This is a genomic window from uncultured Coprobacter sp., assembly GCF_947855755.1.
Lineage (GTDB): Bacteria > Bacteroidota > Bacteroidia > Bacteroidales > Coprobacteraceae > Coprobacter.
The window spans coordinates 1-57,671 of sequence record NZ_CANUAR010000015.1 but is presented as its reverse complement, the minus strand read 5'-3'; the positions used below and the strand labels follow the sequence as shown (position 1 = coordinate 57,671).

The 57,671-nt window shown below is 39.5% G+C and carries 62 protein-coding genes (1 of these 62 running past the window's edge); 45 read left to right on the top strand and 17 right to left on the bottom strand.

All coding sequences use genetic code 11. The annotated features are described in order from the left end of the window. The 4 genes from Q0093_RS09230 to Q0093_RS09215 form a co-directional block, all read left to right on the top strand. Positions 1–94, top strand: partial view of a TonB-dependent receptor gene (locus Q0093_RS09230; protein WP_297929850.1) — the final stretch only. The gene continues 2,984 nt to the left of window position 1, outside the view; the window shows 94 of its 3,078 coding nt (coding positions 2,985–3,078); the start codon falls outside the window, past its left edge; the stop codon is at positions 92–94. 12 nt (positions 95–106) lie between these two features. Then, positions 107–1,528, top strand: coding sequence for a RagB/SusD family nutrient uptake outer membrane protein (locus tag Q0093_RS09225; protein WP_297929849.1), 1,422 nt, complete (start codon positions 107–109; stop codon positions 1,526–1,528). Between the two features lie 46 nt (positions 1,529–1,574). Further along, positions 1,575–2,666 (top strand): LamG domain-containing protein, encoded by a 1,092-nt coding sequence (locus Q0093_RS09220; protein WP_294178261.1) that lies wholly within the window; start codon positions 1,575–1,577, stop codon positions 2,664–2,666. A 109-nt stretch (positions 2,667–2,775) separates the two neighbouring features. After that, the gene (locus tag Q0093_RS09215; protein WP_297929847.1) at positions 2,776–5,901 is read left to right on the top strand and encodes a LamG-like jellyroll fold domain-containing protein; all 3,126 of its coding nucleotides are present in this window, start codon (positions 2,776–2,778) and stop codon (positions 5,899–5,901) included. 62 nt (positions 5,902–5,963) lie between these two features. On the opposite strand, the gene Q0093_RS09210 is transcribed toward Q0093_RS09215, so the two are convergent. From Q0093_RS09210 to Q0093_RS09170, 9 genes are all read right to left on the bottom strand, one after another. After that, positions 5,964–7,391 (bottom strand): sialate O-acetylesterase, encoded by a 1,428-nt coding sequence (locus Q0093_RS09210; RefSeq protein WP_294178265.1) that lies wholly within the window; start codon positions 7,389–7,391, stop codon positions 5,964–5,966. A gap of 473 nt (positions 7,392–7,864) precedes the next feature. Continuing rightward, on the bottom strand, positions 7,865–11,536 hold the full coding sequence (locus Q0093_RS09205) for an FN3 domain-containing metallophosphoesterase family protein (protein ID WP_297929844.1): 3,672 nt from the start codon (positions 11,534–11,536) through the stop codon (positions 7,865–7,867). Between the two features lie 147 nt (positions 11,537–11,683). After that, positions 11,684–12,064, bottom strand: a complete 381-nt coding sequence (locus Q0093_RS09200) for a PaaI family thioesterase (RefSeq protein ID WP_294178269.1) — start codon at positions 12,062–12,064, stop codon at positions 11,684–11,686. 85 nt (positions 12,065–12,149) lie between these two features. Then, entirely contained in the window at positions 12,150–13,628 is a 1,479-nt protein-coding gene (cysS, locus tag Q0093_RS09195) for a cysteine--tRNA ligase (protein ID WP_297929842.1), read from the bottom strand. Positions 13,629–13,708: 80 nt separating this feature from the next. Continuing rightward, entirely contained in the window at positions 13,709–14,182 is a 474-nt protein-coding gene (locus Q0093_RS09190) for a pyridoxamine 5'-phosphate oxidase family protein (protein WP_297929840.1), read from the bottom strand. A gap of 259 nt (positions 14,183–14,441) precedes the next feature. Then, positions 14,442–14,747: a DUF3467 domain-containing protein gene (locus Q0093_RS09185; RefSeq protein WP_031258205.1), complete on the bottom strand. Its 306-nt coding sequence runs from the start codon at positions 14,745–14,747 to the stop codon at positions 14,442–14,444. Continuing rightward, positions 14,741–15,406, bottom strand: coding sequence for a NigD-like protein (locus Q0093_RS09180; protein ID WP_297929838.1), 666 nt, complete (start codon positions 15,404–15,406; stop codon positions 14,741–14,743). The genes Q0093_RS09185 and Q0093_RS09180 overlap by 7 nt, the downstream gene beginning before the upstream one ends. Further along, positions 15,403–16,083 (bottom strand): ABC transporter ATP-binding protein, encoded by a 681-nt coding sequence (locus Q0093_RS09175; RefSeq protein WP_294178279.1) that lies wholly within the window; start codon positions 16,081–16,083, stop codon positions 15,403–15,405. The genes Q0093_RS09180 and Q0093_RS09175 overlap by 4 nt, the downstream gene beginning before the upstream one ends. Then, a complete protein-coding gene (locus tag Q0093_RS09170; protein ID WP_297929835.1) occupies positions 16,080–16,799 on the bottom strand; it encodes a tRNA threonylcarbamoyladenosine dehydratase in 720 nt (239 codons plus the stop codon). Before Q0093_RS09170 ends, Q0093_RS09175 begins: the two co-directional genes overlap by 4 nt. 267 nt (positions 16,800–17,066) lie before the next feature. Here Q0093_RS09170 and Q0093_RS09165 point away from each other — a divergent pair, with 267 nt between their 5' ends. Next, positions 17,067–17,282: a hypothetical protein gene (locus Q0093_RS09165; RefSeq protein WP_294178282.1), complete on the top strand. Its 216-nt coding sequence runs from the start codon at positions 17,067–17,069 to the stop codon at positions 17,280–17,282. Between the two features lie 64 nt (positions 17,283–17,346). Here Q0093_RS09165 and gltA read toward each other — a convergent pair whose 3' ends face one another. From gltA to Q0093_RS09140, 5 genes are all read right to left on the bottom strand, one after another. Further along, positions 17,347–18,822 (bottom strand): NADPH-dependent glutamate synthase, encoded by a 1,476-nt coding sequence (gene gltA / locus Q0093_RS09160; protein ID WP_297929833.1) that lies wholly within the window; start codon positions 18,820–18,822, stop codon positions 17,347–17,349. A gap of 10 nt (positions 18,823–18,832) precedes the next feature. Then, positions 18,833–19,624 (bottom strand): sulfide/dihydroorotate dehydrogenase-like FAD/NAD-binding protein, encoded by a 792-nt coding sequence (locus Q0093_RS09155; RefSeq protein ID WP_297929831.1) that lies wholly within the window; start codon positions 19,622–19,624, stop codon positions 18,833–18,835. A gap of 280 nt (positions 19,625–19,904) precedes the next feature. Then, positions 19,905–20,780, bottom strand: coding sequence for an outer membrane beta-barrel protein (locus Q0093_RS09150; RefSeq protein WP_297929829.1), 876 nt, complete (start codon positions 20,778–20,780; stop codon positions 19,905–19,907). After that, positions 20,777–24,172, bottom strand: a complete 3,396-nt coding sequence (locus Q0093_RS09145; RefSeq protein ID WP_297929827.1) for a T9SS type A sorting domain-containing protein — start codon at positions 24,170–24,172, stop codon at positions 20,777–20,779. The genes Q0093_RS09150 and Q0093_RS09145 overlap by 4 nt, the downstream gene beginning before the upstream one ends. 3 nt (positions 24,173–24,175) lie before the next feature. Further along, complete coding sequence (locus tag Q0093_RS09140; RefSeq protein ID WP_294178292.1) at positions 24,176–26,335, bottom strand: cation:proton antiporter; 2,160 nt, start codon at positions 26,333–26,335, stop codon at positions 24,176–24,178. Between the two features lie 292 nt (positions 26,336–26,627). Between Q0093_RS09140 and Q0093_RS09135 the strand changes: the two genes are divergently transcribed. The 6 genes from Q0093_RS09135 to Q0093_RS09110 all read left to right on the top strand — a co-directional run bounded on the left by Q0093_RS09135 (position 26,628) and on the right by Q0093_RS09110 (position 34,365). Then, positions 26,628–27,635: an aspartate-semialdehyde dehydrogenase gene (locus Q0093_RS09135; RefSeq protein WP_297929825.1), complete on the top strand. Its 1,008-nt coding sequence runs from the start codon at positions 26,628–26,630 to the stop codon at positions 27,633–27,635. A 473-nt stretch (positions 27,636–28,108) separates the two neighbouring features. Continuing rightward, positions 28,109–29,875, top strand: coding sequence for a gamma-glutamyl-gamma-aminobutyrate hydrolase family protein (locus tag Q0093_RS09130; protein WP_297929823.1), 1,767 nt, complete (start codon positions 28,109–28,111; stop codon positions 29,873–29,875). A 324-nt stretch (positions 29,876–30,199) separates the two neighbouring features. Then, positions 30,200–31,183 (top strand): M28 family peptidase, encoded by a 984-nt coding sequence (locus Q0093_RS09125; protein WP_297929872.1) that lies wholly within the window; start codon positions 30,200–30,202, stop codon positions 31,181–31,183. 15 nt (positions 31,184–31,198) lie between these two features. Further along, the gene (locus Q0093_RS09120; RefSeq protein ID WP_297929821.1) at positions 31,199–31,627 is read left to right on the top strand and encodes a SufE family protein; all 429 of its coding nucleotides are present in this window, start codon (positions 31,199–31,201) and stop codon (positions 31,625–31,627) included. Between the two features lie 36 nt (positions 31,628–31,663). After that, positions 31,664–33,226: a peptide MFS transporter gene (locus Q0093_RS09115; RefSeq protein ID WP_297929819.1), complete on the top strand. Its 1,563-nt coding sequence runs from the start codon at positions 31,664–31,666 to the stop codon at positions 33,224–33,226. 89 nt (positions 33,227–33,315) lie between these two features. Next, the gene (locus tag Q0093_RS09110; protein ID WP_294178303.1) at positions 33,316–34,365 is read left to right on the top strand and encodes an acyltransferase; all 1,050 of its coding nucleotides are present in this window, start codon (positions 33,316–33,318) and stop codon (positions 34,363–34,365) included. A gap of 39 nt (positions 34,366–34,404) precedes the next feature. Here Q0093_RS09110 and Q0093_RS09105 read toward each other — a convergent pair whose 3' ends face one another. Both Q0093_RS09105 and Q0093_RS09100 read right to left on the bottom strand, forming a co-directional pair. Continuing rightward, positions 34,405–35,001: a ribonuclease HII gene (locus Q0093_RS09105; protein ID WP_294178306.1), complete on the bottom strand. Its 597-nt coding sequence runs from the start codon at positions 34,999–35,001 to the stop codon at positions 34,405–34,407. A 3-nt stretch (positions 35,002–35,004) separates the two neighbouring features. Beyond that, positions 35,005–36,075 carry an HpaII family restriction endonuclease gene (locus Q0093_RS09100; RefSeq protein WP_297929816.1) on the bottom strand — a complete coding sequence of 357 codons (1,071 nt, stop codon included), beginning with the start codon at positions 36,073–36,075 and terminating at the stop codon, positions 35,005–35,007. A 472-nt stretch (positions 36,076–36,547) separates the two neighbouring features. Between Q0093_RS09100 and rpsL the strand changes: the two genes are divergently transcribed. From rpsL to eno, 34 genes are all read left to right on the top strand, one after another. Next, complete coding sequence (gene rpsL, locus Q0093_RS09095; protein WP_009318495.1) at positions 36,548–36,949, top strand: 30S ribosomal protein S12; 402 nt, start codon at positions 36,548–36,550, stop codon at positions 36,947–36,949. A 155-nt stretch (positions 36,950–37,104) separates the two neighbouring features. Next, a complete protein-coding gene (gene rpsG, locus Q0093_RS09090) occupies positions 37,105–37,581 on the top strand; it encodes a 30S ribosomal protein S7 (RefSeq protein ID WP_009318496.1) in 477 nt (158 codons plus the stop codon). Positions 37,582–37,606: 25 nt separating this feature from the next. Continuing rightward, complete coding sequence (gene fusA / locus Q0093_RS09085) at positions 37,607–39,730, top strand: elongation factor G (RefSeq protein WP_297929814.1); 2,124 nt, start codon at positions 37,607–37,609, stop codon at positions 39,728–39,730. Positions 39,731–39,815: 85 nt separating this feature from the next. Continuing rightward, positions 39,816–40,121 (top strand): 30S ribosomal protein S10, encoded by a 306-nt coding sequence (rpsJ, locus tag Q0093_RS09080; RefSeq protein ID WP_021929244.1) that lies wholly within the window; start codon positions 39,816–39,818, stop codon positions 40,119–40,121. Between the two features lie 18 nt (positions 40,122–40,139). Continuing rightward, positions 40,140–40,757: a 50S ribosomal protein L3 gene (gene rplC, locus Q0093_RS09075; protein WP_294178319.1), complete on the top strand. Its 618-nt coding sequence runs from the start codon at positions 40,140–40,142 to the stop codon at positions 40,755–40,757. Beyond that, entirely contained in the window at positions 40,757–41,377 is a 621-nt protein-coding gene (gene rplD / locus Q0093_RS09070; protein ID WP_009318500.1) for a 50S ribosomal protein L4, read from the top strand. Before rplC ends, rplD begins: the two co-directional genes overlap by 1 nt. Positions 41,378–41,395: 18 nt before the next feature. Beyond that, positions 41,396–41,686, top strand: a complete 291-nt coding sequence (gene rplW / locus Q0093_RS09065) for a 50S ribosomal protein L23 (RefSeq protein WP_294178323.1) — start codon at positions 41,396–41,398, stop codon at positions 41,684–41,686. Between the two features lie 7 nt (positions 41,687–41,693). After that, complete coding sequence (gene rplB / locus Q0093_RS09060) at positions 41,694–42,518, top strand: 50S ribosomal protein L2 (protein ID WP_009318502.1); 825 nt, start codon at positions 41,694–41,696, stop codon at positions 42,516–42,518. 19 nt (positions 42,519–42,537) lie between these two features. Next, positions 42,538–42,807 carry a 30S ribosomal protein S19 gene (rpsS, locus tag Q0093_RS09055; RefSeq protein ID WP_009318503.1) on the top strand — a complete coding sequence of 90 codons (270 nt, stop codon included), beginning with the start codon at positions 42,538–42,540 and terminating at the stop codon, positions 42,805–42,807. Between the two features lie 48 nt (positions 42,808–42,855). Continuing rightward, complete coding sequence (gene rplV, locus Q0093_RS09050; protein ID WP_270213976.1) at positions 42,856–43,266, top strand: 50S ribosomal protein L22; 411 nt, start codon at positions 42,856–42,858, stop codon at positions 43,264–43,266. Between the two features lie 5 nt (positions 43,267–43,271). Next, complete coding sequence (gene rpsC / locus Q0093_RS09045; protein ID WP_009318505.1) at positions 43,272–44,003, top strand: 30S ribosomal protein S3; 732 nt, start codon at positions 43,272–43,274, stop codon at positions 44,001–44,003. 20 nt (positions 44,004–44,023) lie between these two features. Then, positions 44,024–44,455, top strand: coding sequence for a 50S ribosomal protein L16 (gene rplP, locus Q0093_RS09040; RefSeq protein WP_009318506.1), 432 nt, complete (start codon positions 44,024–44,026; stop codon positions 44,453–44,455). A 7-nt stretch (positions 44,456–44,462) separates the two neighbouring features. Further along, positions 44,463–44,660 (top strand): 50S ribosomal protein L29, encoded by a 198-nt coding sequence (rpmC, locus tag Q0093_RS09035; RefSeq protein WP_009318507.1) that lies wholly within the window; start codon positions 44,463–44,465, stop codon positions 44,658–44,660. Positions 44,661–44,673: 13 nt separating this feature from the next. Then, positions 44,674–44,931, top strand: a complete 258-nt coding sequence (gene rpsQ, locus Q0093_RS09030) for a 30S ribosomal protein S17 (protein WP_009318508.1) — start codon at positions 44,674–44,676, stop codon at positions 44,929–44,931. A gap of 2 nt (positions 44,932–44,933) precedes the next feature. Then, positions 44,934–45,299, top strand: a complete 366-nt coding sequence (gene rplN, locus Q0093_RS09025) for a 50S ribosomal protein L14 (protein WP_294178337.1) — start codon at positions 44,934–44,936, stop codon at positions 45,297–45,299. Positions 45,300–45,319: 20 nt separating this feature from the next. Next, positions 45,320–45,640 (top strand): 50S ribosomal protein L24, encoded by a 321-nt coding sequence (gene rplX, locus Q0093_RS09020; RefSeq protein WP_009318510.1) that lies wholly within the window; start codon positions 45,320–45,322, stop codon positions 45,638–45,640. Continuing rightward, a complete protein-coding gene (rplE, locus tag Q0093_RS09015) occupies positions 45,640–46,197 on the top strand; it encodes a 50S ribosomal protein L5 (protein WP_270213974.1) in 558 nt (185 codons plus the stop codon). The genes rplX and rplE overlap by 1 nt, the downstream gene beginning before the upstream one ends. 3 nt (positions 46,198–46,200) lie before the next feature. Beyond that, the gene (gene rpsN / locus Q0093_RS09010; protein ID WP_176905702.1) at positions 46,201–46,470 is read left to right on the top strand and encodes a 30S ribosomal protein S14; all 270 of its coding nucleotides are present in this window, start codon (positions 46,201–46,203) and stop codon (positions 46,468–46,470) included. Between the two features lie 59 nt (positions 46,471–46,529). Then, positions 46,530–46,925 carry a 30S ribosomal protein S8 gene (gene rpsH / locus Q0093_RS09005; protein ID WP_009318513.1) on the top strand — a complete coding sequence of 132 codons (396 nt, stop codon included), beginning with the start codon at positions 46,530–46,532 and terminating at the stop codon, positions 46,923–46,925. A 15-nt stretch (positions 46,926–46,940) separates the two neighbouring features. Then, the gene (rplF, locus tag Q0093_RS09000) at positions 46,941–47,495 is read left to right on the top strand and encodes a 50S ribosomal protein L6 (protein WP_294178338.1); all 555 of its coding nucleotides are present in this window, start codon (positions 46,941–46,943) and stop codon (positions 47,493–47,495) included. 21 nt (positions 47,496–47,516) lie between these two features. Next, a complete protein-coding gene (gene rplR, locus Q0093_RS08995; protein WP_297929808.1) occupies positions 47,517–47,858 on the top strand; it encodes a 50S ribosomal protein L18 in 342 nt (113 codons plus the stop codon). A 5-nt stretch (positions 47,859–47,863) separates the two neighbouring features. Then, entirely contained in the window at positions 47,864–48,382 is a 519-nt protein-coding gene (gene rpsE / locus Q0093_RS08990; protein ID WP_294178340.1) for a 30S ribosomal protein S5, read from the top strand. Positions 48,383–48,397: 15 nt separating this feature from the next. Next, positions 48,398–48,571 carry a 50S ribosomal protein L30 gene (rpmD, locus tag Q0093_RS08985; RefSeq protein ID WP_294178341.1) on the top strand — a complete coding sequence of 58 codons (174 nt, stop codon included), beginning with the start codon at positions 48,398–48,400 and terminating at the stop codon, positions 48,569–48,571. Between the two features lie 27 nt (positions 48,572–48,598). Beyond that, positions 48,599–49,045 (top strand): 50S ribosomal protein L15, encoded by a 447-nt coding sequence (gene rplO, locus Q0093_RS08980; protein ID WP_294178342.1) that lies wholly within the window; start codon positions 48,599–48,601, stop codon positions 49,043–49,045. A gap of 4 nt (positions 49,046–49,049) precedes the next feature. After that, positions 49,050–50,381, top strand: coding sequence for a preprotein translocase subunit SecY (secY, locus tag Q0093_RS08975; protein WP_009318519.1), 1,332 nt, complete (start codon positions 49,050–49,052; stop codon positions 50,379–50,381). 23 nt (positions 50,382–50,404) lie between these two features. Beyond that, positions 50,405–51,187 (top strand): type I methionyl aminopeptidase, encoded by a 783-nt coding sequence (map, locus tag Q0093_RS08970; protein WP_294178343.1) that lies wholly within the window; start codon positions 50,405–50,407, stop codon positions 51,185–51,187. A gap of 8 nt (positions 51,188–51,195) precedes the next feature. Then, on the top strand, positions 51,196–51,414 hold the full coding sequence (infA, locus tag Q0093_RS08965; protein WP_009318521.1) for a translation initiation factor IF-1: 219 nt from the start codon (positions 51,196–51,198) through the stop codon (positions 51,412–51,414). Positions 51,415–51,425: 11 nt separating this feature from the next. Continuing rightward, positions 51,426–51,542: a type B 50S ribosomal protein L36 gene (ykgO, locus tag Q0093_RS08960; protein WP_009318522.1), complete on the top strand. Its 117-nt coding sequence runs from the start codon at positions 51,426–51,428 to the stop codon at positions 51,540–51,542. Positions 51,543–51,575: 33 nt separating this feature from the next. Next, entirely contained in the window at positions 51,576–51,956 is a 381-nt protein-coding gene (rpsM, locus tag Q0093_RS08955; RefSeq protein ID WP_022601535.1) for a 30S ribosomal protein S13, read from the top strand. Between the two features lie 9 nt (positions 51,957–51,965). Then, on the top strand, positions 51,966–52,355 hold the full coding sequence (gene rpsK, locus Q0093_RS08950) for a 30S ribosomal protein S11 (protein ID WP_009318524.1): 390 nt from the start codon (positions 51,966–51,968) through the stop codon (positions 52,353–52,355). Positions 52,356–52,474: 119 nt separating this feature from the next. Then, positions 52,475–53,080: a 30S ribosomal protein S4 gene (gene rpsD / locus Q0093_RS08945; RefSeq protein WP_297929804.1), complete on the top strand. Its 606-nt coding sequence runs from the start codon at positions 52,475–52,477 to the stop codon at positions 53,078–53,080. An 11-nt stretch (positions 53,081–53,091) separates the two neighbouring features. Further along, on the top strand, positions 53,092–54,084 hold the full coding sequence (locus Q0093_RS08940) for a DNA-directed RNA polymerase subunit alpha (protein ID WP_009318526.1): 993 nt from the start codon (positions 53,092–53,094) through the stop codon (positions 54,082–54,084). Between the two features lie 4 nt (positions 54,085–54,088). Further along, on the top strand, positions 54,089–54,595 hold the full coding sequence (gene rplQ / locus Q0093_RS08935) for a 50S ribosomal protein L17 (protein WP_297929801.1): 507 nt from the start codon (positions 54,089–54,091) through the stop codon (positions 54,593–54,595). 576 nt (positions 54,596–55,171) lie between these two features. Beyond that, positions 55,172–56,455 carry a phosphopyruvate hydratase gene (gene eno / locus Q0093_RS08930; protein ID WP_297303939.1) on the top strand — a complete coding sequence of 428 codons (1,284 nt, stop codon included), beginning with the start codon at positions 55,172–55,174 and terminating at the stop codon, positions 56,453–56,455. A gap of 168 nt (positions 56,456–56,623) precedes the next feature. On the opposite strand, the gene Q0093_RS08925 is transcribed toward eno, so the two are convergent. Next, the gene (locus Q0093_RS08925; protein ID WP_297929800.1) at positions 56,624–57,508 is read right to left on the bottom strand and encodes an N-acetylmuramoyl-L-alanine amidase-like domain-containing protein; all 885 of its coding nucleotides are present in this window, start codon (positions 57,506–57,508) and stop codon (positions 56,624–56,626) included. Positions 57,509–57,671 lie beyond the last annotated feature (163 nt).

Genomic DNA, 57,671 nt, shown 5'->3' with positions numbered 1-57,671 from the left:
CTCTACCAGCGAAGGCGACCGGGCTGCCGGTATCGACTGGGGTACTTATCCTGCAGCCCGGACTTATACATTTGGAGTGAATTTAACCTTCTAAAACATGACACAGATGAAAAATATAATTATAGCGGCATTGGCAGTATGTACTTTTTCTGCCTGTGACGATTTTCTGGATGAGAAGTTAAAAGGAGATTTTAACTCTGATAATATTTTCTCGAATGCTACACAAGCCGAACTGGCTGTAAATGGTGTTTATAATGCGGCTACTTATTGCATAGATTTATGGAAGTTCGGAGATGTTGCGTCGGATGACGCAGTAAAGGGTGGCAGCGATGGCGATCAGGCTGATCTTTCTTATATAGATGATTTTTCGGCAAATGCCGATAATGGTGTTCTTTCTGAATTTTGGCAGTCATCGTACGAAGTAATATCCCGTGCCAATAATGTAATTGCCTATGTCCCGAATATCGATATGGATGCGACTTTACGAGACCGATATGTTGCTGAGGCTAAGTTTTTCAGAGCATTTGTATATTTCCATTTGGTAAATATTTATGGAGAAGTGCCGTTGAAGCTGCTTCCTCAAATCGATGATGCGTCTATTCATGTGGGGTTGAGTTCCGTGTCTGCGATTTATAGTCAGATCGAAAAAGACCTTCGAGATGCATCGACGTTGCCGGTCTCTTATTCGACTTCGGATGCAGGGAGAGTGACTCGGGGCGCAGCATACGGATTATTGGCTAAAGCCCAGCTTTATCAACAAAAATATGGCGATGTTTTGACCACTATTCGATTGATCGAGGATTTGGATATTTATGATTTGGAACGTCCTTATTCCAATTTATTCAAATTAGGAGGTGAAGATAGTAAAGAGGTTTTGTTCGCTATTCGTTTTTTAAGCGGTCAGAATCCCGGATTGGGAAATTCTCTTAATCAGTGGTTAGCTCCGCAAAATGAGTCGGGTTATTATTTCGATGCTCCAACTCAGAGTTATGTAGATACATTTGACGAAAAGCAAGTAAATGGAGAGGATGATCTTCGTCTGGATGCTTCGATCGGAAGAGATGGAAAGGATTGGTTTAATGGAGATGTCTTCAGCTCTTCATGGTCTCCGGCAACAGGTTACCTTGTAAAAAAACATAATCAGCCGTTGGACGAAGTCGGTAAAGGTACAAAAGGCGATGGCGGGTTATCGTATATTTATTTGAGATATGCCGATATTCTGCTCATGAAGGCGGAAGCATTGAATGAAACTCATCATCCAGATCTTGCGAAAGTAGAAGTTGACAAGGTGCGTGACAGGGCTGGTCTGGCTGGGGTAAGTACAGTTACGGAATCGGCGATGCGTGAGATAATCCGTAAAGAACGCCGTAAGGAATTGGGATTTGAATTTCACCGTTTTTTCGATTTGATGCGTTGGGGTAAAGATGTCGCGGAAGCAGCTTTGGGCTCTTCATTTAAATGGCAAGAACCTCGTTTTTATTTCCCGATTCCACAGTCTGAAAAAGATGCTAATCTTGGAATAAAGTAACATAATCATAATATCCATTAATAACACAATTAAAAATTAAACGAACATGAGAAAATTTTTAAATTTCAGAATGATCGCTATCTTGATGGTAGCCTGTTTGACAACGCTTTTTTTGCCTTCTTGTGGGAATGACGATGATGATAAGGACTCTACTCCTCTGGACTTGACAGAGATCAATGCATTGCTGAGCGAATGTGAATCTTTGTTGAGTAGTGCGACTACGGATGATTATCCTGAAGCTGCCATTACTACGTTTCAATCGAAAGTGAATGCAATTAAGAGTGCTGTAGCCGGAGATCTGACGCAAACGACGTTGAATAATCTGCTTGTTCAGTTGAAAGAAGCGAAAACTACTTTTGAACAAAGTGCGTATGACGCGATTCCTTTGGATAATTTGTTGGCAGAATGGAGTTTTGATGAAGGAGAAGGTACAAGTCTCGTTTCTACCGGTGTGCAAGCATGGGTTGCTAAGATGAAAACCGGACCGAGTGAGATTTTCGGTACGAATACTCAAGTTCCTTCATTTGTTGACGGGGTTAAGGGAAAAGCTTTGAGTTTTGATAATGGAGCATGCCTTGAAGTTGACGATTTCAGTGAAACGTCATTGCTCAGCAATACGCTCTCTATCTCGGTATGGGTAAATCCGAAAGAAAGCAGAGCCGGGAATTATATTCTCTCTATGAATTACTGGGAAAACTGGAAACTGAATCTTCAGAATGAAGGTAAACCTTTCTTTACCGTTGCTACGACTGTTGCCGGTGTCGATGCTGATAATGAACATGTAGAATCATGCCCGATAAACACGTGGACTCATTTGGTCGTTGCTATGGATTTGAACGCTCATACTTTATCTTTCTATGTTAACGGAGAGTTGACAAAGACTTGGGATGCCAGTGGAAAACCGGGTTTGGCAGGATCTCAGAAATCTGCTTATCTTCCTGCCTCAGGAGAAAAACTTCCGTTCTTGATCGGTTGTGCTACGACTTATGCTGAAGCTACGACATGGGATTGGGTTACATTGCCTATCGAGCCTTCAGGATGGGATTATTTTGCCGGTTCTTTGGATGAGCTGAAGATTTATAATATCGCTCTTACCGAAGGCCAGGTTTCGAAATTGTATAATGACGAGAAAAAATAAGAATCATTTTTGATTTAGCCTAATCCCGGAGGGGACATCGGAAACGGACATAAGGTCTTCTTCTGTGTCTCCTCCTTTTTATATTTATCAGACACACACAATATATATGATGAAAAAGATATTATACTTATTCTTTAGCCTGTTCTTTTATTTGAACACCGGCATATTTTGTTTTGCCGATCAGATTCCCGTTTCGAGAATCGAGAAGATGCCGAATCTCCCGTCTCCTTATCAGATGAGGGATTGGAAATCGGTTGCAAAGGCTTATGATAAATTTGTTTTCGACAAGAATGAAACGGGTAGTTATTTACCTTTGATTGAGATTAAATCGCAAGGAAATAATTATCCCGGATCTAAGCAGATACGTTTGGATACTTATGTCGGATCGAATAGTCACGGCAGTCAGGCAGAGGCGATTAACATATTACCGGCTATTGTGGGCGCATCTTTGGTGGGTATCGACAAATCTTCTGATGACGGAGAGAATTATGTATCTTATGCTAAAGATTTTTTTAACAAGAAAAATGAACAGAATGTCTATCTGAACGGGTATTCTGCGACATCGGGAAAAGATTGGTGGTATGATCTCATGCCTAATGTATATTTTTATCAGCTTTATTCTCTTTATCCGGATGCCGATGCTGATTTTGAAACTCAATTTACTGAAGTCGCAGATCGTTGGTTGGAGGCTGTTTATAAATTGGGTGGTAGCTTGCAACCTTGGACTGTTCCGGATATGAATCACCGGGCATTTAATTTAGCTACCGGAAAGCCTTTGACAAGCGGTGCAAAAGAGCCTGAATCTGCCGGGACAATAGCCTGGCTGCTTTATCAGGCTTATACTCAGACCGGAGAGAAGAAATATTTTGAGGGAGCACAGCTTGCACTTGAATTTTTGTGTGCGTTCGGAGAGAATCCTTCTTATGAGTTGCAGTTGCCTTATGGAACGTTGATTGCTGCGAGAATGAATGCGGAGCAGGATTGTTCTTATAATATAGACCGGTTGATTAATTGGTGTTTCGATTGGGGGCGTACTCGCGGTTGGGGTGCGATTGTCGGTACATGGGGAGGATATGATGTTTCGGGGCTTATCGGTGAGGCAAATGATAACGGAGACGATTATGCCTTTGTTATGAACGGTTTTCAGCAGGCGGCAGCTTTAGCTCCTGTTGCGAAATATGACAAACGTTATGCGCGTGCGATCGGGAAGTGGTTACTGAATATCGCGAATGCAAGTCGCCTATTTTATAATAACGTACTTTCGGAAGATCATCAAGAACCGCAAAGTTATAGCTGGTCTTCTGTTTATGATACCGAAAGTTGTATTCCTTATGAATCGATGAAAGAGGTTTGGAATAATAAATCTCCTTATGTAATGGGGGATGCTACCGGAGGTGGCTGGGCTGCTACGAATATATCTTTGTATAGCGGTTCTAGTGTCGGATATTTGGCGGCATTGATCGAGAAAACCAATGTCGATGGTATCCTCCGGATAGATGTTAATAAGACAGATTTTTTCGGAAATACGGTTTATCCGGTTTATTTGTATTATAATCCTTATTCTGAGGATAAGACGGTAGAGTTGGAATTACCGTCGGGAGAATATGATTTGTATGATGCCATATCCGAGCGGAATGTGGTTTCTCGAATTTCGGGGAAAGCTTCTTTTTCTGTTCCATCGGACGGGGTTTGCTTGCTGACCGTTATACCTTCCGGTACGGAACAAACAGTTTCAGGACATCATTTATTAGCGGGAGACCAAGTTATCGATTTTTATTATGGTTATGATTATTCCCGAAATTTGAGACTAAAAGCAATAGTCGCAGATCAGAAAGTAACTGTTCCGGGTAATACGGTTAAGTTGAATGTGTATGCGGATAATATTCCGTTGGGAGCTTCTGTCGTATATCAATGGAGTGTAAATGGCGAACCTATTCAAAGTGAATGGACGGGATCTTATTTAAATTGGAATGTACCTTCAACTCTCGGTTTTTATACGATAAAGGCTGTCGGAAGCGCTCGTAATCAAACTATATCGGGAGAGGTAACTGTCGAGGTGTTGGAGAGTATATATGATAAACCTTCATTGACAAGTATTGAAACAAGTTCGCCTATGCCTTTGTCTCCGGGAGAAACGATAGATGTTACTTCGGTATTGGCGGAGGAAACGCCGGGGCTTACGGTTTCTTGGGAGTGTGACGGCGGTGATATAGAAAATCTTTCGGATCTTTCCTGCCGTTGGACGTTACCTTCTGTACCCGGAGTATATACGATAAGTTGTACTGCGAAAAATCGGTTCGGGGAGGATGTGAAGTCGTTAGAGGTTTTGGTTAAGGAAGAAAAATCGGCAGTAAAGACACCCTTGATTTACTATCCTCTAAACGGTGACTGTTCTAACGCTGCAAGTCTCGGAATTTATGATGCGATACCTGAAGGTGGCTCGTTTGTTACGGATGCGTTGGGTCGTGAATCTTCGGCATATTCTTTGTCTTCGTCTTCATATTTATATACGGAAAATGACGAAGCTCTCGGATTTCAGGATAAGGTGACAATCGGTTTTTGGGTTTCTCCGGAAAATAAGCCCGGGAAAGAGCAATTCCTTGTTTCTCATGGTAGTTGGGAAGAACGGTATAAGATATCGCTTTCTCCCGATATGACTTTGAGGTGGACGGTAAATACTTCTGACGGAACAAAAGACTTGGATTATAAGATTCCTTTGGATCTGAATAAATTTTATTATGTTACTGCCGCATATACGGGCTATTCTATGGAGTTGTATATCAATGGGGAGTTCTATTCGTTTATGAGGCATTCCGGAAATATCGGAACAACGGATAAGGATATTACTTATGGTAGAAAAGATCGTACTGATACAGAATATATTTTTACGGGAATATTGGATGAGATACGTATTTATAACGATGAGTTATCTCTGTCCGAGATAAGGGAACTTCCTGAGACATGGGAGTTAATGCCCTCATCGGTTGAGAGTTCTGTTGCGAATACGCAAATACGGATCTTGAGGGGTTGTGAGTCATTACGTATCAATACCGGAAGAAAGGTTCTGAGAAATTTGGAGATATTTAATATACAAGGTATGATATTTCCGTGTAAATGGCAAAAGGAGAGTGAATATTCTTATCGTATTTCGACAAGGGATTTGCCTTCGGGTGTATATGTGTTGAAATTGACGGATGAATCGGGAAAAAGTTACAGGTATAAGATTATTCCGTAAAAAAGAAGCATTCCTTCACAGGAACGCTTCCTTCATAATTATGTAGTGTGTGTTTGTGTTAACTATTTTATTTCCCAGTTGTCACTGCGGAAGGAGGAGGCCGGAAGCCCGTAAACATCGAAGAGGGAACCTACTACGAAATTTTTATAAGCGTAGCGGACTGCAACCGGATTCGGAACTTGCGGGCTACTGACTCCTAAACGTCCGCTTTGGGCTTCTATGATAGCTTTTGCCGGATAGAATATTTTGTCAGCTCCGGCTATTTCGAAATCGGGTAATTCCGTTTCGAGAGGAGCTACTCCTTTGGGTGCATTACTGAAATTGACATAAATCTTATTCCCTTTTATTTCGATAGATTTGTATATAGGTCCGGAATATCCGAAATTGTTTTTATTGTAAGTCTTTGCTAAAGCCCAATATGCCAATCTGTTTCCTACTTTTTCTTTTTCTGCCGGATGAATTTTAGTTTTTTCTCCTATATCTAAAGTTACGGCCATTCCCGAATTCGGAATTTCGTTCATATTCCGGAGTTGAACTTCTCGTAATTTTGCAGAAGATGTTTTATCGACACCGTCATATTGGAACGGGGCTATTTGTACATAATAGAACGGGAAGTCTCCTAAGCCCCATTTTTGACGTAAGTCTTTTACAAATGCCGGCATTAAACGTCCGTAGAGTTCTTCTTGTCCTCTGTTGCTTTCTCCTTGATACCAAATCATTCCTTTTATCGTGTAGTTGATAACAGGAGAGATCATTGCGTTATATAATACTCCCGGTAATACTTGTTTAGGACCTATAGGTTTGTCATTAGTCAGATGAGAAATATCGACCTCGTCCTTGAATGGGGTGAGAGCTTCAATACTCATCCACGGTTCTACTTTCGAGCCTCCCCAATTCGAGATTATCAACCCTATGGGAACATCAAGTACTTCATTTAAATATTTTGCAAAGAAATAAGCCGTAGCACTGGCTCTGGCAACTCCTTCGGGAGTATGTTCTTCCCATCGGGTTTCACAATCGGATTGCGGAGTTTTTGCCGTGATGCGGGGAATATTGCAGAACCGGATCGGAACTTCTTTTTTGGCTTTAATAAGAATGTCCTGAATGTTATTTACCGGTTGTCGATCGAACCCTTGTACCGGCATTTCCATGTTGGATTGTCCCGAACAAAACCAAACTTCTCCGATAAGGATATTTTTTAATGTTGTTTTTTCTCCGTCGTTGAATGTAATTTCATAAGGACCTCCGGCTACCGGAGTCGCTATTTTTTGTATCCATTTCCCGTCTTTTCCTGTCGTTGTGGTATAGGATCTTTTTGCCCAAGAAGGTTTTATATTGACTATACTTCCGGGTTTTGCTTCTCCCCATAACTGAACTTGGGATTGTTGCTGAAGTACCATATTGTCTGCTAAGACACCCGGTAATTTTACTTTAGCGAAAAGTGTAGTTGAAATAAAAGCTAAAAAGGCGATAACCGCTATTTTTTTCATTTCTATCAATTGTGTTATGTTTAGAGCTTGTATAAATTTTCCGACAAAAAATATTATCCGGTCATTTGGGTGTTTTCTTCCGGTCTTTTATCCCGTTTTCACCCACCGGAAATCTGCTATCCTCCTCGTAAAAACGATAAAATATCCTTGAAAGAAACTCTTAAGCTTAACCCGAGTAAAATTTAGACAGGCTTTTTTAGAAAAAAGTTAACAAGAGCAAAGTAAGAAAAAAGACCTTAATATATACATTAAAATCTCCTTAAAATCAAACTAAAAAAATAGTAATATCTGTTTTTAATAACTTTGTTCTTGAAAAAAGTACCGGAAGTTTTGTTTTATTGGGGAGTGAGGTATAAAAAGTCGTTTAAAATGAAATGACTCCTAAAAGTCAAATGAAGAACTTTTCAGGAGTCATTTCGAGAATTTATTTTGAAATTTTTTTGGATCAGCAGATCGTTTAAGAAGCGAGGGGTTTATTTTACCCGAAGATTCTTAACTGTACATTTATTATTCCGTACGACACGCACTATTACTTGTGAGTCGGGAGTGACATTGATCCTATTCTCTCCGTTTGTCAGTATCGTTTTGGCTAATAATGCCCCGTAAGGGGAGTAAATTTCGGCAATTCCACCATCAGATACGATCACGACTTCTGCTGTTCCTCCTGCTATGATGACGTCATTATCGGTTTCGGCCGGACTGTCGATTGAAGAATTGATATCAGAATAATCGCTCCAATTCAGATTATTGTCACGATAACGGATTTTTGCTTTATAATTTCCTGTGGGAAGTTTTGCTGTGAAAGTGCTGAGATCGATTCCTTCGTTTAAATCGACTGGCAGGTATGATTTTTCTAAATCTATTTTCCCGTCGATTTCAAAGTATCCGGTAACGCCGAATATATTTTCCCGGTGGATAATCGTGTCGATTACCATTTCCTGATTTGCTGTATTGATTATTTGATATTCTGCAGACATCATATCAGTAGCAGGTGATGCTTCGAGAGAAAATATTCCGTTTGTAGCATTATATTCTTGCTTGATCATTGTCGGAGTTGTCGGTGCGGATGCATCACATTTCGCACTCCATTGATCGATTATTTCTGCCGGATCGTATTTGCGAATGTATGTTGTTGATGAAGCTCCGTTGATCGGTCGGCGTTGAGAGACTCCGTAATATGTCGTTTGATATGATTTTTCGACAGGATCTACTTCGGTAATTGCAAATCCGATAAACTCTGAATTCCGGTGTATTTCGGGATAATCTATGTTTGTGCTGTATTTTCCGAAATAATCAGGATAAGAACCTCCGTTACCGTTCAGGAAAAGGGTTATACTTTTCCCGTTTTTGAGTTCAAGGATACCTCTTTCTACAGAATGGGTATGCCCATACATATACATTTTTATTTTTGTGGAGTTTTCAAATACCGGGAACAGCCGTTCAGCAATTTCTTCACGGGTTGCTGTATTATCAGGAGCTGACCACATCTCGTATCTGTGTCCGTGATGTCCGAAAATGAAGACCATGTCTATCATGTTATCGCTTTCTGCAGTTGTCAGCTTATCTTTTAGCCATTTCAATTGTGTCTCGGTGTTCGTTTGATAAGTCTGATTGCTATTATCTGTCGGACAAAGATATTGTCGGTTGGTATTCAAATAAATGTATAGAGCGTTTCCTATTTGTTGAGCATAGTATTTCCCTTTTGCATCTCCTTCGGCATCGCTCAAATCGGTGAAATCCATGAAATCATAGAAATATGAATGTTCTGAGTCGTTTTTCTCAAAATCGTGATTACCTGCAGCGATATTCATGGGAAGAGCATTCGTAAGTTCTTTGTTCGGAGTAAAGAGCGATTCTACAAATTCATTTTCATATTGTCCATAATTATAGATAATATCTCCGGTACATGTAATGAAATCGAAATGGTTTTGTAAATCTTCTCCGAATTCCTGTTTTAAGAATTTTAATGCAGCTTCCCGTACTGGTGTTACAGAGCTGGCTTCATGTGAGTCTCCGAATGAGAGGAAACGGATTTTCCGGCTTACGTTTTTATCCGGAAGTGTACGGAATTTGTAGACTTCAGAAATATTATCACCGATCCGGCAACGGTATTGGTACTCGGTATCAGGCAATAAACCGGTTAGTCGCACACCAGACCATTTCAAACTTCCTACGGATTTTGTCGTGCCTGTTGCCGTGAGATTCAGATCGGTAGTTCCGTATTCTACGGTGGGTACACCTTTTTCTCCATCGGCACTTCGCCAGTTGATCAAAATACTTTCGGTTGTTTTGCTTTGCAAATACGGCTCTGGTTGAAATATGATCACGTCCGGTACGATTCCTTTAAAGCTGATATCATCAAGGTAGTAAGTAACGGCTTCGTTTTGTACTGATCCTCCTGATGTACAATTGGGGCGGATACTTATACGGCAAGTAGATAAGTCGGTTGCTTTAATGCTTGACATATCGACCTTTATTTCGTAGCGAGTCCATTCGGTGGATGTTGTTTGTGAGGACGTAAGAACATCAACTGTGTTGCTTATTGAGAAATCTACTCGGAAAGGAATTCCCGCTTTTGATGCTTTCATCCACATGACAAAAGTGTATTCTGCTGGAGCAAGATTCTTGACTTCTTGGGCGAGAAAGAATCGGTATCGGTAATTAATGTTCGTTAAATCGATTTTTAGAGCCTGACTGCCTCCGTGTACTTCTTCGGTCGTAATAGTTCCTGTTCCGGTAGATCCGTCTTTAATGACAAGTCCCCAAGTATTCACTAAATTAGATCCCCACGGATCTGTCCCCATAACAATACTTGAATTGGGATCTCCGATTTCGAAATCTCCATTGGTGATGAATTCTTTTTGCTTTCCTTCATCGGGTTTTTCTTCTTCAGAGGAGGTCGATGTAAAGCTGATGTCATCGATATAGTAAGTAACGGCTTCATTTTGTACCGATCCTCCTGATTCACAATTGGGGCGGATGCGTATGCGAAGGGTGGAAAGATCTTCTGATGTTTTATCCGAGAGATCGACTTTTATTTCATAACGAGTCCATTCGATTGCGGTCGTTTGTGCAGATTTAACGACATCTATATTGTCATCGTCAATAGAAAAATCTACTCTGAACGGTATATCCGCTTTTGATGCTTTCATCCATAAGGCGAACGTATATTCTCCCGGAGTAAGATTTTGAAGCTCTTGAGTGAGGAAGAAATGATAACGTGCAGAGATATTGGTCAATTCTACTTTTAGTGCTTGGCTACCATTATGAACATCTTCGGTCGTGATGCTTCCTGTTCCTGTAGATTTGTCTTTAATGACAAGAGCCCATTTCCCGACAAAGTCGCCCCATTTGTCAGTTCCTGTAACGATACTCGTGTTGGGCTCTCCGGTTTCGAAGTTTCCGTTAATAATAAAGTCTTTTACATCCCCCTCTTCCGGTTCGCTACCTTTTTCATATAGGCGAACATCATCGATAAGTATAGAAGATTCAAGAGATTTGTTATTTTCGTCATACTCTGTTCTGTTTCCGAATACGACTCCTGATTTTTGAAAATCGCCATCGCTGTAATGTGTGTCGGAGGCTTGGTGTTGTGTCGGGTCTATCGTAAGAGAATATTCTTCCCAGTTCGAAGATAATGTTATCCAGTCGCTACCGGACACTTCGTAACCTCCGCCTACAGACATCCCGGCGAAAACCGGATAATTTCCGACTAAATTTTTTGCTTTAAATTTTAGAACATATTGTTTTGTACGATCTATTGTGACATATTGAATAGCGGTATTGTTATCCCATGTGTCCAGTTTGGCTGTCGTACTGCCGGCAGTGATACTCAGATTCAGCGCTTTTTCACCTTCTGCATAATCATCGGTAACGATTTTCCCGTGATTATATCCGCTGTTTGCCGATTTACGATACCAAGAACCTTGTACGACTGTTTCTGCCTCCATTACCGGATTATTGGTCTCCGTATTGCTGCCTAATTTGCCTAAGGCTGAAATTCGAGGTAGTTCACTAGTCGATTTGTTGTTTGCATAATCGTACGTTTTGGTGTTTTCGAAACCTCCGTCTTGTAATAAGTTTTGCGCAGACGCAGGTAACAGTGTAGTGAGCAGGAATATTCCTGCGAGGAGAGATTTTTTCATTGTTATTGTGTTTTGGTTTTGGATTCAAGTATTTGAGTAACCAAAGTAATATAATATTCTCCTCGCAGATAGGAATGTATCGAATCAATATATCCCGTAATTTATTTTATGGAACTATTTCCATTTTTTTGAAACGTTCCTGTAATCTTATTTTCTATAACATATTCCATCGCAAACGGCAATAAGCCGGCCATTCTCGGTGGTGATGTTCGCTTTATAGTGACAGATCGTTTTATGTAGTAAAATTTCTTGAGCTTCTGCGATCAATGTTTCTCCGATCGTGGCGCTTTCAAGAAACCGAATATCTGACTGTATAGAGAACGCTAAACGTCCGTTAGCGTTAGCGGCAGCGGCAATCGCCAGATCCGCTAAAGTAAACAATGCTCCTCCCTGAACGACGTTTCCTGCATTCAAGTGGTGTTCGTTTATTTTTAGTTCGGCTTTTGCATATCCGGGACGGACTTCAGAAAGTATAATGCCGGCTTCTGTTGCGAAACGGTCATTTTTAAAAAATTCGATATAATCCATAATATTTTCTTTTTATAAAATAGAAAAGGAGCTTCCCGCCATATTGTTTATGCAGAAAACTCCCTATGTTTTTTATAGACGATTATTATTTATTTAATTTCCATTCAGCACCGTCTTTGGTGTCTTTAATTTCAAATCCGATTTCAGAGAGTTTATTGCGGATGAAGTCTGCTGTTTGCCAATCTTTATGACTCTTTGCTTCTTGGCGTACATCGAGCAATAGATCGACAGCTTTTTCGTAAGCTTCGTTAGAAGCGTTGCTCATTGTACTATTTTCTACTTTTAACCCTAATATATCGAACATGAATGTTTGAAATATGTCTTTGAGTTCCTGTAAATCGGTTTCGTTTATAGAGGCTTTGCCGGAAAGGATTGTATTGATGATGCGAACAGCATCGAATAGGTATGAAATGACAATCGGGGAGCTCAAGTCATCGTTCATTGCTTCGTAACATTTTTCCCGAAGATTTTTAATATCTACGGTAGAGTCTGTTCCCGGAATGATCTTATTGAGATTTTCCCAGCCTTCACTAAGCCGTTGATATGCTTTTTCTGCAGCGATGAGAGCATCGTTACTGAAATCAAGCGTACTGCGGTAATGTGCTTGCAAGATAAAGAACCGTATTGTCATGGGACTGAATGGTTGAGATAACAGTTTATGATCTCCGGTAAAGAACTGGTCTAATGTGATGAAGTTACCTAAGGATTTCCCCATTTTCTGTCCGTTGATCGTAATCATGTTGTTATGCATCCAGTAATGTACGGTTTCTTTTCCTTGTGCCGCTACGGATTGTGCGATTTCGCATTCGTGATGCGGAAAGAGCAGATCCATACCTCCTCCGTGAATATCGAATTCTTCTCCTAAATATTTTGTTCCCATAGCGGAACATTCGAGATGCCAGCCGGGAAAACCGTCACTCCATGGTGAGGGCCACCGCATGATATGTTCGGGTGAGGCTTTTTTCCAAAGAGCGAAATCGACGCTGTTGCGTTTTTCTTGTTGTCCGTCAAGAGCCCGTGTCGTATTGAGCAGTTCGTCGATATTACGTCCGGAAAGTTTTCCGTAATGAAAGTCTTTATTATATTTTTCTACATCGAAATAAACCGATCCGTCGCTAATGTATGCGTATCCTGCATCCAATATTTTTTTTATATATTCGATTTGTTCTATAATATGACCTGAAGCATGAGGCTCTATGCTGGGCGGAAGAACATTCAAGGCTTCCATTGCTTTGTGGTATCGGTTAAGATAGTATTGTACTACTTCCATCGGTTCTAATTGCTCGAGCCGTGCCTTTTTTGCAATTTTATCTTCTCCTTCATCCGCATCGTTTTCGAGATGTCCTACGTCTGTAATGTTGCGTACATAACGGACTTTATAGCCGAGATGCTTCAGATAACGGAAAAGCAGGTCGAAAGTAATTGCCGGACGGGCATGCCCGAGATGCCCATCCCCGTAAACCGTAGGTCCGCAGACATACATGCCTACATACGGAGAATTGAGCGGAATAAATAGTTCTTTCTTTCTGCTGAGCGTGTTGTAAATATTAAGTTTATGTTCCATGTTTTTATTTAATTACACATTACAAAGGTAATGATTTGAGAGAAATTAAGACAATCAGGATACGGATTTCATTGTACTATTTATCTTTTTGCTGAGTTCCCGAAAGATTTACAAAATATTTGTTCCGGTTTTATTTCCCAAATGCAGATATTATTCACTGCCGGGGCATTATATTTGAACTCTCGATCGGTGTAGTGTCGCATTATGATATTTAGGCAGCGAATTTTTTCATCATAATCAGTTATGAGTTTAACTTTTCCTTCGCATACAATACTCTCGGCAGCCATGCTGTAACTGCAAGCTACTTCGGGGTGTTGGAATACTAATTTGGTATTTCCGTGGAGAGATAGACTTATTCGGTTATCATTACGAATGAGTTCCGTTTTTTTCCCTTCAGGTCCTGAGTGTAAATAAAAAATTCCGTTTTCATATCCGAAATTCATCGGGATAATATATGGAGCACCCTCAGGATTGTTTATTCCTATAAAGCAGGTTTGTGCACTCTTGATAATCTCTTCTATTTTTCCGAAATCATTGATAGTATATGTTTTCATAATTCGAGGAAAACTTTTTATTTTAAATGATTAAAAATCTTCTAAACTCCATTATTTATCTCGGATAGAAATTTATACAGGCTCTTAGAGCCTGTATAAATTTTCCAATAAAAAAATATTATCAGGTCATCTTTGCGTTTTCTTCCGGTCTATTTTCCTGTTTTTCCTCGTCAGATAGCCCGCTATCCTCCTTGTAAAATCAGAAAAATATCCTCGAAAGAAACTCTCAAAACTGACCCGAGCAAAATTTATACAAGCTCTAAGCTTCACCTCCGGGAGTCATGAACGGAGGAATATTGTTTTCCGGTTCGGTAATTCGGATATTACCGAATTGTTTTTCGTATTTTATAATGTTTTCTTGTAATGCGAACATCAGTCGCTTTGCATGTTCGGGAGTAAGTACGATTCGTGATTTCACAGGAGCTTTAGGAATTCCCGGCATAATACGGATAAAGTCGACCACAAACTCAGAAGAAGAGTGGGAGATGACTGCAAGATTGGAGTATATGCCTTCTGCAACTTCGGCACTGAGTTCTATTTGTAATTGGTTCTTTTCGTTCATAATGTTTGTGTATTAAATATAAAATATTGTTGTTTTAGATTGCTTATGTTTGCATTGACTTTTATGGCTTTTACTTCCGGAATCTTATCTTGTATTTTTTGTAAAGAGAATGCGGCATAACCTTTGCTTAGATAGCCCGGATTATCGCTGTCTGCTTTGTGCCGTAATTCAAGAAAAATCGTATCCGGCGAAACTTGGTTTTCTTGAATATAAAATAAAGCGAACTGGTGTTTGTCATTATTTTGTTCTATTTTATACCGGAGGTTTAAATATCCGCCTCCGGGCCAAAGCGAGATAATATATAGCGGGTCACTACCGAATGATTCGGTTTGTTCTTTTCGTGAAATGAAAGTTATATCTCCTTCTGGAATGAAGGTTATCGATTGTATCTTTGCCGATAGTTCTGTTTGAGAAATTTGTTCTCCGGGTATATATCTCAATAGGATTCTTTTCCCGGTAACGAGATATTCGTTATCTGCGTCGTTTGCTGTTTCGGAGAGCAAGATGATCCCGTCATCTCTGAGAAATCGTATTCCTTCTTCTGGAGAGAGAACCGTTACAAAGTCCATTCGAAAATTTCCATAATCGTATCGGACATCGTCATTGCAGGCGCTGAGAGTTACAATTGTCAAAAATAGTATAAGTTGAAATGACCGTTTCATAAGACCTCGTTTATGTTCTCTTCCGGAGTAATTATCTGTCCATCTTTCATGTGTATCACCCGATCTGTAATTAAAGCTAAAGATTCATCGTGCGTAACAATAACAAATGTTTGCCCCATTTCGTTTCTCAGGTCGAAGAAGAGCTTGTGTAACTCTTCTTTATTTTGAGTGTCGAGACTGCCGGACGGCTCGTCTGCTAAAATGACATCCGGCTGGTTTATCAATGCACGGGCTACAGCCACTCTTTGTTTTTCTCCGCCGGATAATTGAGCAGGTTTGTGTCCCATTCTATCCGATAGGTTTAGATAGTCCAGTATCTCTTTTGCCCGTTTACGGGCGACCGAAGATTTTTCTTTTCGGATTAATGCCGGAATCATAACATTTTCGATAGCTGTAAATTCAGGGAGTAATTGGTGAAACTGAAATACAAAACCGATGTGGTTGTTTCGGAAAGCAGACAACTCTTTCTCTTTTAATTTCCCGATCCGGATCTCTCCAATTTGTATTTCTCCCGAATCCGGTTTATCCAGAGTTCCTATGATTTGCAATAGTGTTGTTTTCCCCGCTCCACTGGGACCTACGATAGAGACGATCTCTCCTTTGTCGATATGGGCATTGATTCCTTTCAACACTTCGAGAGATCCGTAACTTTTATGTATATTTATAATATCGATCATTTTTGTGAAAGTTTGCGTATGACATAGGCAGCTAAATAACATCCGAAGATTGCCGGCAGATAGGAAATCGTTCCGACTGTCGATTTTTTATTTCGTTCTTCATCTGTCCGTATAATCGCATTGCGGTCAGGTTGTTCCGAGGAGAAAACGACTTTAATACCTTTGTTTATACCTGCATCTTTCAGTCTTTTTCTTACGGCTTTGGCTAAAGCGCAATGGTATGTTTCCGAAATATCTGCGTATGCGATGCGTGTAGGATCGATACGCCCGCCCGCACCCATCGAGGATATGACTTTTATTTTTCGTTTCAAACAGCCTGTCAATAGTGCGATTTTGGGGCTGAGGGTATCGATCGCATCGATTGCATAATCGTATTTTGCTTCATCCAGCAATAGTCCGGTTTGGATTTCATCCATATATAGCTGCTTTATATGTATATTGAGTCGGGGGTTAATATCTAATAACCGTTGTGCCAGAACTTGGGTCTTGGGTTTACCTATCGTACTATGTGTTGCGATTAGTTGTCGGTTGATATTCGTCGGGTTTATATTATCCCCATCAACAATGGTTATTTCTTGAACTCCGGCTCTGCAAACCATCTCGGCAGCATACGCACCAACTCCGCCTACACCGACGATAAGGACGTGAGAATTTTGCAGTGTAGATAGTGTCTCTTTTCCTAAAAGCTGTTCGGTTCGAGATAGCCATTCTTCCATTTGTTCTTTATTTTAATCTTACGAAGATACATTTTTTTTCTGATGTAGAAAGGAAGGGACAGAGAATATTTAAAAGTATGAAATGGGCTGAGATTTGGGAAGATGGAAGATATTTTTAGGTTAAAATGGTTATTGATATAGTTTTTTTAGTTATTGCTTGTATTTTATAGTTATTCTGGGGTTATGTGATTATTCTTTTTATATTTTGTTAAAGAGAAGAGCGGATTTCGGGTCTTATATTTGTGCAGTCAAATTTTTAATATTATTATGATGATGAAAAAAGGTTTAGTATTAGCTTTTATGGCCGTATCGATGATGATCGGCGGTAATGCGATTGCACAAAATAAAAAAGAGTGTCCTAAGTCAAAAACCGAATGTCCGCAGAAAAAAGGCGATTGTAAAAAAGAGAATTGCAAAAAGGAGAAATGCGATAATCCGAAACCTTGCTGCGAACAAAAAGGAGAATGTCCTAATACGAAATAAAACCGTATTGGTTGTGTGAGAAAGAAACAGGCTGCCTGAAATAAAATGAGGCAGCCTGTTGTGTTTATGCTTGGGATTTGATGTACTCATCCATTGCTGCTGCTGCTCGCCGTCCGTCTCCCATTGCCAGAATTACGGTTGCTCCTCCTCGAACAATATCCCCTCCTGCAAAGAGGTCGGGAATGTCGGATTGCATGGTTTCCTGATTTACGACAATCGTCCCCCATTTACTGACCTCCAGCCCTTTTATAGAGTTTGGAATAAGAGGATTAGGAGATACTCCTACACTGACAACGACTTCATCTATATCGATGAGGTCGATTGCTCCGGGAATAGGAACAGGACTTCTTCTTCCGGATGCATCTGGTTCTCCTAATTCCATTTTTTGAAGGCGCATTTGTTTGACATGGCCGGTTTGGTCTCCGATATATTCTATGGGATTATGGAGGGTTAAAAATTCGACGCCTTCTTGTTTGGCATGTTTTATTTCTTCTATGCGAGCCGGCATCTCTTCTTCGGAACGTCGATAGACGATTATTGCTCGATCGGCCCCTAACCGACGTGCCGTGCGGACGGAATCCATCGCTGTGTTTCCTCCGCCTATAATTGCGACTCGTTTACCTTTTATGACCGGAGTGTCCGAATCGGAACTGGCAGCATCCATAAGATTGACACGAGTTAGGTATTCATTACTGGACATCACACCTATGAGGTTTTCTCCCGGTATGTTCATGAAACGGGGCAATCCTGCGCCACTGGCTACGAATATGCCTTTAAATCCCATTTCATGTAGGTCTTCATAAGTCAGAGTTTTTCCGATAATGCAGTCGGTCATAAATTCTACACCCATTTTCCGAAGGTTGTCGATTTCGACATCGACTATTTTATTCGGTAATCGGAATTCGGGAATTCCGTATTTCAATACTCCTCCGATTTCGTGGAGTGCTTCGAATACGGTCACAGAATATCCTTTTTTTATCATATCTCCGGCAAAAGAAAGTCCGGCAGGTCCTGATCCTACTACTGCAATTTTAATGCCGTTTCGGGAAGTTATCTCGGGAATGGATATTTGTCCGCTTTCTCGTTCATAATCGGCTGCAAATCGTTCGAGATATCCTATTGCAACAGCTTCTTTGTGGAGTTTTTGTGTATAGAAACATTTAGATTCACATTGTTTTTCTTGTGGGCATACCCGACCGCATACGGCAGGTAATGCACTGGTTTCTTTTAACGTTTTTGCAGCTTCGATAAATTCTCCTCGTTCGATGTTTTTGATGAATTTCGGAATGTTGATTCCTACCGGACAGCCTGTAATGCATAAAGGATCGGGACAGTCGAGGCATCTGCAAGCTTCTGTAAGAGCTTGTTCTTTCGTAAGACCTTGGTTTACTTCTTCTGTGTTGGTGATTCGATAAGCCGGATCGAGTTCGTTCATGTGTACTCGAGGAATATCGATACGATCTTTATTTTTTTTGTTCCGACGTAGTTCTTCTCGCCAGCTTTCAGCTCTTTGAGCTGCCATATATTCTTTGTTGTTCATAGTTTCAATATTATTCTATTCCTTTATAAGAAGAAAGTCGCATCATCATTTCGTCAAAATCTACTTGGTGTGCGTCAAATTCAGGTCCGTCAACACAGACAAATTTTGTTTTGCCTCCGACTGTTATCCGGCATGCTCCACACATACCTGTCCCATCGACCATGATCGTATTTAGAGAGGCTACCGTCGGTATATCGTATTTTTTTGTCAATAGAGAAACGAACTTCATCATGATTGCCGGTCCTATAGTTACACAGAGATCGACCTTTTCACGATTGATAATATCTTCTATTCCGTTTGTTATCAATCCTTTTTTCCCATAAGAACCGTCATCGGTCATGATTACGACTTCATCCGAATTGGCTCTCATCTGTTCTTCCAGAATAATTAGGTCTTTTGTTCTTGCCGCTAAAACCGTAATGACTTTGTTCCCGGCTTTTTTAAAAGCTTCGACAATAGGGAGCAAGGGAGCGACTCCGACACCTCCGCCGCAGCATATTACTGTTCCTACTTTTTCGATGTGGGTAGCTTGTCCCAAAGGTCCGACTACATCTGTAATATAGTCGCCTTCTTTCAACGCACATAGTTTTTGAGAAGAGCGGCCTACTGCTTGTACTACTAATGTGATAGTGCCTTTGGCAACATCGGCGGATGCAATGGTCAACGGTATGCGTTCTCCTTTTTCTCCGACTCTCACGATTACAAAATGTCCGGCTTTCCGGGCTTTGGCTATAAGTGGAGCTTCGACAACAAGTTTTACTACTTTTTCTGAAAAATGCTCTTTGCTGATGATTTTGTTCATTGGTCGTATTTAATGATGAATTTGATCGTATTTTGAAATATGTGTTGATAATTACATGTACAAATTTAGGGTAAATTTCTCTTTTCTAATAATAAGAGCCTACCTAAATTTTTCGATAAAAAATATGTATCCGAATTTTTTGAATTCCTTTTCGGTTTGTTGTCCTGTTGTTATTTACCAGATAACTCGTTATTATCTTTAAAAGAAATTTTCAAAACAGACTTGAGTAAAATTTAAACGAGTTCTAAATTTGTCATTCTCGAGTTCTCTAATCTTGTTGTCATAAAGAAATTGCCCACCGAACGGTGACACCTATCGACATGAGACGTACGGGAGAAGAAAGTATTGCTTTGGGACTTTTTCCGTTTTGACGAGAACTTTCCCAAACCGGGTTACCGGTTATTGTACCGTCATCGGAATATTGAAGGAAGGGTTTTCCGTTTGCAGCGTCATAGATTTCCCGGATTCCGTATTCTCCGTAAATACCTGTATATATGTTACGATATGTTCCGAGCTGCCATTTCCATCCTATTTCTGCAAATGGAGAAAGCGAGTATTTTAACTTTAAGTCCGATTTATTCCGAGCTGCCGGATAGTTTCCAAATCCATGATTTACGAGGTCTGTGTATTCTATATCTTCATAGGGGAAATACGCCGAAGTTTTTAATGCGGAATATCGATTATTGCGGGTTGCTGTTATCGGTATTCCTATTTTTATACCGGCTTTTGCGTATATTCCCGAATGTTTGCCAGATTGTAATTGGAAAAATACGGGTATATTCAGATAGAGGGCTTTTTGTTCTTCTTGGAAACCGGTATAGGTAAATCTGAAATCGAATGTGTTTTGTTCCGGACTTCCGTCCGGTATTGAATTGGAGAGGATTAAATAATTATCTGAAAATCGGTCGATGCTGATTTTTGATCGATATAAGGATAATTCAGTACCTGTACCGATTCCCCAAAGGTCGGTTATTTTTAATAAATAACCGAGATTGAGAGATGCTCCTCCTTGAGGTTTGAATTTCCCTTCGGATACAGAATAATGTAGTGTCGATATTCCGCCTGATATTCCGACCGAAATTTCATTATGCCTCGTTTGTGCCGATGAGACAATGAAAATGAAACAGAAAATCATCGCAAGATATATTTTTTTCATGGGATGCATATTACTTTTATTTCTCGGGATATACCTTCCTGTGTCCTTATTTTAATGATATAGCTACCGGGAGTATCGGATAATTTGAATTTTGTCGAGTTTCCGGTTGCGGATATTGTTCTTGTTTTTCCGGAGAGATCAGTAATTGTTATTTCGATTTTATCATTCTCTTTTTTCGAATCGATATATAGTCTGATTTTTTCTCCGACTTTTACCGGATTCGGGTAAAGGCGTATTTCGTCACCTGTGATTTGTATTTGTTTTTCACAACTTGAGAGAATGACTCCTTCATCTGTAGTTACCAAGATGTGGTATCTGTCTGAGCTTCGGTGGTCGTCAGGCAGTGTAACATAGGGCATTCCTGAGCTTAGGTAGCTATTATTCCGATACCAGACAAAGTCGGTAAAATGCAAGCCGTTATTGTTGTCCGGATTATTGATAACGGAAAGAACATCGTTCCATCGTAACAAAAGTATGTTTTCTGGTAACTTAAACAGATTGATGGAAAATTCTTGCATGTTTTCTCTGCTTTCTGAAATTATGGTTACCGGTTGATAGAATTTACCTCCTTCCTCAACGTTTATTTCTGCCGTCCCGGATATTTGGTCTCCCATTATTATAGTGGCTTCGGGATGGGCTTCAATTTCTATTTGTGCCGAGTTTATATCGCAATCGAGAGGAATATTTAACGTATTTTCTTGAGATATTTCTATTTCTTCACCGTTGATCTTGAGTGAACGTATTCGTGCTTCGAAACTTTCTGTTTTCAGGAAAAAGGTTTCGGGATCACTTAAAGCACTGATTCCGTTAGGGTAGATTGCTTCGACGGTATAGGTGTAGTTTTTTCCTTGTAATAATTCTTTGTCTGTTATTGTCGTGTCGGTTGTTAATTCCGGAGTAATATTCATGTCATCTCTGTATATGCGAAAGTCGGGGCGATTAAACCGGATAGGGATAGATGAACATATTTTCGTATTTGTTTTTTGTAATAGTGCAGACCGGGTTACGGGCTGCCAATGTATTTGTAAATTTTCATCAGAGTTTTTATTTTTAACAGACCGTTTTTTTATTTCTTGTTGAGGGGTGGCAATTTCGTTTTGCTTTTGAGAAGAGATGCCGACTTGCAGGAAAAAGTTGTGATCTTTATCGCTGTGTTGAGTCAAAGTTTTCCAGTTCTTACCATCGGTAGAGTATATGTTCCCTTTTTGTGTTATGGGAACAGCATTATCTGTCGCTGCCGGACTATTGGTATATGATTCTGCATATATGGAGACCGTCAAAGATGCATTTTTTTCGATAGTGACCGGTTTGGAAAGTTTTACCTCGATTATTTGATCTTTATCTGTCGGATCGATTTTTTGTTGATAAGAAAAGTCCCCCTGATCGATATGAAGACTATAAGTCGCTCCTTCTACTGAAAGGAACGTAACGGATTCCAGTGTGTATCCATCTATTTCCTGTAAGTCGTCGGCACTCCAACGTTGTCCGAAATAGAACGGTATTTGCCGGTTGTCTTTATCTCTTAATTGCATCCGATAAAAGTCGGTCGCATTTCCCCAAAATATTTTTTGTCGGGATATCGGCATCTGCCATTTTATTTGTAGGTCTGTTTCGCCTGTTCGTTTTATCGAAAGATCTTTTGGAGGAAGTATGTCATATACATATATTGTTGCCGTATTTCCCGGATCGGAGGCTTTACCGTCTGCATATATTGCAGTGACGTCATAGTGGTGTATGCCTACGGGCAATGCTGTTTCTGAGAAACTTGTCGAGGTCGTAGCCCCTATTTCGGTGTTGTTTCGGTATATTTTATAACGGACGGGTTGTTCATCACCTTTTGGTATTTCCCAATATATAGTGGATTTTTTTTCTTCAGGCAACCATTTGGCGGAGACTTGTTCGGGTACTGCTTTAGGTGGAAATGCGTAGCGTCCGTCAAGATATTCAACTCCTGATCCGATAGGATCTAAATATTTGTCGATTCTTTGGTCATCGGCTGTTCCGCATTGATCCCAAAAAAGAGCTAATTTCCCGAATAAATTCCTTCCTTCTTTGCGGTCGGTACAGTTGGCGTTTCCTCCGGTCAGGAATCCTGTTATACGTTTATTCTGATCGAATAACGGAGCACCGGATGATCCTCCTTCTGTTACTCCGTGTCCGTTGGCAGTACTCTTAAATATAACATTCCAATGTCCGTTTTGCAATCCTTGTGTCGATCCCGATTTCCACGTGTCTGATACTGCCGGTTGGCTGTAAGTCGATATTTTTTTTACATCACCTTGAGGATGGTGTATGCATACACCCGATTGTGGGGCTATGTTCCGGCGATCCCATCCGTTATAATATGCATTCAGATTGTCAGGTATTTCCCCATTTAATAATAACAATGCACCATCGACTCCGTTTTCTAAAGGAACTCCGGCAATATATGTGCATCCGATCATCGATACAGGGGGAGTGTGGATATTGCTCCCGCATGTCGTATTTTCATATCGGAAAAAAAATTGGGCTTGAGACAGATCGGATGCGGAAGCTTGTTCTTTGGATGAGAGCAGGCAATGGAATGCTGTCAGTAAATAAGGTTTGAGGTCTTCTTTTGTATTGTTAAGGATCGCTCCGGTACATAAAAAACTGCTGGTCCCTATCGGTATAATCATTTTGACAACACCGTTTTTATGGTCTTGCCATTGCTCTCCTTCTTCACAGTTGATATCAACCATGCAACTGCCTGATAGACTTTCACTGTCGGAGTCTTTAATACTTAGATAGTTATATCCGTATCCTATTTCTTCGATTTCGATTTCCGGATTTTGGGGAGAATTATCTCCTTGAGGGGCAACATATTCGAGGGTTATATCGTCTCCAGCCACGAATTCGGTCGAGAATTTACCTGTTCCGGGATGAGTTGCATGTGTGTAAGCTCCTAATATATGAGTATGTGTAGAGTTATATATGAATAGCTTACTGCCGATCGGAAGGTTGAATTTTCTGTAATAGAGAGCGATTGCTGTGGCTTTGTCTGCCATAATACGGAGTTGCCAGATGCGCTCTCCTCCCGGAAGAGTCCTCCACACTCCGGAATTTTCAGGAGAGAAATGTGCCGGAAGCAATATTGCTACACGAGGGGGTAAGTTATCCTCTTTCATGCGTTCGTCATCGGCTTTTAAGTCGTCAAGGGAAAAGGGGATATATATATTCTCGATTCCATTTTTTGTGTTTTCAAGATTTCTTGTCTTTTGGGATGCAGGATACATGAAACTGGGCGGAGTACCGCCTTCACTTATTTGTGCGTATGAAGAAAAAACGGTTGCAGAAAATAGGATGGTTGCGACCCATAAAAAATATAATGTTTTATGGGTCGACAGAGTATAATATTTCTTGTTTTGCGACATTTGTTATTTATCCTTTTTTTGGTTACGATGACCCCATCGTTTCTTTTTCTTCAGCAGATTTTCAAGGAAAAGCCTTAATCCTATAAAACGAGTATAGTCCCGTTGTACATCCATCGATCGAGGATCGCTGAAAAAGGAGAGTTGACTTTCTTTTCCGAATTGTTCGGGATAGAGGACAACGATATTGTTTCCGGCAAAGTATTTGGATAAAAATGACGGCAGTTTGTCGAATTCGGTATTATAGGATACGGAAGTATGTCTTGCACTTACAATGATGAACAAATCGTCTTGCAAGACGATTCCGGTTAACATAAGAATATCTTCCCAATTGTCCAATATCTCGAACTCATTCCGAATATTGTATTTTCCTTTGCGGAGAATGGCTTTTAGTTGTATTATAGTATTGGGGTGGGCATAGAATATCGCCCGGCATCCGACCTGTTTTGCCATATTGGCCACTCTGTCAACCCATTTGACGAATCCGGTTTCAAATTCTGCTTTTTCAGGAACGGCTATGACAATACGTGTTACCGTATTGACCGGAATAGTGCATTTGGTGATCGCAACCATTTTGTTTGTTCCTTTTAGTAAACTCTCGGTTTTTGTCCCGAAAAAACTATCTACGATGTTAGCTTTATGATGCAATCCGATAACTATTTCCGAGATATTTTTTTCTTTCATTGTGTGAATGATACCGCTTGCGATATTCATATCGTACCGAGCTATAGTTTCCATTTCGACATCTGCGGATGAAGCTATCTTGGCTGCTTTTTGCAAAGCGTTTTTGGCATTGAATCCGTTATCTTGCGATTTGTCGTCGGTGACATTTATTGCATATAGAGGTGTTTTCTTTTTCGGATTTTTTAGTAGTATCGCCAAGTTTACGAGGTTTTCTATGGTATCGGGATTTGCTATCGGGATGAGAATACGTTCTTCTCCCGTGTCTATTTTGTCTTTGAGATAATCGTCTTGTTGTTGTTTGGTTACAAGTTCGCGTGCGGCTTTTTCGGTTACGAAAGAACTGATGGTGCATGTTACGAGAATCATGATAACTGTACCATTCAATACGTTAGAATTGAATATTCCGAGATCATATCCGATAAGTACGGCGGCTAAGGTTGCTGCTGCTTGTGCATTACTGAGTCCGAAAATCATATTTCGGTCAACTTTCGGAAGTTTAAATGTTTTTTGAGTAAACCATGCCGCTATCCATTTGGATGCCGTAGCAACGATTGACATATTGATTGCTACTATAATGGCCTCTGTACTGCTGAATACGCCGTGCAGATTGATCAACATTCCGACACCGATGAGGAAATAGGGGATAAAAAGTGCATTTCCTACGAATTCGATCCGGTTCATTAGAGGAGAAACAGCCGGAATAAACCGATTGAGTACGACTCCGGCAAAAAATGCTCCGATAATTGCTTCGAGTCCGGCAAGTTCTGCCATGAATGATGCCGAGAATACTAAAGCCAATACGAAAATATATTGGGATACGTTGTCATCGTATTTTTTGAAAAACCACCGGGTAATGCGAGGGAAGGAATATATGACAATAGCACAGTAAATCGTTATCGATATTAAGAGGCGAATCCAGAATATTTCATTGATTTCTCCTTGTTGCATTCCTGCAATTACTGCAAGGATAATAAGCGCTCCTAATACGGTAATGATAGTACCGGCAATAGTTGTTGTGACAGATGTAGCCCGTGATATGCCGTAACGGCTTACGATCGGATAGGCTACTAAAGTGTGAGAGGCATACATACTTGCCAGCAAGATAGAGGTCTCCAGATTGAAATGTAAGGTATAATAGCTAATTGTCGTTCCCAATATCATCGGAATAAAAAAAGTATATAGTCCGAATACGATACCTTGTGTTTTGTTTTTCTTGAAATCGTTGATATCCATTTCAAGACCGGCTAAAAACATTAGGTAAAGCAGTCCGACATTTCCGAATATCTGGAAACTGCTGTCTCGTTCGAGTAATCCAAATCCATGAGGACCTATTATCATTCCGGCGATGATCAGTCCGATGATATGGGGGATTCGGAATCGGTTAAGAAGTAGTGGCGCAAAGAGAATGATAGTTAATACGATAAAGAATATCAGTACCGGATTTGTAAATGGCAGGGCTGGTATTATATTTTCGATGTTCATATTAACTTTTTGTTTTTGTGAGAAAAATGTGTTAGGATTTCTCAAAAATATCTGTACAAAATTCAGACAGGCTCAAAACCTTTACAAAGGTACAAAAAAGAGGATTAAAAATGAAAAGATATTAGAAATTGTAAATATGAGGATCGATTTATTGTAGATTTTCTTCTTTTTATATGGATAATCGTGCAAAATGTTTTAATTTTGCGGCATGAACGTGTATTATTGTTATTGAAATATAAAAAAATACTGAACAAAAGAAACTGTATTTAATAGGTTATAAATAAGCAAAGAGATGAAAGTAGCTATTGTTGGTGCAAGCGGCGCGGTAGGTCAGGAGTTTCTCCGCGTATTGGATGAAAGAAATTTCCCGATAGATGAATTGTTGTTGTTCGGCTCTTCTCGTAGTGCAGGATCTGAATATGTTTTCCGGAATAAAAAAATCGTAGTGCAGGAGTTGAAGCATAATGACGATTTTAAAGGTGTGGATATTGCTTTTACTTCTGCGGGTGCAGGAATATCAAAAGAGTTTGAATCGACGATTACGAAACATGGAGCTGTGATGATCGATAACTCGAGTGCTTTCCGTATGGATGATGATGTACCTTTGGTAGTTCCGGAAGTGAATGGCCCGGATGCAAAAATTCGGCCTCGAGGAGTGATTGCTAATCCGAATTGTACGACAATTCAGATGGTTGTTGCTTTGAAAGCTATCGAGAATTTGTCTCATATAAAGGCCGTACATGTAGCTACATATCAAGCTGCCAGCGGTGCTGGTGCATCGGCAATGGCAGAGTTGGTTCATCAGTATGAAGAGCTGATAAAAGGAGATAAGCCGACGATAGAGAAGTTTTATTATCAGTTAGCATATAATGTAATTCCTCAGGTAGATGTGTTTACTGATACATTATATACGAAAGAAGAGATGAAAATGTATAACGAAACACGAAAAATTATGCATTCAGATGTGAAAGTGAGTGCTATGTGCGTACGTGTTCCGGTTATGCGTGCTCATTCCGAGTCTATTTGGGTGGAAACCGAGCGTCCTATTTCGGTTGCTGAGGCGCGTGAAGCATTTTCTAAGGCGGAGGGTGTTGTCTTGATGGATGATCTTGCAAATAAGATATATCCTATGCCGCTTGATATTGCCGGGAAAGATCCGGTGTATGTCGGTCGTGTGCGGGAAGATCTTGCTAATCCAAACGGGTTGACATTTTGGACTGTAAGTGATCAGATAAAGAAGGGTGCGGCATTGAACGCCGTCCAGATTGCCGAGTATTTGATCCGTGAAAATGCTCTTTGATATCTTTGATAAGAAATAGATTAGTCATAACATAACAATTAACTGGTACGAGGCGGCTCACGTGGTGGGTCGCCTCGTATTGCTTAGGAACGGTTTTTATATCATGGAAGAGTTCTTTGCCGGATTGTTGTTCTTTTTGTAAATTTATTTCGGATAGTTTCTTTTGAGCATGTTTTTATCGTTTTTATGAGGATGATAGCGGGTTTTCTAACGAGTAAAAGCGGGAAAACAGACCGGAAGAAAATGTAAAAATAACCTGATAATGTTTTCTACATCGGAAAATTGAGTCGAGCTTTTAATTTATTGGAAAAGAAATATTATCTTTCGGTCTGTTTTCGGTTCTTTTTCTTCTTTTCGTTTCATTGTTTGAGAAGACTTCGGTGCTTGTGACTTGTGAAACCGAATATTCTTAGAAAAAGAGACCTAAAGATTTTCTCAAAATAAATTAAAAACAGTTTCTAAAAACCTGACTTATGGAAAAAGGAAATTATCCTACCGATTTGGATAGTCTTTTTAGAATAGTAGATGAAGAGATTTGTTGTTCGGAGGATTCCCAAAAGCCTTTGATCGGAATAACTACATATACGAAAGAGGGGGCTTCTTGTGTCGCTAATCTTTATGTAAATTCGGTTATTCAGGCCGGCGGTAGTCCGGTACTTATTCCATTGTGTGATGATATTGCCTTGTTGTCGGGGATTGTAGCTCGTTTAGACGGGTTGTTGCTAACAGGAGGAGGAGATATTTCTTCTTTGTTTTTGGATGAAGAGCCTCATCCGAAACTCCAAGATGTAGATTTGTCTCGGGACTGTTGGGAGATTGCAGTATTACGTATGGCTTCTTTGAGGCAAATTCCTATTTTTGGAATTTGCCGAGGACATCAGTTGATTAACGCCGTGTTCGGAGGGAAAAATTATCAGGATATTCCGAGCCAACATTTAGGAGAGGTCATTCAGCATTCCCAGAAACAACCCCGCGAATTCGTATCGCACACGATCACCGTAAAGCCGGATACATTGTTGGCTTCATTGATCGGAGGTGGGCGTATAGCTGTAAATTCTATTCATCATCAAGGGGTATGGGAGGTTGCTCCGGGATTTATCGAGAGCGCAGTTGCACCCGATGGTATTAATGAAGGCATGGAGTCTAAAACAGCGTCGATTTTTAGTGTGCAGTGGCATCCTGAAGGTTTGGTGTGTGCCGGCAATAAGAAGATGTTGAATTTGTTTGTTCATTTGGTTAAAGAGGCGGAAATATATGCTCGAGCGAAAAATTTTCATCTTCGACATGTCTCATTGGATTCTCATTGTGATACTCTTATGTTTTTCCCTGAAAAGATAGATATTGGGGTTAGGGATACACGCTTGAAGGTCGATTTGTCTAAAATGAGAGACGGACAGATCGATGCGGAATGTATGGTGGCTTATTTGCCTCAGAAGGAACGGGATGATGTTGCTCTTGAAGCTGCTACCCGAAAGGCTGATGCTATATTGAATGAATTGAAACGCCAGATTTCCGTACATCAGGATAGGGTCGGACAGGCATTTTCAAGAAAAGATCTTATCGAGTTGAAACAAGCTGGGAAGAAGGCTATTTTCTTAGGGATTGAAAATGGGTATGCTATCGGAAAAGATATTTCTAATTTGTCTCGTTACCGGGATATGGGAGTCGTATATATGACCTTGTGTCATAATGGGAATAATGATATTTGCGATTCTGCCAGTGGTGTATCCGAGCATGATGGATTGAGCGATTTTGGCAAGGATGTGGTGAGAGAGATGAACCGGATAGGGATGATGGTAGATCTTTCTCATGCTTCGGAAAAATCTTTTTATGATGCATTGGAGGTGAGTTCAGCTCCGATTATAGCATCGCATTCATCATGTCGTGCCATTTGTGACCATCGGCGAAATTTGACAGATGAGCAGATAATCGCTTTAGCTCGTCATGGAGGAGTTATCCAGATTTGTTTGTATTTGAATTTTCTTACTTCGAAGGAGAATGCTGATGTGAAATGTATTGTAGAGCATATCAACCATGTCGTAAAACTGGTGGGGGTGGATTATGTCGGTATTGGCTCTGACTTTGACGGAGGAGGGGGAATTCCGGGATGTGATGCCGCAAATGAGTTGATAAATATTACTAAAGAATTGATTCGACAGGGGTATTCGGAAAGCGATCTTGCAAAAATATGGGGAGGGAACTTCTTGCGCGTGATGGATCAGGTGCAACAGGTTTGTTGATCTTACCCCTTAGAAAGTGTAAACAAACGATCGTTTTAGAGCCTGTCGTAAATTTTACCCGGGTCGGGTTTAAGATTTTCTTTCGAGGATGTTTTGTTGTTTTTAGGAGGATGTAGCGGGCTATCTGATGAGAGAAAACGGGGAAAAAGACCGGAAGAAAACGCAAAGATGACCTGATAGTATTTTTTTATTGGAAAATTTAGACAGGCTCTTACTGTATTCGTAGAAAAATCCTGTATCTTTACAAGGTTTTCTTGCTTATGAAAGACGCTGTCTGTTTTAAAAAGAAATAAGATGTCTATAAATATGTTTAACCGAAAACGAATGTTCGTTCCTCTTCTTTGTATAGCGGGACTATTGTTGTTTCAATTGCTTTCTTGTAAAAATAAAACTGTTTCGTCATCTGTTCAAGAGAGTGTCCCTGTTGTCGATGTCCCTGTTTTTAATGCAGATAGTGCGTATTCATATATGCAAAAGCAAGTAGATTTCGGGTATCGAATACCCAATACTCCGGAACATTTGGCTACGGCTTCTTATCTGGCTTCGGAATTGAACCGTCATGGTGCAGAGGTACAGGTGCAGGATGCAGATGTGGTTGCTTTTGACGGGACTGTATTGCATGCGAAAAATATAATAGGTATTTTCAGTCCTGAGAAAAGTGATCGAGTATTACTGTTCGCACATTGGGATAGTCGTCCTTTTGCCGATAATGATCCGGATGAGGCGAACCATCGGAAGCCTGTATTAGGGGCTAACGATGGGGCTAGCGGAGTGGGAACTTTGCTTGAAATTGCGCGACAGATCGGAATGAAGTCTCCTCAAGTGGGTGTAGATATTATCTTTTTCGATGCAGAAGATTACGGTCAACCCTATTTTTCGACTCATTCTGAGACAGAAGATTCTTGGGCGTTAGGTACTCAATATTGGGTGCGTCGCCCGCATCATCCCGGTTATCGAGCACGTTTTGGAATTTTATTGGATATGGTAGGCGGGGAAAATGCTGTTTTTGCTCGAGAAAAAGCTTCATTACAGTATGCTCCGGGAATTGTGGATAAAGTTTGGAAGAAAGCGCAGTCTTTAGGTTATGGGAAATATTTTTCCGATAATGAAGGAGGTTATATTATTGATGATCATGTGTATGTCAATAAAATGGGTATTCCGAGTATCGATATAATACAATATGATGCGTCTTCTGATTCGGGATTTAATCCGCAGTGGCATACGGTAGATGATACGATGGAACACATTGATAAGGAGACTTTGAAAGCTGTCGGGCAAACCGTATTGGCGGTTATATATAATGAATAAATTAATGAACGGGATATGAAAACTATAAATGAATTACAGGATGAAATTGTAGAAGAATTTTCTGTTTTTGACGATTGGATGGACAAGTATGCCTTGTTGATCGAGTTGGGAAACTCTTTGAAACCTTTGGATGAAAAATATAAAACTGAGAATAATTTGATTGAGGGTTGTCAAAGTCGTGTGTGGTTGCAAGCTGATTATAAAGATGGAAAAGTTTTTTTTCAAGGAGAAAGTGATGCTGTGATTGTGAAAGGGTTGGTTTCATTGCTTATCAGTGTTCTTTCGGGTCATACTCCGGATGAGATTTTGAATTCGGAATTATACTTTATCGAAAAAATCGGTTTGAAAGAACATTTGTCTCCGACCCGTTCGAACGGATTATTATCTATGGTGAAGCAAATGCATCTTTATGCGTTGGCTTTTAAAGTCAAGAATGAGAAATAACTACTTAAATAATTATTTAACTACAAATCTTACATTATGTTTAAAAAACACCCTAAAGGATTGATTGCCGCGGCTCTTGCCAATATGGGAGAACGTTTTGGCTTTTATATTATGATGGCAATTCTGACATTGTTTATTTCTGCAAAGTTCGGATTGTCTGAGACTACGACCGGATATATTTATTCTGCGTTTTATGCTTCGATCTATATACTTGCATTGGTGGGAGGAGTGATTGCTGATAAGACAAAGAATTTTAAGGGAACGATTCTTGCCGGTTTGATTATGATGGCTATTGGCTACCTTATTATCGCTATTCCTACTCCGACTCCTGTCCCGAGTTTAGGGCTTTATTTGGCGCTTACATGTTTCGGATTATTGGTAATTGCTTTCGGGAATGGTCTGTTTAAAGGAAATTTGCAAGCATTGGTCGGCCAGATGTATGATAATCCGAAATATTCGAGTTTGCGTGATTCGGGATTCCAGATTTTCTATATGTTTATCAATATCGGGGGATTTTTTGCTCCGTGGATTGCGATCGGTGTGAGGAACTGGTGGTTGAAAGTAAACCATTTTGATTATGATGCATCGTTGCCCGAACTTTGTCATCAGTATTTAGAGCAAGGGGGCGATATGCCTGCACAGGCTATGGACAATTTGAGTACTTTAGCTAATAATGTTTGTCTGGATGGTACGCAGGTAACAGATATAAATGTATTTGTGAATAGTTATCTGGATGTATTTAACCGGGGATTTCAATATGCTTTTATGGCAGCAATCGTGGCTATGTTGATTTCTTTGGTTATTTATGTGGTGAATAAGAATCGTTTCCCAGATCCGGCTAAAAAAGAGAACAATAATGCCGATACAGTTTCTGCGGTGAGTAGAGAAGAGATAAAAATGAGTGCCATAGAAATAAAACAGCGTATTTATGCTCTGTTTGCTGTGTTCGGTGTGGTTATATTCTTTTGGTTGTCTTTTCATCAGAATGGGTATTCGTTGACTTATTTTGCCCGGGATTATGTGGACTTGAGCGTAATAAATATTAATTTAGGGTTTACTCAAATTAAGGGAGCGGAAATATTTCAATGTGTTAATCCGTTTTTTGTTGTAGCTCTTACTCCGTTGATTATGTGGTTTTTCGGGATGTTGAAGGCAAAAGGGAAAGAACCTTCTACTCCGATGAAGATCGCTATCGGTATGGGTATAGCAGCATTGGCGTATGTCTTTTTGATGGTATTCTCTTTGACTTTGCCGGCAAAGGATGCTTTAAGTTCAATGACTACTGCAGAAATTGACGCAATTCGGGTGACACCTTGGATTATGATCGGTTTGTATTTTATTCTTACTGTGGCAGAGTTGTTTATTTCTCCGCTTGGATTGTCTTTCGTATCGAAAGTTGCGCCTCCCCATTTGCAGGGATTGATGCAGGGATGTTGGCTTGCTGCGACAGCAGTAGGCAATTCTTTACTGTTCATCGGGGGTATTTTATATACAACTGTGCCGATTTGGGCTTGTTGGCTGGTGTTTGTGGGTGCGACCGCCGCATCAATGATTGTGATGCTTTCTATGGTGAAATGGTTGGAACGTGTAGCTAATTAGTAATATAATTAATGTGATTTTATGATTGAGCATTGAGGTATTTCTTGATAAGAGATGCTCTTTGCTCAATTGTTTTTATTGAAGTTGGCATGAGAATTTCCGGAGAGTTATGGATAGGTAAACCGGCGGGAGAGATAATACAAGGGAAGAATAGTTTTGATATTATCCGGTATTTTTTGTCTTTTGCCGTATTGGTCGGTCATTTTAGGGTGATCACCGGGATTCCGTATTATTTCCCGATGAGTTCTGTGGATGCGGTACATGGATTTTTTATTTTAAGCGGTTTTCTTGTTTTTTATAGTTATATGCGTAATACCGATATTCGTCATTATATAGAAAGACGTTCTCGTCGGATATTACCGCCTTATGTGTTTATCGTTACTCTGTGCTGGGTGGGTGGAGTGCTGGTTTCTACTTTTTCTGTGAAGGAATATTTTTTCTCGACTCAGTTGTGGAAATATATATTGGCAAATTATTCTTTTCTTAATTTTATAGAACCTGCGTTGCCCGGATGCTTTCATGGTGGAGCTGTAAATAGTTCGTTGTGGACAATGAAAGTAGAAATTTTGTTATATATAACAGTGCCGGTTGTATATTATTTGATGAAAAAATTTCGGACTTTTCCTGTTTTTATTGCCATATTTATATTTTCTACATTGTATAATGAATTATTTTATTATTTGAATGAGAAAACGGGAAATGAAATATTCGGTATTTTGAAAAGACAGGTGGGCGGACAACTCCTATATTTTTATTCCGGTACATTGGTTTTGCTGTGTTTTGATTATTTTCGGAGATATATTAAGTTCTTGTTTCCGATTGCCGTATTGGTTTGCTATTTTAGATATGATATACCTTTATTGATATATATTGAACCGTTGGCATTTGCTGTCGTACTTATCGGGTGTGCGTATTATATAAAATGGTTTGTTTTTATGCGTAATTTCGGGAATGTGGCATACGGAATTTATTTGTTCCATTTCCCGGTTATTCGACTGTCTGTGTGGTTGGGTATTAATGAAAAAAGTCATATTCTTTGTTTTGCTTTTTGCGTTGCGGGCACGTTGCTTCTTTCTGTTTTATCGTGGCTTTTGCTGGAGAAGCCAATCCTTTCTAATCGAATGTTTTCTTTTAAATAGCTTTATGTTTCTAAGAACCTGTCTAAGTTTTGCTCGGGTTCAGAACAGTTCGAGCTGTCGTTCGAGAAGCTGGAAGGTCATTCGGTGATAAGGTGTAGTTCCGAATTCCCGGATTGCAGTTCGATGAGCTTTGGTAGGATAACCTTTGTTTTTGTCCCAGTTATATTGTGGATATTGTTCATGAAGGACATTCATATAATCGTCTCGATATGTTTTTGCCAACACGGATGCAGCTGCGATCGAGAGAAAACGTCCGTCTCCTTTTATTTCGCAGCTATGCGGAATATCGGGGTATGGTTTGAACCGATTGCCATCGATTAAAAGATATTCGGGGCGTACCGTTAATTTTTTGATGGCACGGTGCATTGCAAGGAAGGATGCGTTCAGGATGTTTATTTTGTCTATTTCTTCCGGTGATACGTAGCCTACAGCCCAAGCGATAGCTTCTTTTTCTATTAGAGGACGAAGTTCATATCGTTGTTTTTCCGTTAGTTTTTTTGAGTCATTCAGTGCTTCGCAAATGAAATCGGATGGTAAAATGACTGCAGCAGCATATACCGCACCGGCTAAGCAACCGCGACCGGCTTCATCGCATCCGGCTTCGATAACATTCTTATTTTTATATTGTAATAACATAGTTTATATTATTATTTCGATATTGAGTTTGATAAACCATTGTCCGTTTTCTTTCTCGACAAATCCGAATTTATGTGTTTTGCTATCTCCGATAGATAGTTTTGCGTTTTGATAAAGATATTTGTCAAATTCAGTTCGTTTTGTTGAATCGAGTAGTCCGATTTCTCCGCGTGTGTCGATTATGGCAAATGTCCGAGTATGTCCGTATCCTCGATAGCGTTTTGTCGATCGTAAGCCTGTGGCTAAGGCATATAAGAATTGTTGTACTTTATATTCGTAAAAATTGTTTTTGAGAATTAATTCCTCTTTTATTTTATAAGGATTGGCATTTTTTATTTCGGTTATTATTTCAGGAATAGTAGATAGTCCGGTTGTATAGAATATTCGCGTTATTTCTGCAAGTAATTTTGGGAAATGCAGGTCTATCATGCATAAATTTTCTAAAAAGAATTTATTTTCAGTTGTTGTATATTTTAATTTTCCTCCCAGTCTATAAATCTCTGCAAGTCGTTGTTGTACTCCCTGATCTCCGTCAATCCTGTTGATGCGGTTGCTTTCAGGATTAGAGAATTTGACATTCAGAATGTCGTATTTCAGATTGTTTGCCCGGTTAGCCGGTAATATGTTCCATTTTGATTTTATGCAAATAGTAATTTCTTGGCGTTGAGGGATCTCTTTCTCCGGATCAAAATAAATAATAGAGAAGTCACTTTTGTCATCTGCTGTGCTCTGAAACCATGTATAATGGAGGGTTTCGAGAATGGGGTCACAGTTTGAAACGGAATAGTCGCTTTCTTTTGGTGCCTGTAAAGTTGAAAGAATTTCTGCAGCGGCATTTTTACATTTTGTACGAGGTATCTTTTGAGTCTCTTCACCCCGTCTGACTAAGACTTCTGTCGGTGTCAGTTGATATGTTATTTTTCCGCATTCATCGTTTCTTATAAGTTTTGAAACCGGATAGAAAGAGTATTCGTTTTGAAAATTATCTTTGTAAAAATAAATATTTCCTTCACTGATTATATGTAGTAAAGCATACGCTTTAACCCATTCTGTTTGGTTTCCTATAAGCTGCATAAAAATAAAGTTGAGTGTTCATGAACAAAAGTACGAGATATTTTGTTTATCTTGTACTTCGTGAGAAAAAAATAGAAGTTTGCCGATCGAAAAATTGATTCGATGAGGTTTGGTTGATTTTATGTAATTTGTTGTGTTGTTATTTAGTTTGATTTAAAGTTGGAAGATTGAGGATGATTCTGTATGGGATTATCCTCTTTTCTTTATAATGTACAGATTTTTTCTCGTTATTTTTATTTTCGAGTTTTTGATGTGTTTATCAGAAAGAGTGTGAAGTTGCGAGTATTTTATTTTCTTTTTATTTGGTTTCTAATGATTTAGTAATTATCTTTGCATCGTTTTTGATGGTAAAATAGGCCGATACACTTATGTAACTATTTGGTAGACAGGGTGTAATGGCTGTTTGGCGTCTTTTACGTAGAAATAAAAAATTGCGATTTATAAATTTAAAGATTAAAAAAAGTTCTAAGAAATGCCTACAATTCAGCAATTAGTAAGAAAAGGACGGGTTGTTTTGGAAGACAAAAGTAAATCTCCTGCATTGGATTCATGTCCTCAAAGACGAGGAGTTTGCGTCAGGGTTTATACTACGACTCCCAAGAAACCTAACTCTGCAATGCGTAAAGTAGCGAGGGTGCGTTTGACAAATGGTAAAGAGGTGAACTCTTATATTCCGGGAGAAGGACATAATTTACAAGAGCACTCTATCGTATTGGTACGGGGTGGTCGTGTGAAAGACCTTCCGGGTGTACGTTATCACATTGTTCGCGGTACTTTAGATACTGCAGGTGTTGGTGGTCGTACGCAACGCCGTTCAAAATACGGTGCTAAGAGACCGAAACCAGGTGCTCCTGCCGCAAAAGGTAAAAAGTAATTTTGTCAAAGAGACAAAGAAGAGAAATTAAAATTAGTGTAAAACGCTAGTTTGAGTTTATTGGATAGGCTGATTAGGTTGAGTAAATAAAGCCGGCGGGCTTTGTTGAAGATGTGATAAGCAACCAAAAACAAGAACAACAATTTTTGTAAAAAATGAGAAAAGCAAAACCAAAGAAACGGGTCGTTCTTCCTGATCCGGTCTTCAGTGATGTTAAGGTTACGAAGTTTGTTAACCATTTAATGTATGATGGCAAGAAAAATGTTGCCTATACGATTTTCTATACTGCTTTGGAAAATGTAAAGACGAAGTTGTCTGATGACGAAAAATCGGCTCTTGAAATTTGGAAAAAAGCATTGGAAAATATTACTCCTCAAGTAGAGGTGAAATCTCGCCGTGTGGGTGGTGCTACATTTCAAGTTCCTACGGAAATCCGCCCCGATCGTAAAGAATCTATTTCAATGAAAAATTTAATACAGTATGCCCGTAAAAGAGGCGGTAAAACGATGGCAGACAAGTTGGCTGCGGAGATTGTTGACGCTTATAATGAACAGGGTGGAGCTTTCAAGCGGAAAGAAGATATGCACAAAATGGCCGAAGCTAACCGTGCATTCGCTCACTTTAGATTTTAATTGAAAATAAACAAGGAATACAACGATGGCAAAAGCTGATGAATTATTGAAATATACCAGAAATATTGGTATTATGGCACATATCGATGCCGGAAAGACTACGACTTCTGAACGTATTCTTTTCTATACCGGATTGACTCACAAAATCGGAGAGGTGCATGACGGGGCAGCGACAATGGACTGGATGGAGCAAGAGCAGGAACGTGGTATTACGATTACTTCTGCTGCAACTACCACCTGGTGGAATTATGCTGGAGATAAATTTAAGATAAATCTGATCGATACTCCGGGGCACGTGGATTTTACCGCAGAGGTAGAGCGTTCGCTTCGTATATTGGATGGAGCTGTTGCTGCATTTTGTGCTGTAGGTGGTGTTGAACCTCAGTCTGAAACAGTATGGCGCCAGGCTGATAAGTATAATGTTCCCCGTATCGGTTATGTGAATAAAATGGACCGTTCGGGAGCAAACTTCTTTGAAGTAGTGCGTCAATTGAAAGATGTGCTCGGTGCAAATCCTTGCCCGATTGTTATTCCTATTGGAGCGGAAGAAACATTCAAGGGATTGATCGACCTGATCACTATGAAGGCCATTTATTGGCATGATGAAACGATGGGTGCAGATTTCAGCATTGAAGAAATTCCGGCAAGTTTAAAAGAAGAGGCTGAAGAATGGCGTGAAAAGATGCTTGAGAAGGCTGCGGAATGTGATGATGCATTGATGGAAAAATTCTTTGATGATCCTGCTACGATTACGGAAGACGAAATACGTGCTGCTATCCGTAAAGGTACTTTGGCAATGCAAATCGTCCCGATGCTTTGTGGGTCTTCTTTCAAGAATAAAGGGGTTCAGACTTTGTTGAATGCCGTTTGTGCTTATTTGCCGAGTCCTGTAGATACGCCGGCTATCATTGGTCATGATCCTAATGATCCTGATAAAGAAATTGAAAGAAAACCGTCTTCGGAAGAGCCGATGTCTGCTTTGGCGTTCAAAATAGCTGTTGATCCGTATGTGGGACGTCTTTGCTTCTTCCGTGTTTATTCCGGAGAGATTCCGGCCGGATCGTATGTGTTGAATACTCGTTCGGGTAAAAAAGAACGTGTATCTCGTTTGTTCCAGATGCATTCTAATAAACAAAATCCTAAGGATGTTATCGGTTGTGGTGATATCGGTGCCGGTGTTGGCTTTAAAGATATCCGTACCGGTGATACTTTATGTGCTGAAGATGCTCCGATTGTTCTTGAGTCTATGGACTTCCCCGATCCGGTTATCGGTATTGCTGTTGAGCCTAAGACTCAAAAGGATATGGATAAACTTAGTCTCGGTTTGCAGAAATTGGCAGAAGAGGATCCAACCTTTACTGTCAAGTCCGATGAGGAAACAGGTCAGACGGTTATTAGCGGTATGGGTGAACTTCATCTTGATATTATCATTGATCGTCTGAAACGTGAGTTCAAAGTCGAATGTAATCAAGGCCGTCCTCAGGTATCTTATAAAGAAGCTATTACTCAACCGGTTGAGCTTCGTGAAGTTTATAAAAAGCAAACGGGGGGACGTGGTAAATTTGCTGATATTATCGTTCGTGTTGAACCTGCAGATCCTGATTTTGAAGGAGGTTTGCAGTTCGTCGATGAAGTGAAAGGCGGTAATATCCCAAAAGAATTCATCCCGTCTATTCAAAAAGGTTTTACTACGGCAATGAGAAACGGTGTGTTGGCCGGATATCCGCTGGATCAGTTGAAAGTTACTGTAATCGACGGATCTTTCCACCCTGTGGATTCTGACCAGTTGTCGTTTGAGGTTTGTGCTATTCAAGCGTTTAAAAAAGCGTGTGAAAAAGCAAAACCGGTATTGCTCGAACCGATTATGAAGATCGAAGTCGTGACTCCGGAAGAAAGCATGGGTGATGTGATCTCTGACTTGAACAAGCGTCGTGGTCAGGTAGAGGGAATGGAATCAAGCCGTTCAGGTGCTCGTATAGTAAAGGCAAAAGCTCCTTTGGCAGAAATGTTCGGATATGTAACATCTTTGCGTACGATTACTTCGGGACGTGCAACATCTACTATGACGTTCTCTCATTATGCAGAAGTCAGCACTGCAATTGCAAAACAAGTATTGACTGAAGCTCAAGGACGGGTAGATCTATTATAAGATAAGGATAAAATAGCAGGTTAGCGAATGACTCTTAACCTGCTATTTGACATGTTTTTTAATTTTTCAAATCAATAAAACACGAATGAGTCAAAAAATTAGAATTAAATTGAAATCTTATGATCATAACTTGGTCGATAAATCGGCTGAGAAGATCGTAAAGACTGTGAAGGCAAGCGGTGCCGTTGTAAGCGGTCCTATACCATTGCCTACACACAAACGTATTTTCACTGTAAACCGTTCGACTTTTGTCAATAAAAAGTCGAGAGAGCAATTTGAATTGTCCTCTTACAAAAGGTTGATTGATATTTACAGTTCTACTGCAAAGACTGTAGATGCATTGATGAAATTGGAATTGCCGAGTGGTGTAGAAGTAGAAATTAAAGTGTAATTTTTTAATTAAAGAGAAATGCCAGGATTATTAGGAAAAAAAATCGGAATGACATCCGTTTTCAGTGCCGATGGAAAAAATGTTCCATGCACTGTTATCGAAGTGGGTCCTTGTGTAGTTACTCAAATTAAGACTGTTGAAGTTGACGGTTATGAAGCTGTTCAGGTAGGTTTTGAAGATAAGAAAGAAAAACATACCAATAAACCAGAAATGGGACACTTCAAAAAGGCCGGAGTAACCCCCAAGAGACACTTGGCCGAGTTCAAAGGTTTTGAAACAGAATACAAATTGGGAGACGTTGTTTCTGTCGATTTGTTCGCAGAAGATGATTTTGTCGATGTAGTCGGAACTTCGAAAGGAAAAGGTTACCAAGGTGTTGTAAAACGTCATGGTTTTGGAGGTGTTGGTCAAACAACACATGGTCAGCATAATCGTTTGCGTGCTCCGGGTTCTATTGGTGCATGTTCTTATCCTGCTCGTGTGTTTAAGGGAACACGTATGGCCGGTCAAACAGGTAATGAGAGAGTAACTGTACAAAACCTGCAAGTGTTAAAGGTGATACCAGAACATAATCTTTTGATGATCAAGGGTTCTGTACCGGGATGTAAAGGTTCAATCGTAATAATAGAAAAGTAATGGAACTGAGCGTATATAACATAAAAGGTGAGGATACAGGAAAGAAGGTTACGTTGAACGATGCTGTCTTCGGCATTGACGTTAACGAACATGCCATATACCTGGATGTGAAGCAGTTCATGGCTAATAAACGTCAGGGAACTCATAAATCTAAAGAGAGAAGTGAAATCTCGGGAAGTACCCGTAAATTGAAAAAACAAAAAGGTACTGGTGGTGCTCGTTCTGGAGATATCAATTCTCCGGTAATGGTAGGCGGTGCCCGTGTTTTCGGTCCGAAACCGAGAGATTATAGCTTCAAATTGAATAAAAAAGTGAAGGCTTTGGCTCGTAAGTCGGCTTTGTCGTTGAAAGCTCAAGACAATGCTATTGTCGTAGTAGAAGACTTCTCTTTTGAAGCTCCTAAAACAAAAGAATTTGTTAGCGTTGCTAAAAACTTGCAACTTGCTGATAAAAAGTTGCTTTTAGTTTTAGCAGACCAAAATAAAAACGTATATTTGTCAGCTCGTAATGTCGTGAAGGCAAAAGTTGTAACAGTTTCTGAACTAAATACTTACAAAGTGCTTGATTGTGCAAGTCTTGTTTTGACCGAAAGTTCAGTTGCTGCTATTAATAATTTTTAATGTAAAGGAGGCGAAATAATGGCAATTATTATTAAACCGATTGTTACAGAAAAGATGACTGCTATGGCTGATAAGTTGAATCGCTATGGCTTTGCAGTTTGTCCGGATGCCAATAAACAGCAAATTAAAAAAGCTGTTGAGGAAATGTATAATGTAACAGTTGTGGATGTAAATACAATGAACCACAAAGGCAAGAAAAAAAGCCGTTACACAAAAGCTGGTTTGATCGTAGGTAAAACTGCATCATACAAAAAGGCCTTGGTTACATTGAAAGAAGGTGAATCGATTGATTTTTATAGCAATATTTAATTAAAAAATGGCAGTACGTAAATTAAAGCCCACAACACCGGGGCAGAGACACAAAATTATTGGTGCATTTGATAAAATCACTGCTAGTGCGCCAGAAAAGTCTCTTGTAGTTGGTTTCAGAAAATCGGGTGGACGTAACAACGAAGGTCATCTTACGATGCGTTATATCGGTGGCGGACACAAACGGAAGTACAGGATTATCGATTTCAAGAGAAATAAAGACGGTGTACCGGCAACTGTAAAAAGTATTGAATACGATCCGAATCGTTCGTCTCGTATTGCATTGCTTTATTATGTTGACGGTGAAAAACGCTACATTATTGCACCTAATGGTCTTGAAGTAGGCGCGACGGTTATGTCAGGTGATACTGCAGCACCCGAAGTAGGAAATGCTTTGCCTTTGCAAAATATTCCTATCGGTACTGTAATTCACAACATCGAACTTCGTCCGGGTCAAGGAGCTGCATTGGTTCGTTCGGCCGGCGTTTTCGCTCAGTTGACTTCGCGAGAAGGAAAGTATGCAATTATCAAATTACCTTCTGGAGAGACGAGAAAGATCCTCTCTACATGTAAGGCTACGATTGGTAGTGTAGGTAACTCAGACCATGCATTGGAAAGATCAGGTAAAGCCGGTCGTTCTCGCTGGTTGGGTCGTCGTCCTCGTAACCGAGGTGTTTCTATGAACCCTGTCGATCACCCGATGGGTGGTGGTGAAGGTCGTTCATCAGGAGGACATCCGAGATCACGTAAAGGCTTATATGCAAAGGGCCTGAAGACGAGAGCTCCGAAGAAGCACTCTTCAAAGTATATTATTGAAAGAAGGAAAAAGTAATCTGATTAATTAAGCAACTATGAGTCGTTCGTTGAAAAAAGGCCCATATATCAGTGTGAAACTGGAAAAGAAAGTTTCGGCTATGGAAGAATCCGGCAAAAAGTCTGTTATCAAGACTTGGTCGAGAGCTTCTATGATTTCTCCGGATTTTGTAGGACATACTTTCGCAGTTCACAATGGTAATAAATTTATTCCCGTGTATGTTACTGAAAACATGGTAGGACACAAGTTGGGTGAGTTTGCACCTACTCGTAATTTCCGTGGTCATGGTGGTAACAAAAAGAAATAAGGGTCAGTCGGGAATTTGAGAATTTCAAATAAAAAACAGAATTAAAAAATGGGTGCAAGAAAAAAAATATCAGCCGATAAAAGAAAAGAAGCCCTGAAAACAAAGTACTTTGCCAAATTGAACAATGTACCTACTTCGCCCCGTAAAATGCGTTTGGTAGCAGATATGGTTAGAGGTATGGAAGCATTTAAGGCTTTAGGAGTACTGAAATTTTCTTCTAAAGAAGCTTCTGCAAGACTGGAAAAATTATTGCGTTCTGCTATTGCTAACTGGGAACAGAAGAATGAACGCAAAGCTGAAAGCGGAGAGCTTTACATTTCAGAAATCTACGTGGATTCTGCTGCAATGCTGAAAAGACTTCGTCCTGCTCCTCAAGGTAGAGGATACAGAATTCGTAAGCGTTCGAACCACGTAACTTTGTTTGTTGACACAATGAGTAAAAACGATAACCAAATTTAAGCAGGATGGGACAGAAAGTAAATCCGATAAGTAACCGTTTAGGAATCATCCGTGGATGGGATTCTAACTGGTATGGCGGCAAAAATTATGGAGATACGTTGTTGGAAGACAGCAAAATCCGTAAATATTTGAATGCCCGTCTTGCAAAAGCAAGTGTATCACGTATTGTGATAGAGCGTACATTGAAATTGATCACTATAACCGTGTGCACAGCACGTCCGGGTATTATTATCGGTAAAGGCGGCCAGGAAGTTGATAAACTGAAAGAAGAGCTGAAAAAAATTACCGATAAAGATGTTCAGATCAATATCTATGAAGTAAAGAGACCTGAATTGGACGCAACGATCGTTGCTAGTAACATCGCTCGCCAGATAGAAGGCAAGATCGCTTACCGTCGTGCCGTTAAAATGGCTATTGCCTCTACTATGCGTATGGGTGCAGAAGGTATCAAAGTTCAAGTTTCCGGCCGTTTGAACGGAGCAGAAATGGCGCGTTCCGAGATGTATAAAGAAGGACGTACTCCTTTGCATACATTGCGTGCCGATATCGATTATGCTTTGGTAGAAGCTCTCACTAAAGTGGGGCTGATCGGTGTCAAGGTTTGGATTTGCCGTGGCGAAATTTACGGTAAGAAAGATCTCGCTCCTTCATTTACCAGCTCGAAAGAGACTCGTGGTAATAATGGCGGTGGCATGGGGGCTAAAAAAGGCTTCAAAAAACAAAAAAGTAATCGTTAAACGAATTGAATTAACAGAAGATGTTACAACCGAAGAAGACAAAATTCAGAAGACAACAGAAAGGGCGTATGAAAGGTTACGCTCAGCGAGGTAATCAGTTGGCCTTCGGTTCCTTTGGTATAAAATGTTTGCAATCAAAATGGATAACCGGTCGTCAGATAGAAGCTGCACGTATTGCTGTTACCCGTTATATGCAACGTCAAGGTCAAATCTGGATCAGGATATTCCCAGATAAACCTATTACCAAGAAACCGGCTGAGGTGCGTATGGGTAAAGGTAAAGGTTCGCCCGAAGGTTTCGTGGCTCCTGTAACCCCAGGAAGAATCCTTATCGAAGTTGAAGGAGTACCTTTTGATGTTGCTAAAGAAGCATTGCGTTTGGCAGCACAAAAGCTTCCTGTGACTACGAAGTTTATTGTTCGTCGTGACTACGATGCTAATCAAAATGCGTAATTAAGTTATGAAAATTGCAGAAATTAGAGAATTAAGTACCAAGGAATTGGTAGAAAGAATCGAAGCGGAAGCTGTGGCTTTGAACCGTATGGAGATTAATCACAGTATTTCTCCTTTGGATAATCCTGCACAAATAAAACTTACTCGCAGGATGATTGCGCGCATGAAAGGTGAGTTGCGCCAGAGAGAACTTAACAAACAATAACCAATTGAGCCTGATGGAAACAAGAAACTTAAGAAAAGAAAGAGTCGGGGTGGTTACCAGTAACAAAATGGATAAAACCATTACTGTTGCCGTTAAATGGAAAGAAAAACACCCTATTTATGGTAAATTCGTGAATAAAACGAAAAAATACCATGCTCATGACGAAAAGAACGAGTGCAACATTGGTGATACTGTGAAGTTGATGGAAACTCGCCCTTTGAGCAAAATGAAAAGATGGAGATTAGTTGAAATAATCGAAAGAGCTAAGTAATTATGATACAACAAGAGTCAAGACTTACAGTCGCAGATAACAGCGGCGCTAAAGAAGCACTTTGTATCCGTGTATTGGGAGGAACAGGAAGACGGTATGCATCAGTAGGTGATATTATCGTTGTTGCTATTAAAAGCGTAGTTCCTTCGAGTGACATTAAGAAAGGTGCCGTATCTAAAGCAGTTATCGTGCGTACTAAGAAGGAGATCCGTCGTCAAGATGGTTCTTATATTCGTTTCGACGATAACGCGTGTGTATTGTTGAATGGGGCTGGTGAAATCAGAGGTAGCCGTATTTTCGGACCGGTGGCGAGAGAATTGCGTGCAACCAATATGAAAATCGTTTCGTTAGCACCTGAAGTACTTTAATAGTATAAAAAAGAGAATTAATGAGTAAATTACACATTAAAAAAGGCGATACAGTGTACGTTAATGCCGGTGAAGACAAGGGTAAAACCGGTCGGGTATTGCGCGTTCTTGTGAAAGAAAACCGTGCTGTCGTAGAAGGTATCAATATGGTGTCGAAGCATACCAAGCCTAATGCCAAGAATCCTCAGGGAGGTATAGTGAAAATGGAAGCCCCCATTCATATTTCAAATTTGAACTTACTTGATCCGAAGAGCAATAAAGCGACTCGTATCGGTCGTCGGGTAAACGAAGCGGGTGTTTTAGTGCGTTATTCTAAAAAATCAGGAGAGGAGATTAAGTAATGAGCAATACAGCAAATCTTAAAAACGATTATAAAGAAAGAATCGTCCCCATTTTGATGAAGGATTTCAATTACAGTTCTGTTATGCAGGTTCCGGTTTTGAAAAAAATCGTGATTAACCAAGGTTTGGGACAGGCTGTCGCTGATAAGAAAATCATTGAAACTGCAATTGCCGAATTGACTGCAATTACGGGACAGAAGGCTGTGGCTACTCTTTCTCGCAAAGATATCTCGAATTTTAAATTGCGTAAAAAAATGCCTATCGGAGTGATGGTTACTTTGCGCCGTGAGAAGATGTACGAATTCTTGGAACGTCTCGTTCGTGTGGCTTTACCTCGTATTCGTGACTTTAAAGGTATTGAAGGGAAACTCGATGGAAGAGGTAATTATACACTCGGAATTCAGGAACAAATCATTTTCCCTGAAATAAATATCGATAGTATTAGCAAAATTTTGGGAATGAATATTACCTTTGTAACTTCTGCTCAAACAGATGAAGAAGGTTATGCTTTGTTGAAAGAATTTGGCTTACCTTTTAAAAACGCAAAAAAGAACTAATATATGGCAAAAGAATCAATGAAGGCCCGTGAAGTGAAGAGAGCTAAACTGGTTGCCAAATATGCTGCAAAGAAGGCTCAGCTTAAGGCTGAGGGCAACTATGAAGCGCTTCAGTTACTGCCTAAAAATGCTTCTCGCGTACGTTTACATAATCGTTGCAAATTGACAGGGCGTCCGAAAGGATATATCCGTCAGTTTGGAATTTCTCGTATTCAGTTCCGTGAAATGGCATCGGCAGGTTTAATTCCGGGAGTTAAGAAAGCAAGCTGGTAATTATTTTTTTAGTGTTAAATATTGTCCGGATGTCCGGATCAATTTAAACAATCATTTTTATGACAGATCCAATAGCAGATTATCTTACAAGATTGAGAAATGCGATTAAGGCTCAGCACAGAGTTGTTGAAGTTCCTGCCTCAAACTTGAAAAAAGAAATCACGAAAATCCTTTTTGATAAAGGTTACATTCTTAATTATAAGTTTGTAGAAGATGGTCCTCAAGGTTCGATTAAGATAGCTTTGAAATATGACCCGGTAAATAAAGTAAACGCAATCAAGAAGCTCGTTCGAGTTTCTACTCCCGGTTTGCGTCAGTACACAGGTTATAAAGATATGCCCCGCGTATTGAACGGTTTGGGTATAGCAATTCTTTCTACCTCTAAAGGTGTAATGACAGATAAAGAAGCCAGAGAGTTGATGATTGGTGGTGAAGTAATGTGTTATATCTATTAAAGAAGGAGGTTTATTATGTCAAGAATAGGAAAATTGCCCATAAATATACCTTCAGGTGTAACAGTTACTGTTAACGGAGATCAAGTTAATGTTAAGGGCCCGAAAGGAGAATTGTCACAAGTTATTACCGGTGGTATTACTGTAACAACAGTCGACGGAAATGTCGTTGTCAGCAGACCTAGCGATGATAAAGAACACCGAGCTTTACACGGATTGTATCGTGCTTTGATCCACAATATGGTAGTGGGTGTATCGGAAGGATACAAAAAAGAGTTGGAATTGGTAGGTGTGGGTTACCGTGCTGCCAATAATGGTCAGGTTCTTGACCTGTCATTAGGTTACTCTCATAATATTTATTTGAAATTACCGAAAGAGATCAAAATTGAGACTAAGTCTGAGAGAAATAAAAACCCGTTGATCATTCTCGAATCTTGCGATAAACAGCTGATCGGACAAGTATGTTCTAAGATCCGTTCTTTCCGCAAGCCTGAACCTTATAAGGGTAAAGGTATTAAATTCGTTGGTGAGGTAATTCGTAGAAAATCGGGTAAATCGGCTGGTGCTAAATAATTCACGTAAATTGGTATTATCATGACAACGAAGATAGAAAGAAGAATAAAAATTAAAACCCGCATACGTGGTAAAATTTCAGGTACAGCTGAATGTCCTCGTATGACAGTCTTTAGAAGTAATAAACAAATATATGTGCAACTTATCGATGACTTGGCTGGTAAGACAATAGTTTCGGCTTCTTCAAGAGGTCTTGAAGGTGGAGCCAAGAAAGAATTGGCTGCGCAAGTTGGTCAGCTGATCGCTAAGAAAGCACAAGAAGCAGGTGTTACTTCAGTCGTATTTGATCGTAACGGTTACCTGTATCATGGACGAGTTAAAGAGTTAGCAGATGCTGCACGTAACGGTGGACTTAAATTTTAATGAACATGACAGGAAAAAATAATAGAGTAAAGTCAACTAACGACTTAGAGTTGAAAGACAGATTGGTTGCTATCAACCGTGTGACAAAGGTTACAAAAGGTGGACGTACCTTCAGTTTCTCTGCTATTGTTGTAGTAGGTAATGAAGACGGTATCGTTGGTTGGGGGCTAGGAAAGGCCAGTGAAGTAACTGCTGCTATTGCTAAAGGGGTAGAAGCTGCAAAGAAGAACTTAATTCAAGTTCCTGTTCGTAAGGGAACTATTCCTCATGAACAGTTAGCCAAGTTCAGTGGTGCATTAGTATATTTGAAACCTGCATCTCATGGTACTGGAGTGAAAGCCGGTGGTGCTATGCGTGCCGTACTTGAGAGTGTTGGTATTACCGACGTGCTTGCTAAATCAAAAGGCTCTTCAAATCCTCATAACTTGGTAAAAGCTACTATGGCTGCTTTGAGTGAATTAAGAGATGCTTGTACTGTAGCTCAAAATAGAGGTGTATCATTAGAAAAAGTGTTTAAAGGTTAATTTGGAGGTTGGATAATGGAAACTATCAAAATTAAACAAGTAAAAAGTAGAATTAAATGTCCTGCTGTTCAGAAAAGAACACTTGATGCACTGGGATTGAAAAAACTCAATCATGTTGTTGAACATACTGCGACTCCCCAAATATTGGGAATGGTAGCAAAAGTGAAACATTTGGTTGTAGTAGAATAATTCATAGATTGATAAAAAATTAGCAATATGAACTTGAGTAATTTAAAACCTGCAGAAGGTTCTACAAAAACAAGAAAAAGAATTGGTCGTGGACCGGGTTCTGGTTTAGGTGGAACTTCTACAAGAGGTCATAAAGGTGCCAAATCAAGATCGGGATATAAAAAGAAAATCGGTTTTGAGGGTGGACAAATGCCATTACAACGTCGTGTCCCCAAATTTGGTTTTAAGAACATTAACCGTGTAGAATATAAAGCTATCAATCTTGAGACTCTTCAAGCTTTGGCTGAGGCTAAAAAGTTGGAGAAAATCGGAATCGAAGCTTTGGTTGAAGCCGGTTTTATTTCAGAAAATCAATTGGTTAAAATTCTTGGTAAAGGAGCAATTTCTGCAAAATTAGAGGTCGAAGCTCACGCTTTCTCTAAGTCAGCTGAAGCTGCTATTGTTGCCGTAGGTGGAACCGTAGTTAAACTCTAATCTCATGAGAGCAATAGAAACTATAAAAAACATATGGAAGATTGAGGATCTGAGGAATCGGATTCTCACTACCATTTTATTGGTTATGGTATACCGTGCGGGTACTTATGTGGTATTGCCGGGTATCGATCCGCAGTTCTTAACGCAGTTACAAGCCCAGACAAGAGGTGGCCTTATGGCATTGTTGGATATGTTTTCCGGAGGAGCATTTTCTAATGCTTCTATATTTGCCTTAGGTATTATGCCTTATATCTCGGCGTCTATTGTAATACAGTTATTGGGTATGGCTTTACCCCATTTCCAGAAACTTCAGAGAGAAGGAGAAAGTGGACGTCGTAAGTTGAACCAGTACACTCGTTATTTGACAGTAGCTATCCTTTTGATACAAGGGCCGTCTTATTTGGTTAATCTTCGGGTACAAATGGCCGGTGCTTTTCCTGCGGACTTTTTCTTTATAGTTTCTTCTACAATCATTCTTGCCGCTGGCAGTATGTTTATAATGTGGCTGGGTGAACGTATTACAGATAAAGGTATCGGTAATGGTATTTCATTTATCATTTTGGTCGGAATTATAGCACGCCTTCCACAAGCTCTTACGCAAGAATTTATCATGCGTACAGCTACAACTTCAGGAGGTCTGGTGATGTTCTTGGCCGAAATCGTTTTCCTTTTATTCGTGATTTCAGCATCTATCCTGTTAGTACAAGGTACTCGTAAAGTTCCTGTACAGTATGCAAAACGTGTGGTGGGAAATAAACAATATGGGGGTGCAAGACAGTACATTCCTTTGAAAGTTAATACTGCAGGTGTTATGCCTATTATTTTTGCACAGGCTATCATGTTTATACCTATAACTTTGGTAGGATTTTCTACTTCGAATGCGACTAGTGCATTCATGCGTTCTTTCATGACGAACACAGGATTTTGGTATAATTTCGTGTTTGCGTTTTTAATTATAGTGTTTACATATTTCTATACTGCTATCACGGTGCAGCCGAATCAGATGGCAGAAGATATGAAGCGTAATAACGGATTTATTCCGGGAGTTAAACCGGGAAAAAGAACCGCAGAATACTTAGACTCTATTATGTCTCGTATTACATTACCAGGTTCTATCTTTTTAGCAATTGTTGCTATTATGCCGGCTTTTGCTCAGATTATCGGAATCAGTGCTGAATTCTCTCAATTCTTTGGGGGTACTTCTTTGCTTATCCTTGTTGGTGTCGTTCTCGATACTTTGCAACAAATTGAAAGTCATTTAATGATGCGTCATTATGATGGACTTTTGAAATCGGGTAAGATTAAAGGTCGTTCGGGCTCGATTGCCGCATATTAAAGATTAGGAGTTTAAGACTAAAAATGATTTATCTTAAAACAGACGAAGAAATAGAGTTGTTGCGTGAAAGTAATCTCTTGGTAGGAATGACATTGGGTGAATTGGCTAAATGGATTGCTCCGGGGATTACAACGCTGAAACTCGATAAGATTGCAGAAGAATTTATTCGTGATCATGGTGCTGTTCCCGGTTTTTTGGGGTACGGTGGTTTCCCGAATACGTTATGTGTTTCTGTTAATGAACAGATTGTTCACGGCATTCCGTCGAATTATGAACTTAAAGACGGGGATATCGTTTCTATAGATTGTGGAACGGTTAAAAACGGATTTAACGGAGATTCTGCTTATACTTTCTGTGTGGGGGAGGTCGCTTATGATGTGAGACGTTTATTAAAAACGACTAAAGAGTCTCTTTATTTAGGAATAGAGCAAGCTGTCGAAGGTAAACGAGTCGGAGATATAAGTAATGCTGTGCAGACATATTGTGAGAAGAAGGGGTATTCGGTTGTCAGAGAGCTTTGTGGGCATGGTGTCGGAAAGCGTCTGCATGAAGATCCTGAAGTTCCTAATTATGGTCGTCGAGGATGTGGTCCTCTGTTAAAGAACGGTATGGTTATTGCTATTGAGCCGATGATAAATCTTGGATCGCGCAATATTGTTATCGAAAGAGATGGATGGACTACTCGTACACGTGACAGAAAACCTTCGGCTCATTTCGAGCATACGGTTGCTGTTCGGGAAGGGAAAGCAGATATTCTGTCGTCTTTTAAATATATCGAAGAAGTTTTAGGCGAAAAATCAATTTAAATTAATATATGGCAAAACAGGCAGCAATAGAACAAGATGGAGTAATTGTAGAGGCATTGTCGAATGCAATGTTCAGAGTAGAACTGGAAAACGGACATGAAATTACGGCTCACATCTCAGGGAAAATGAGAATGCATTATATAAAAATCCTTCCCGGAGATAAGGTAAGAGTAGAAATGTCGCCCTATGATTTGTCAAAAGGAAGAATTGCTTTTAGATATAAATAATACAAATAGATATGAAAGTAAGAGCATCATTGAAAAAGCGTACGCCAGATTGCAAGATCGTAAGAAGAAATGGCCGCTTGTATATTATTAACAAGAAAAATCCTAAGTATAAACAACGTCAAGGATAATTTATTATTTTTGCAAAATAATTTTTCTATTATATGGCTATAAGAATAGTTGGAGTAGACTTGCCGCAAAATAAAAGAGGCGAAATCGCGTTGACCTATATTTATGGGATAGGTCGTAGCGCGTCAAATACCATTTTGTCAAAAGCCGGTATTGATAAAGATATCAAAGTTAAAGATTGGACTGATGAACAGTCGGCTAAGGTTCGTGAAATTATCGGAGCTGAGTACAAAGTTGAAGGAGATCTTCGTTCTGAAGTACAATTGAACATTAAGCGTCTTATGGATATCGGATGCTATCGTGGTATTCGTCATCGTAACGGCTTGCCTGTGAGAGGTCAAAGTACAAAAAATAATGCCCGTACACGTAAGGGTAGAAAGAAAACAGTTGCTAACAAGAAAAAAGCTACTAAATAATAAGTAAGTATGGCAAAAAAGACAGTCGCAGCAAAGAAAAGAAATGTAAAGGTCGATGCAGTCGGTCAAGCACATATTCATTCTTCGTTCAACAACATTATTGTATCGCTTGCCAATGGAGAAGGTCAAGTTATTTCTTGGTCGTCTGCCGGTAAGATGGGATTCAGAGGATCAAAGAAAAACACTCCTTATGCCGCTCAAATGGCCGCTCAGGATTGTGCAAAAGTCGCTTTTGACCTCGGATTGAGAAAAGTAAAAGCTTATGTGAAAGGGCCGGGTAACGGCCGTGAATCTGCTATCCGTACTATTCACGGAGCAGGTATCGAAGTGACTGAAATTATTGATGTTACTCCGCTTCCGCATAATGGATGTCGTCCTCCTAAAAGAAGAAGAGTTTAATCTCTTTTTTAATTGAATTTGAATCTCGAATGGTGAATAGATTGCATTTTTCTCCTCTCTGCAATCGCGGCTGCACCAATCCGGGTTCGTTAAATTATTAAATTTTAAAAGATTTAGAAATGGCAAGATATACCGGACCTAAAACAAGAATTGCCCGTAAATTTGGTGAGGCTATTTTTGGACCAGACAAAGTATTGTCTAAAAAGAATTATCCTCCCGGACAGCATGGTGCAAATAAGAGAAGAAAAACTTCTGAATATGGTATTCAGCTTCGTGAGAAGCAAAAAGCTAAGTATACTTATGGAGTATTGGAAAAACAATTCCGTAATTTATTTGAAAAAGCTTCTCGTACCAAAGGTATTAAAGGTGAAGTGTTGTTACAATTGCTCGAAGCAAGATTGGACAATGTAGTGTACCGTTTGGGTATGGCTCCTACGAGAGCTGCTGCTCGTCAGTTGGTGTCTCACAAACACATTATTGTCGATGGTAAAGTCGTAAATATTCCTTCTTTCTCGGTAAAACCGGGTCAAATCGTTGGTGTTCGTGAAAAAGCAAAGTCTTTGGAAATAATTGCTGATGCATTATCAGGATTTAATCACAGCAAATATCCTTGGATAGAGTGGGATGAAGCTTCAAAGAGCGGTAAATTCTTGCATTTACCAGAGAGAGCAGATATTCCTGAAAACATCAAAGAACAGTTGATCGTAGAATTGTATTCTAAATAATAATTGATTCCATGGCGATATTAGCATTTCAAAAACCCGATAAAGTATTAATGTTGGAGGCGGACGCATTCTTCGGCAAGTTTGAATTTCGTCCGTTGGAGCCCGGTTATGGTGTTACAGTCGGTAACGCCCTACGCCGTATTCTCCTTTCTTCACTTGAAGGCTTTGCAATAACATCGATCCGTATCGATGGTGTTGAACATGAGTTTTCAACAGTTCCTGGTGTAATCGAGGATGTAACCAATATCATCCTTAACCTGAAGAAGGTGAGATTTAAACAGATAGTAGAAGAAATCGAGAATGAAAAAGTAACGATTACTGTTTCGGGTTCGGAAGTGTTCAAAGCTGGAGACATTGGTAAATACCTTACTGGGTTTGAAGTTCTCAATCCTGATTTGGTAATTTGTCACATGGATTCAAACGCGAGTTTCCAGATAGATATTACAATTAACAAAGGGCGTGGTTATGTCCCTGCTGAAGAAAATCGTAATCCGAATGATGAAGTTAATGTAATTCCTATCGATTCTATTTTTACTCCGATCCGGAATGTAAAATATACAATAGAGAACTTCCGCGTAGAACAAAAGACGGACTACGAGAAACTGGTATTAGAAATTACGACCGATGGATCGATCCATCCGAAAGATGCTTTGAAAGAAGCCGCTAAAATCCTTATCTATCATTTCATGTTATTCTCTGATGAGAAGATCACGTTAGAGACTACCGATGTTGATGGTAATGAAGAGTTTGATGAAGAAGTTCTGCACATGCGTCAGTTATTGAAGACCAAACTCGTAGATATGGATTTATCGGTTCGTGCATTGAATTGTCTTAAATCCGCTGATGTTGAAACTTTAGGGGAGTTGGTAGTATTCAATAAAACCGATTTATTGAAATTCAGAAATTTCGGGAAGAAATCTCTTACCGAGTTGGATGAATTGCTGGCTAATCTGAACCTTTCGTTCGGAATGGACATTTCGAAGTATAAATTAGATAAAGAGTAAAACGATGAGACATAATAAAAAATTTAATCATTTAGGTCGTACAAAATCTCATAGAGACGCGTTATTGTCTAACATGGCCTGTTCTTTGATTAGTCATAAGAGAATTTTCACTACTTTGGCTAAGGCAAAAGCTTTGAGAATGTACGTCGAACCCCTTATCAATAGAGCAAAAGACGATACAACTGCTTCAAGACGTGTTGTATTCAGTTATCTTCAAAATAAAGAAGCTGTTACCGAGTTGTTTAAAGAAATTTCAACAAAGATTGCCGATCGTCCGGGTGGATATACTCGTATTTTGAAAACCGGTAATCGTATTGGTGATAATGCTAAAATGTGTTTTATTGAGCTCGTTGATTACAACGAAAATATGTTGAAAGAAAAAGCAGCAAAGAAAACAACACGTACTCGTCGCTCTAAGAAAAGTGCCGCTGCTGCTCCTGCAGCTACCGAGACGCCTGCTGAAGCACCTGCAGCAGAAGCTGCTGCATCTGAAACTCCAGCTGCTGAATAATAGAAATTTTATATTCTATATTGTAAAGCTCTGTGCATTTTCTGTACAGAGCTTTTTTTTATAGTTATTTTTTTGAATAATTTTTCAGTGTGCTTTATAATGGCATATATGCTTCAGATTTTTGCAATGAAAGATGAAATAACCCAGATTTAGGTATTGGGATATTTATTGTGTTGGGTTAAGGAATGTTTCTAAGAATACATTATTATATAATACTGCAATTATGATTTGTAACATTTAGATCCTGTATAAATTTTCTATTAGAAAGTTATACTTAGATTTTTGATCCTTTTGGGGGATATTTCCTTGTTTTTACAGGTCATGTAGCCCGTTGCACTTCTTATCGAGACAGAAAAATGCTCTCGAAAACAACTTTCGATAAATGTTTGTGCAAAATTTAAACAGGTTTTTAAGAATGGCCTGTATTATGTGTAGAGTGAGTTAATACGGGATAATGTGGTAGATGATATTAATTTCTTGAAGCATTCCTTTTTTTTATGTTTTTCAAAAACATATTATGAAAAAAAATTGTTTAATTGCATGGTGTAATTATATAACCTCAAAACAATTAAGTATATGAAAATTATTAAGATTACAGGTCGTGAGATCCTTGATTCTCGTGGAAATCCTACAGTGGAAGTAGATGTGTTGCTCGAGTCGGGAGTAATGGGACGTGCAGCAGTTCCTTCTGGAGCATCAACAGGTATCCATGAGGCGTTAGAACTTCGTGATGCAGATAATAAAAGATATATGGGTAAAGGCGTATTGAAGGCTGTTGAAAATGTCAATAAAAAAATTGCTCCTATTCTTGTTGGTATGAGTGCATTAAATCAAATAGACATTGACCAGAAATTAATAGAACTGGATGGTACGGAAACTAAATCGAAATTAGGGGCTAATGCGATTTTGGGGGTATCTTTGGCAGTTGCTAAGGCTGGAGCAGCTTATTTGGATTTGCCTTTGTACAGGTATATAGGTGGAGTAAACAGCTATGTGTTGCCTGTTCCTATGATGAATATTATTAATGGTGGTTCACATTCTGATGCCCCGATCGCTTTTCAAGAGTTTATGATTCGTCCTGTCGGAGCTAATAGTTTTAGAGAGGGTTTGAGAATGGGAGCAGAAGTCTTTCATTCACTTAAGAAAGTATTGCATGATAGGGGTTTGAGTACGGCTGTCGGAGATGAAGGCGGTTTTGCTCCTGCCTTGAATGGTACGGAAGATGCTATAGAAAGTATTTTGCAGGCAATAACAAAAGCGGGTTATCAACCCGGTAAAGACGTTACAATAGCATTAGATTGCGCCTCTTCTGAGTTTTATCATGATGGAATTTATGATTATACGAAATTTGAGGGTGCTAATGGTGCAAAACGGACTTCTCAACAACAAGCCGATTATTTGCAGGATTTGGTTGCTAAATATCCAATTGATTCTATTGAAGACGGAATGGCTGAAGAAGATTGGGACGGATGGCGTATTTTGACGGACGTGATCGGTGGAGGTTGTCAATTGGTGGGTGATGATCTTTTTGTAACTAATGTAGCGTATCTGGAGAAAGGTATCCGTTTAGGCTGCGCTAATTCTATTTTGGTAAAAGTGAATCAGATTGGAACATTGACTGAAACATTAAGAGCGGTAGAGATGGCTCAACGTAATGGTTACACTGCGGTAATTTCACATCGTTCGGGAGAAACTGAAGATGCGACAATTGCAGATATCGCTGTGGCAATGAATGCCGGACAGATCAAAACCGGCTCGTTAAGTCGTTCTGACCGTATGGCAAAATATAATCAATTACTTCGTATAGAAGAAGAATTGGGAAGTTGTGCTGTTTATGGATATAAGCGAATAAAGGCTTAAGCGATATGTGATTAATGGCACTGTGTCAAAACTGAAATGACCACTCCGAAAAGTTACAGATTGTAACTATAACACTTAAAAGGGTCGTATCATTACTCAATACAGAGTTTGATGCGACTCCTTTTTATCTTTTAGGATACTCAAATTTCAAATTATAAGCTCATATCTTCAATAATTGAGTTTTGACACACCGCCTTTTTTTATGATGCGTAAAACTCTTATTCCGGATTGAGATTTATATTGTTGTAGTTGCTTATTTAGAGGAATGCTTTCAATAATTACTCGTTTTTTGTTTAGGGAAGCATGTAAGAGGTGAAGCTTGTCTTTTATCCAATAAGCAAATCCTACGTGAGAGATGTCTAATCCTTTTATCGATGTCGTAATAGCAATGATATCTCCGTTATGTATTTGGCTGATATTGTGTGAATTTAAACTGTCTTTAGGAATATATCGTATGAGTATATTACTTAATTGCTTTTCAATATTTTTAATTTCTTCCAAGTAAAGCACGTTTTCTGTTAGTGGAGTATATTTATCGGCATGGGAAGACATAAAATTTATTGACTGTTTTTGTATTAAACTTCCTTCTTTGGGAGTTACTTCCTCAATGATGCCTTTTTGTATATTGTTTTGTATCCAATCGCTAAAGTAATGCAATCTGGATGGATATCCGTTAATAATACTATTTCGGTAGCGAATTTTTTGAAGATTGGAACAATAGTCTCTGAAAGAGTATGTACTATTTTGTATAGACAGAACCAATGCTGTTACGGTTTCTACAAATGTTGTACAATCCATTTCCCTCAAGTTTACAATAAGCTGTTCCTTTCCTTCCTTTTCTAATGTTTTCCCTACATAAGGAGTCTCTACAAAAAGATTTCCGATTTGTAGAACTTGTTTTTCGATAGAGGATGAATATTGCTTTGTAAATCGTCTTAAGAGGTTTTCGACTAGTACACTATCGTTAGGAGTGTAAAAAATGTCTGTTTTTTGAGCTTGTAGGTGAGAAATGGAATATATTGTAAGGAATATATATAAGAGAAATTTTTTCATAATCGGGTGTTATTTCATTTTTACAAATATACTTTTTTCTTGTTATATGATATTCGGATTATTTATTCATTTTCATTTGATTCGTTATAATCGGTAATTCTAAAAAAGAAATCTTTCTATTTTCCATAGACATTTATTTGTTCTATAATTGACTAGTTTACAG

Bases quoted from the DNA above. Each gene is read 5' to 3' on its own strand.
- Q0093_RS09205 (WP_297929844.1), bottom strand. From the start codon at position 11,536: ATGAAAAAATCTCTCCTCGCAGGAATATTCCTGCTCACTACACTGTTA.
- Q0093_RS09170 (WP_297929835.1), bottom strand. From the start codon at position 16,799: ATGGAAGAATGGCTATCTCGAACCGAACAGCTTTTAGGAAAAGAGACA.
- ykgO (WP_009318522.1), top strand. From the start codon at position 51,426: ATGAAAGTAAGAGCATCATTGAAAAAGCGTACGCCAGATTGCAAGATC.
- Q0093_RS08925 (WP_297929800.1), bottom strand. From the start codon at position 57,508: ATGAAAAAATTTCTCTTATATATATTCCTTACAATATATTCCATTTCT.
- rpsL (WP_009318495.1), top strand. From the start codon at position 36,548: ATGCCTACAATTCAGCAATTAGTAAGAAAAGGACGGGTTGTTTTGGAA.
- rpsH (WP_009318513.1), top strand. From the start codon at position 46,530: ATGACAGATCCAATAGCAGATTATCTTACAAGATTGAGAAATGCGATT.
- rpsS (WP_009318503.1), top strand. From the start codon at position 42,538: ATGAGTCGTTCGTTGAAAAAAGGCCCATATATCAGTGTGAAACTGGAA.
- rpsK (WP_009318524.1), top strand. From the start codon at position 51,966: ATGGCAAAAAAGACAGTCGCAGCAAAGAAAAGAAATGTAAAGGTCGAT.
- Q0093_RS09145 (WP_297929827.1), bottom strand. From the start codon at position 24,172: ATGTCGCAAAACAAGAAATATTATACTCTGTCGACCCATAAAACATTA.
- Q0093_RS09115 (WP_297929819.1), top strand. From the start codon at position 31,664: ATGTTTAAAAAACACCCTAAAGGATTGATTGCCGCGGCTCTTGCCAAT.
- rplC (WP_294178319.1), top strand. From the start codon at position 40,140: ATGCCAGGATTATTAGGAAAAAAAATCGGAATGACATCCGTTTTCAGT.
- Q0093_RS09220 (WP_294178261.1), top strand. From the start codon at position 1,575: ATGAGAAAATTTTTAAATTTCAGAATGATCGCTATCTTGATGGTAGCC.
- rplX (WP_009318510.1), top strand. From the start codon at position 45,320: ATGAGTAAATTACACATTAAAAAAGGCGATACAGTGTACGTTAATGCC.
- Q0093_RS09155 (WP_297929831.1), bottom strand. From the start codon at position 19,624: ATGAACAAAATCATCAGCAAAGAGCATTTTTCAGAAAAAGTAGTAAAA.
- secY (WP_009318519.1), top strand. From the start codon at position 49,050: ATGAGAGCAATAGAAACTATAAAAAACATATGGAAGATTGAGGATCTG.
- Q0093_RS08940 (WP_009318526.1), top strand. From the start codon at position 53,092: ATGGCGATATTAGCATTTCAAAAACCCGATAAAGTATTAATGTTGGAG.
- Q0093_RS09210 (WP_294178265.1), bottom strand. From the start codon at position 7,391: ATGAAAAAAATAGCGGTTATCGCCTTTTTAGCTTTTATTTCAACTACA.
- rplR (WP_297929808.1), top strand. From the start codon at position 47,517: ATGACAACGAAGATAGAAAGAAGAATAAAAATTAAAACCCGCATACGT.
- Q0093_RS09140 (WP_294178292.1), bottom strand. From the start codon at position 26,335: ATGAACATCGAAAATATAATACCAGCCCTGCCATTTACAAATCCGGTA.
- Q0093_RS09110 (WP_294178303.1), top strand. From the start codon at position 33,316: ATGAGAATTTCCGGAGAGTTATGGATAGGTAAACCGGCGGGAGAGATA.
- Q0093_RS09165 (WP_294178282.1), top strand. From the start codon at position 17,067: ATGATGATGAAAAAAGGTTTAGTATTAGCTTTTATGGCCGTATCGATG.
- infA (WP_009318521.1), top strand. From the start codon at position 51,196: ATGGCAAAACAGGCAGCAATAGAACAAGATGGAGTAATTGTAGAGGCA.
- rpsG (WP_009318496.1), top strand. From the start codon at position 37,105: ATGAGAAAAGCAAAACCAAAGAAACGGGTCGTTCTTCCTGATCCGGTC.
- Q0093_RS09215 (WP_297929847.1), top strand. From the start codon at position 2,776: ATGAAAAAGATATTATACTTATTCTTTAGCCTGTTCTTTTATTTGAAC.
- fusA (WP_297929814.1), top strand. From the start codon at position 37,607: ATGGCAAAAGCTGATGAATTATTGAAATATACCAGAAATATTGGTATT.
- rpmD (WP_294178341.1), top strand. From the start codon at position 48,398: ATGGAAACTATCAAAATTAAACAAGTAAAAAGTAGAATTAAATGTCCT.
- rpsQ (WP_009318508.1), top strand. From the start codon at position 44,674: ATGGAAACAAGAAACTTAAGAAAAGAAAGAGTCGGGGTGGTTACCAGT.
- rpsE (WP_294178340.1), top strand. From the start codon at position 47,864: ATGACAGGAAAAAATAATAGAGTAAAGTCAACTAACGACTTAGAGTTG.
- rplO (WP_294178342.1), top strand. From the start codon at position 48,599: ATGAACTTGAGTAATTTAAAACCTGCAGAAGGTTCTACAAAAACAAGA.
- rplV (WP_270213976.1), top strand. From the start codon at position 42,856: ATGGGTGCAAGAAAAAAAATATCAGCCGATAAAAGAAAAGAAGCCCTG.
- Q0093_RS09125 (WP_297929872.1), top strand. From the start codon at position 30,200: ATGTTCGTTCCTCTTCTTTGTATAGCGGGACTATTGTTGTTTCAATTG.
- rplP (WP_009318506.1), top strand. From the start codon at position 44,024: ATGTTACAACCGAAGAAGACAAAATTCAGAAGACAACAGAAAGGGCGT.
- rplF (WP_294178338.1), top strand. From the start codon at position 46,941: ATGTCAAGAATAGGAAAATTGCCCATAAATATACCTTCAGGTGTAACA.
- Q0093_RS09130 (WP_297929823.1), top strand. From the start codon at position 28,109: ATGGAAAAAGGAAATTATCCTACCGATTTGGATAGTCTTTTTAGAATA.
- rplQ (WP_297929801.1), top strand. From the start codon at position 54,089: ATGAGACATAATAAAAAATTTAATCATTTAGGTCGTACAAAATCTCAT.
- Q0093_RS09135 (WP_297929825.1), top strand. From the start codon at position 26,628: ATGAAAGTAGCTATTGTTGGTGCAAGCGGCGCGGTAGGTCAGGAGTTT.
- rpsM (WP_022601535.1), top strand. From the start codon at position 51,576: ATGGCTATAAGAATAGTTGGAGTAGACTTGCCGCAAAATAAAAGAGGC.
- rplD (WP_009318500.1), top strand. From the start codon at position 40,757: ATGGAACTGAGCGTATATAACATAAAAGGTGAGGATACAGGAAAGAAG.
- rpsN (WP_176905702.1), top strand. From the start codon at position 46,201: ATGGCAAAAGAATCAATGAAGGCCCGTGAAGTGAAGAGAGCTAAACTG.
- Q0093_RS09190 (WP_297929840.1), bottom strand. From the start codon at position 14,182: ATGAAAACATATACTATCAATGATTTCGGAAAAATAGAAGAGATTATC.
- Q0093_RS09180 (WP_297929838.1), bottom strand. From the start codon at position 15,406: ATGAAACGGTCATTTCAACTTATACTATTTTTGACAATTGTAACTCTC.
- Q0093_RS09120 (WP_297929821.1), top strand. From the start codon at position 31,199: ATGAAAACTATAAATGAATTACAGGATGAAATTGTAGAAGAATTTTCT.
- rpsJ (WP_021929244.1), top strand. From the start codon at position 39,816: ATGAGTCAAAAAATTAGAATTAAATTGAAATCTTATGATCATAACTTG.
- rplB (WP_009318502.1), top strand. From the start codon at position 41,694: ATGGCAGTACGTAAATTAAAGCCCACAACACCGGGGCAGAGACACAAA.
- gltA (WP_297929833.1), bottom strand. From the start codon at position 18,822: ATGAACAACAAAGAATATATGGCAGCTCAAAGAGCTGAAAGCTGGCGA.
- rpsD (WP_297929804.1), top strand. From the start codon at position 52,475: ATGGCAAGATATACCGGACCTAAAACAAGAATTGCCCGTAAATTTGGT.
- rplE (WP_270213974.1), top strand. From the start codon at position 45,640: ATGAGCAATACAGCAAATCTTAAAAACGATTATAAAGAAAGAATCGTC.
- rpmC (WP_009318507.1), top strand. From the start codon at position 44,463: ATGAAAATTGCAGAAATTAGAGAATTAAGTACCAAGGAATTGGTAGAA.
- Q0093_RS09200 (WP_294178269.1), bottom strand. From the start codon at position 12,064: ATGGATTATATCGAATTTTTTAAAAATGACCGTTTCGCAACAGAAGCC.
- rplW (WP_294178323.1), top strand. From the start codon at position 41,396: ATGGCAATTATTATTAAACCGATTGTTACAGAAAAGATGACTGCTATG.
- rpsC (WP_009318505.1), top strand. From the start codon at position 43,272: ATGGGACAGAAAGTAAATCCGATAAGTAACCGTTTAGGAATCATCCGT.
- cysS (WP_297929842.1), bottom strand. From the start codon at position 13,628: ATGGAACATAAACTTAATATTTACAACACGCTCAGCAGAAAGAAAGAA.
- map (WP_294178343.1), top strand. From the start codon at position 50,405: ATGATTTATCTTAAAACAGACGAAGAAATAGAGTTGTTGCGTGAAAGT.
- Q0093_RS09150 (WP_297929829.1), bottom strand. From the start codon at position 20,780: ATGAAAAAAATATATCTTGCGATGATTTTCTGTTTCATTTTCATTGTC.
- Q0093_RS09105 (WP_294178306.1), bottom strand. From the start codon at position 35,001: ATGTTATTACAATATAAAAATAAGAATGTTATCGAAGCCGGATGCGAT.
- Q0093_RS09175 (WP_294178279.1), bottom strand. From the start codon at position 16,083: ATGATCGATATTATAAATATACATAAAAGTTACGGATCTCTCGAAGTG.
- Q0093_RS09225 (WP_297929849.1), top strand. From the start codon at position 107: ATGAAAAATATAATTATAGCGGCATTGGCAGTATGTACTTTTTCTGCC.
- eno (WP_297303939.1), top strand. From the start codon at position 55,172: ATGAAAATTATTAAGATTACAGGTCGTGAGATCCTTGATTCTCGTGGA.
- rplN (WP_294178337.1), top strand. From the start codon at position 44,934: ATGATACAACAAGAGTCAAGACTTACAGTCGCAGATAACAGCGGCGCT.
- Q0093_RS09100 (WP_297929816.1), bottom strand. From the start codon at position 36,075: ATGCAGCTTATAGGAAACCAAACAGAATGGGTTAAAGCGTATGCTTTA.